This window comes from Bacillus massiliglaciei, from assembly GCF_900098925.1.
Classification (GTDB): Bacteria; Bacillota; Bacilli; order Bacillales; family DSM-1321; genus Peribacillus; species Peribacillus massiliglaciei.
The window spans coordinates 669,977-722,914 of record NZ_LT622358.1 but is presented as its reverse complement, the minus strand read 5'-3'; the positions used below and the strand labels follow the sequence as shown (position 1 = coordinate 722,914).

At 39.2% G+C, this 52,938-nt stretch carries 53 protein-coding genes and 1 riboswitch; of the genes, 16 read left to right on the top strand and 37 right to left on the bottom strand.

Going from position 1 to position 52,938, the window contains the following annotated elements; genetic code table 11:
* From BQ4305_RS11955 to BQ4305_RS11935, 5 genes are all read right to left on the bottom strand, one after another.
* Nucleotides 1–1,351, bottom strand: a 1,351-nt coding sequence (locus BQ4305_RS11955; protein WP_110928030.1) for an IS1182 family transposase, incomplete at its 3' end; no start/stop codon positions are given.
* Between the two features lie 186 nt (nucleotides 1,352–1,537).
* A complete protein-coding gene (locus BQ4305_RS11950; protein ID WP_110927991.1) occupies nucleotides 1,538–2,215 on the bottom strand; it encodes an ABC transporter permease in 678 nt (225 codons plus the stop codon).
* A gap of 14 nt (nucleotides 2,216–2,229) precedes the next feature.
* Complete coding sequence (locus BQ4305_RS11945) at nucleotides 2,230–3,144, bottom strand: osmoprotectant ABC transporter substrate-binding protein (RefSeq protein ID WP_110927990.1); 915 nt, start codon at nucleotides 3,142–3,144, stop codon at nucleotides 2,230–2,232.
* 13 nt (nucleotides 3,145–3,157) lie between these two features.
* Entirely contained in the window at nucleotides 3,158–3,811 is a 654-nt protein-coding gene (locus tag BQ4305_RS11940) for an ABC transporter permease (RefSeq protein WP_110927989.1), read from the bottom strand.
* Between the two features lie 2 nt (nucleotides 3,812–3,813).
* Nucleotides 3,814–4,974, bottom strand: coding sequence for a betaine/proline/choline family ABC transporter ATP-binding protein (locus BQ4305_RS11935; protein ID WP_110927988.1), 1,161 nt, complete (start codon nucleotides 4,972–4,974; stop codon nucleotides 3,814–3,816).
* Between the two features lie 627 nt (nucleotides 4,975–5,601).
* Here BQ4305_RS11935 and BQ4305_RS11930 point away from each other — a divergent pair.
* A complete protein-coding gene (locus BQ4305_RS11930; RefSeq protein ID WP_110927987.1) occupies nucleotides 5,602–6,129 on the top strand; it encodes a hypothetical protein in 528 nt (175 codons plus the stop codon).
* Nucleotides 6,130–6,290: 161 nt separating this feature from the next.
* On the opposite strand, the gene BQ4305_RS11925 is transcribed toward BQ4305_RS11930, so the two are convergent.
* The 3 genes from BQ4305_RS11925 to BQ4305_RS11915 form a co-directional block, all read right to left on the bottom strand.
* Nucleotides 6,291–6,617 (bottom strand): helix-turn-helix domain-containing protein, encoded by a 327-nt coding sequence (locus tag BQ4305_RS11925; protein WP_199880660.1) that lies wholly within the window; start codon nucleotides 6,615–6,617, stop codon nucleotides 6,291–6,293.
* Between the two features lie 70 nt (nucleotides 6,618–6,687).
* A complete protein-coding gene (locus tag BQ4305_RS11920) occupies nucleotides 6,688–7,155 on the bottom strand; it encodes a GNAT family N-acetyltransferase (protein ID WP_110927985.1) in 468 nt (155 codons plus the stop codon).
* Nucleotides 7,156–7,273: 118 nt separating this feature from the next.
* Complete coding sequence (locus BQ4305_RS11915) at nucleotides 7,274–7,834, bottom strand: histidine phosphatase family protein (RefSeq protein WP_110927984.1); 561 nt, start codon at nucleotides 7,832–7,834, stop codon at nucleotides 7,274–7,276.
* 198 nt (nucleotides 7,835–8,032) lie between these two features.
* Here BQ4305_RS11915 and BQ4305_RS11910 point away from each other — a divergent pair, with 198 nt between their 5' ends.
* The 4 genes from BQ4305_RS11910 (at nucleotide 8,033) to BQ4305_RS11895 (ending at nucleotide 13,250) form a co-directional block, all read left to right on the top strand.
* Nucleotides 8,033–9,583, top strand: coding sequence for a glycosyltransferase (locus tag BQ4305_RS11910; protein WP_110927983.1), 1,551 nt, complete (start codon nucleotides 8,033–8,035; stop codon nucleotides 9,581–9,583).
* Between the two features lie 183 nt (nucleotides 9,584–9,766).
* Complete coding sequence (locus BQ4305_RS11905) at nucleotides 9,767–11,224, top strand: glycosyltransferase family 4 protein (protein WP_110927982.1); 1,458 nt, start codon at nucleotides 9,767–9,769, stop codon at nucleotides 11,222–11,224.
* 85 nt (nucleotides 11,225–11,309) lie between these two features.
* A complete protein-coding gene (locus tag BQ4305_RS11900; RefSeq protein ID WP_110927981.1) occupies nucleotides 11,310–12,446 on the top strand; it encodes a glycosyltransferase family 2 protein in 1,137 nt (378 codons plus the stop codon).
* A 21-nt stretch (nucleotides 12,447–12,467) separates the two neighbouring features.
* Nucleotides 12,468–13,250, top strand: coding sequence for a glycosyltransferase family 2 protein (locus BQ4305_RS11895; RefSeq protein WP_110927980.1), 783 nt, complete (start codon nucleotides 12,468–12,470; stop codon nucleotides 13,248–13,250).
* Between the two features lie 65 nt (nucleotides 13,251–13,315).
* Here the strand turns inward: BQ4305_RS11895 and BQ4305_RS11890 are convergent, their stop codons facing one another.
* On the bottom strand, nucleotides 13,316–14,029 hold the full coding sequence (locus BQ4305_RS11890; protein WP_110927979.1) for a GT-D fold domain-containing glycosyltransferase: 714 nt from the start codon (nucleotides 14,027–14,029) through the stop codon (nucleotides 13,316–13,318).
* A 215-nt stretch (nucleotides 14,030–14,244) separates the two neighbouring features.
* Between BQ4305_RS11890 and BQ4305_RS11885 the strand changes: the two genes are divergently transcribed.
* The 5 genes from BQ4305_RS11885 to BQ4305_RS11865 are packed head-to-tail and all read left to right on the top strand — an operon-like array spanning nucleotide 14,245 to nucleotide 18,730.
* Nucleotides 14,245–14,928 carry a glycosyltransferase gene (locus BQ4305_RS11885; protein WP_110927978.1) on the top strand — a complete coding sequence of 228 codons (684 nt, stop codon included), beginning with the start codon at nucleotides 14,245–14,247 and terminating at the stop codon, nucleotides 14,926–14,928.
* A 13-nt stretch (nucleotides 14,929–14,941) separates the two neighbouring features.
* Entirely contained in the window at nucleotides 14,942–16,033 is a 1,092-nt protein-coding gene (gene wecB / locus BQ4305_RS11880; RefSeq protein WP_110927977.1) for a non-hydrolyzing UDP-N-acetylglucosamine 2-epimerase, read from the top strand.
* Nucleotides 16,026–17,015, top strand: coding sequence for a polysaccharide biosynthesis protein (locus tag BQ4305_RS11875; protein WP_110927976.1), 990 nt, complete (start codon nucleotides 16,026–16,028; stop codon nucleotides 17,013–17,015). Before wecB ends, BQ4305_RS11875 begins: the two co-directional genes overlap by 8 nt.
* The gene (locus BQ4305_RS11870) at nucleotides 17,012–17,872 is read left to right on the top strand and encodes a dTDP-4-dehydrorhamnose reductase family protein (protein ID WP_110927975.1); all 861 of its coding nucleotides are present in this window, start codon (nucleotides 17,012–17,014) and stop codon (nucleotides 17,870–17,872) included. Before BQ4305_RS11875 ends, BQ4305_RS11870 begins: the two co-directional genes overlap by 4 nt.
* Nucleotides 17,873–17,914: 42 nt before the next feature.
* Complete coding sequence (locus BQ4305_RS11865; RefSeq protein WP_110927974.1) at nucleotides 17,915–18,730, top strand: class I SAM-dependent methyltransferase; 816 nt, start codon at nucleotides 17,915–17,917, stop codon at nucleotides 18,728–18,730.
* A gap of 394 nt (nucleotides 18,731–19,124) precedes the next feature.
* Here BQ4305_RS11865 and BQ4305_RS11860 read toward each other — a convergent pair whose 3' ends face one another.
* The 3 genes from BQ4305_RS11860 to BQ4305_RS11850 all read right to left on the bottom strand — a co-directional run bounded on the left by BQ4305_RS11860 (nucleotide 19,125) and on the right by BQ4305_RS11850 (nucleotide 21,964).
* Complete coding sequence (locus BQ4305_RS11860) at nucleotides 19,125–19,535, bottom strand: PH domain-containing protein (RefSeq protein ID WP_110927973.1); 411 nt, start codon at nucleotides 19,533–19,535, stop codon at nucleotides 19,125–19,127.
* A 526-nt stretch (nucleotides 19,536–20,061) separates the two neighbouring features.
* Nucleotides 20,062–20,979, bottom strand: coding sequence for an NAD-dependent epimerase/dehydratase family protein (locus tag BQ4305_RS11855; protein ID WP_110927972.1), 918 nt, complete (start codon nucleotides 20,977–20,979; stop codon nucleotides 20,062–20,064).
* A 25-nt stretch (nucleotides 20,980–21,004) separates the two neighbouring features.
* Nucleotides 21,005–21,964, bottom strand: a complete 960-nt coding sequence (locus BQ4305_RS11850) for an NAD-dependent epimerase/dehydratase family protein (RefSeq protein ID WP_110927971.1) — start codon at nucleotides 21,962–21,964, stop codon at nucleotides 21,005–21,007.
* 244 nt (nucleotides 21,965–22,208) lie between these two features.
* On the opposite strand from BQ4305_RS11850, the gene istA reads away from it, so the two are divergent.
* Together istA and istB are read left to right on the top strand one after the other, a co-directional pair.
* Entirely contained in the window at nucleotides 22,209–23,753 is a 1,545-nt protein-coding gene (gene istA / locus BQ4305_RS11845; RefSeq protein WP_110928029.1) for an IS21 family transposase, read from the top strand.
* A complete protein-coding gene (gene istB, locus BQ4305_RS11840) occupies nucleotides 23,753–24,517 on the top strand; it encodes an IS21-like element helper ATPase IstB (RefSeq protein WP_076259518.1) in 765 nt (254 codons plus the stop codon). The genes istA and istB overlap by 1 nt, the downstream gene beginning before the upstream one ends.
* Here the strand turns inward: istB and BQ4305_RS11835 are convergent.
* Nucleotides 24,444–25,736, bottom strand: coding sequence for a nucleotide sugar dehydrogenase (locus tag BQ4305_RS11835; protein ID WP_110927970.1), 1,293 nt, complete (start codon nucleotides 25,734–25,736; stop codon nucleotides 24,444–24,446). The two genes, istB and BQ4305_RS11835, sit on opposite strands and share 74 nt — an antisense overlap.
* A gap of 207 nt (nucleotides 25,737–25,943) precedes the next feature.
* Here BQ4305_RS11835 and BQ4305_RS11830 point away from each other — a divergent pair, with 207 nt between their 5' ends.
* From BQ4305_RS11830 to BQ4305_RS11820, 3 genes are all read left to right on the top strand, one after another.
* Nucleotides 25,944–27,158 carry a glycosyltransferase family 4 protein gene (locus BQ4305_RS11830; RefSeq protein ID WP_110927969.1) on the top strand — a complete coding sequence of 405 codons (1,215 nt, stop codon included), beginning with the start codon at nucleotides 25,944–25,946 and terminating at the stop codon, nucleotides 27,156–27,158.
* The gene (locus BQ4305_RS11825; RefSeq protein ID WP_110927968.1) at nucleotides 27,155–27,901 is read left to right on the top strand and encodes a hypothetical protein; all 747 of its coding nucleotides are present in this window, start codon (nucleotides 27,155–27,157) and stop codon (nucleotides 27,899–27,901) included. Before BQ4305_RS11830 ends, BQ4305_RS11825 begins: the two co-directional genes overlap by 4 nt.
* Before the next feature lie 162 nt (nucleotides 27,902–28,063).
* Nucleotides 28,064–28,600: a DUF2179 domain-containing protein gene (locus BQ4305_RS11820; protein ID WP_110927967.1), complete on the top strand. Its 537-nt coding sequence runs from the start codon at nucleotides 28,064–28,066 to the stop codon at nucleotides 28,598–28,600.
* 97 nt (nucleotides 28,601–28,697) lie between these two features.
* On the opposite strand, the gene BQ4305_RS11815 is transcribed toward BQ4305_RS11820, so the two are convergent.
* From BQ4305_RS11815 to BQ4305_RS11735, 17 genes are all read right to left on the bottom strand, one after another.
* On the bottom strand, nucleotides 28,698–29,081 hold the full coding sequence (locus BQ4305_RS11815; protein WP_110928028.1) for a cytosolic protein: 384 nt from the start codon (nucleotides 29,079–29,081) through the stop codon (nucleotides 28,698–28,700).
* 64 nt (nucleotides 29,082–29,145) lie between these two features.
* Entirely contained in the window at nucleotides 29,146–29,901 is a 756-nt protein-coding gene (locus BQ4305_RS11810) for an exodeoxyribonuclease III (RefSeq protein ID WP_110927966.1), read from the bottom strand.
* 88 nt (nucleotides 29,902–29,989) lie between these two features.
* Nucleotides 29,990–31,495, bottom strand: coding sequence for a cardiolipin synthase (gene cls, locus BQ4305_RS11805; RefSeq protein WP_110927965.1), 1,506 nt, complete (start codon nucleotides 31,493–31,495; stop codon nucleotides 29,990–29,992).
* A gap of 189 nt (nucleotides 31,496–31,684) precedes the next feature.
* Complete coding sequence (gene glgA / locus BQ4305_RS11800) at nucleotides 31,685–33,109, bottom strand: glycogen synthase GlgA (RefSeq protein ID WP_110927964.1); 1,425 nt, start codon at nucleotides 33,107–33,109, stop codon at nucleotides 31,685–31,687.
* Between the two features lie 13 nt (nucleotides 33,110–33,122).
* Nucleotides 33,123–34,229 (bottom strand): glucose-1-phosphate adenylyltransferase subunit GlgD, encoded by a 1,107-nt coding sequence (gene glgD, locus BQ4305_RS11795; protein WP_110928027.1) that lies wholly within the window; start codon nucleotides 34,227–34,229, stop codon nucleotides 33,123–33,125.
* Nucleotides 34,230–34,248: 19 nt separating this feature from the next.
* Nucleotides 34,249–35,415, bottom strand: coding sequence for a glucose-1-phosphate adenylyltransferase (locus tag BQ4305_RS11790; protein ID WP_110927963.1), 1,167 nt, complete (start codon nucleotides 35,413–35,415; stop codon nucleotides 34,249–34,251).
* Nucleotides 35,415–37,355, bottom strand: coding sequence for a 1,4-alpha-glucan branching protein GlgB (gene glgB / locus BQ4305_RS11785; RefSeq protein WP_110927962.1), 1,941 nt, complete (start codon nucleotides 37,353–37,355; stop codon nucleotides 35,415–35,417). Before glgB ends, BQ4305_RS11790 begins: the two co-directional genes overlap by 1 nt.
* Before the next feature lie 222 nt (nucleotides 37,356–37,577).
* Nucleotides 37,578–38,591 carry a glycoside hydrolase family 15 protein gene (locus tag BQ4305_RS11780; protein ID WP_110927961.1) on the bottom strand — a complete coding sequence of 338 codons (1,014 nt, stop codon included), beginning with the start codon at nucleotides 38,589–38,591 and terminating at the stop codon, nucleotides 37,578–37,580.
* 328 nt (nucleotides 38,592–38,919) lie between these two features.
* Entirely contained in the window at nucleotides 38,920–39,246 is a 327-nt protein-coding gene (locus BQ4305_RS11770) for an AzlD domain-containing protein (protein ID WP_110927959.1), read from the bottom strand.
* Nucleotides 39,237–39,971 carry an AzlC family ABC transporter permease gene (locus BQ4305_RS11765; protein ID WP_110927958.1) on the bottom strand — a complete coding sequence of 245 codons (735 nt, stop codon included), beginning with the start codon at nucleotides 39,969–39,971 and terminating at the stop codon, nucleotides 39,237–39,239. The genes BQ4305_RS11770 and BQ4305_RS11765 overlap by 10 nt, the downstream gene beginning before the upstream one ends.
* Nucleotides 39,972–40,009: 38 nt before the next feature.
* A complete protein-coding gene (locus tag BQ4305_RS11760; protein ID WP_110927957.1) occupies nucleotides 40,010–40,516 on the bottom strand; it encodes a mismatch-specific DNA-glycosylase in 507 nt (168 codons plus the stop codon).
* Nucleotides 40,517–40,689: 173 nt separating this feature from the next.
* Complete coding sequence (locus BQ4305_RS21490; RefSeq protein WP_199880659.1) at nucleotides 40,690–40,833, bottom strand: hypothetical protein; 144 nt, start codon at nucleotides 40,831–40,833, stop codon at nucleotides 40,690–40,692.
* Between the two features lie 30 nt (nucleotides 40,834–40,863).
* On the bottom strand, nucleotides 40,864–41,064 hold the full coding sequence (locus tag BQ4305_RS11755; protein ID WP_110927956.1) for a heavy-metal-associated domain-containing protein: 201 nt from the start codon (nucleotides 41,062–41,064) through the stop codon (nucleotides 40,864–40,866).
* A gap of 1 nt (nucleotide 41,065) precedes the next feature.
* Complete coding sequence (locus BQ4305_RS11750) at nucleotides 41,066–41,590, bottom strand: helical membrane plugin domain-containing protein (protein ID WP_110927955.1); 525 nt, start codon at nucleotides 41,588–41,590, stop codon at nucleotides 41,066–41,068.
* Complete coding sequence (gene fdhF, locus BQ4305_RS11745; protein WP_110927954.1) at nucleotides 41,565–44,546, bottom strand: formate dehydrogenase subunit alpha; 2,982 nt, start codon at nucleotides 44,544–44,546, stop codon at nucleotides 41,565–41,567. The genes BQ4305_RS11750 and fdhF overlap by 26 nt, the downstream gene beginning before the upstream one ends.
* A gap of 241 nt (nucleotides 44,547–44,787) precedes the next feature.
* Nucleotides 44,788–45,132 (bottom strand): hypothetical protein, encoded by a 345-nt coding sequence (locus BQ4305_RS11740; RefSeq protein ID WP_110926290.1) that lies wholly within the window; start codon nucleotides 45,130–45,132, stop codon nucleotides 44,788–44,790.
* Nucleotides 45,133–45,218: 86 nt separating this feature from the next.
* Entirely contained in the window at nucleotides 45,219–46,262 is a 1,044-nt protein-coding gene (locus BQ4305_RS11735; protein ID WP_110926371.1) for an IS1595 family transposase, read from the bottom strand.
* A gap of 259 nt (nucleotides 46,263–46,521) precedes the next feature.
* On the opposite strand from BQ4305_RS11735, the gene BQ4305_RS11730 reads away from it, so the two are divergent.
* Nucleotides 46,522–46,740, top strand: coding sequence for a PCI domain-containing protein (locus BQ4305_RS11730; RefSeq protein ID WP_110927953.1), 219 nt, complete (start codon nucleotides 46,522–46,524; stop codon nucleotides 46,738–46,740).
* 314 nt (nucleotides 46,741–47,054) lie between these two features.
* Here BQ4305_RS11730 and BQ4305_RS11725 read toward each other — a convergent pair whose 3' ends face one another.
* The 7 genes from BQ4305_RS11725 to ssuE all read right to left on the bottom strand — a co-directional run bounded on the left by BQ4305_RS11725 (nucleotide 47,055) and on the right by ssuE (nucleotide 52,792).
* Nucleotides 47,055–47,663, bottom strand: a complete 609-nt coding sequence (locus tag BQ4305_RS11725) for an NAD(P)-binding protein (RefSeq protein WP_110927952.1) — start codon at nucleotides 47,661–47,663, stop codon at nucleotides 47,055–47,057.
* Complete coding sequence (locus BQ4305_RS11720) at nucleotides 47,644–48,405, bottom strand: sirohydrochlorin chelatase (RefSeq protein ID WP_110927951.1); 762 nt, start codon at nucleotides 48,403–48,405, stop codon at nucleotides 47,644–47,646. The genes BQ4305_RS11725 and BQ4305_RS11720 overlap by 20 nt, the downstream gene beginning before the upstream one ends.
* Nucleotide 48,406: 1 nt before the next feature.
* Nucleotides 48,407–49,183, bottom strand: coding sequence for a uroporphyrinogen-III C-methyltransferase (cobA, locus tag BQ4305_RS11715; RefSeq protein ID WP_110927950.1), 777 nt, complete (start codon nucleotides 49,181–49,183; stop codon nucleotides 48,407–48,409).
* Nucleotides 49,184–49,343: 160 nt separating this feature from the next.
* A complete protein-coding gene (gene cysC, locus BQ4305_RS11710; protein ID WP_110927949.1) occupies nucleotides 49,344–49,943 on the bottom strand; it encodes an adenylyl-sulfate kinase in 600 nt (199 codons plus the stop codon).
* A 41-nt stretch (nucleotides 49,944–49,984) separates the two neighbouring features.
* Nucleotides 49,985–51,133, bottom strand: coding sequence for a sulfate adenylyltransferase (gene sat / locus BQ4305_RS11705; protein WP_110927948.1), 1,149 nt, complete (start codon nucleotides 51,131–51,133; stop codon nucleotides 49,985–49,987).
* A gap of 29 nt (nucleotides 51,134–51,162) precedes the next feature.
* A complete protein-coding gene (locus tag BQ4305_RS11700) occupies nucleotides 51,163–51,879 on the bottom strand; it encodes a phosphoadenylyl-sulfate reductase (RefSeq protein ID WP_110927947.1) in 717 nt (238 codons plus the stop codon).
* Between the two features lie 183 nt (nucleotides 51,880–52,062).
* A riboswitch (SAM riboswitch) is annotated at nucleotides 52,063–52,170 on the bottom strand.
* A 91-nt stretch (nucleotides 52,171–52,261) separates the two neighbouring features.
* Nucleotides 52,262–52,792 (bottom strand): NADPH-dependent FMN reductase, encoded by a 531-nt coding sequence (ssuE, locus tag BQ4305_RS11695; protein WP_110927946.1) that lies wholly within the window; start codon nucleotides 52,790–52,792, stop codon nucleotides 52,262–52,264.
* Nucleotides 52,793–52,938 lie beyond the last annotated feature (146 nt).

Genomic DNA, 52,938 nt, shown 5'->3' with positions numbered 1-52,938 from the left:
TTTGAGGATTGACCCAAGTCCAATTTGCCATCTTCTTTAAATTCATGGCACCAAAAGTAAGCAACGCCTGCATGGACAATTTTTTTAGACCTCTTAACGTTGTCCAACGCATGCCATGCTTTTCTTTTGCATCCGCAAAGACTCGCTCAATGGTTTCTTTACGTTTGGCATAGATATCTTTTATGGTTTGATGGTGTCGGAGATGATCTGCTTCTTCTACGTACCCTTCCCATATGTGTCTCTGAATGAGCTTTTGGTGGTTCTTACTTTGGGTACAATTCATGATCACTGGACAATCTTTACATATTTTAGGATCAGACTTATACTGACGATACCCCTCCTTAGTAGTCGTTGAGTAGTTCAACACATTGCCCTGCGGGCATAAATAGCAATCATGGTACTCATCGTAAACATAGTCATGTTTCCGAAAATATCCCTCTTTTGTACGCGGACGTGTATAAGGTAAAACGGGCGTGATGTCATTTTCTATTAGATAATTTGTAATTACTGGTGTCTTATAGGCTGCATCAGCAGCAACAGCTTCAGGCTTCCCAACTTCTTCCATTACTTTCTCAACCAAAGGCTCAAGTATCTGACTATCATGCGTATTACCAGGAGTTACGATGGTCCCTAATACAAATCCATTCCTATCTGAAGCAGCGTGAAAAGAATAAGCAAACTGCTTCGTTCTTTCATCTTTTACATAATATCCACTCTCAGGATCCGTCGTACTTTCTTTGATTTCTTTCGTTTCATTTTTTTCGAATTTATCTGGAGGGAAGGGATTCTTATCATGGTCCTCTCGGTCCTGATTGATTTCTTTTTGAAGACGTTGTTCATATGCTTTTGTTTCTTTACGGACAACTTTCTTTTGAAACTTTCGTTTATTCGCACTAGCTTTAACGTGTGTAGAGTCAATAAAAATATGTTCGGCACTGATTAACTTCTTCTTAGCAGCTTCGCTTATAATATGATAGAAAATCTGTTCAAACAAATCCGTATCTTTGAATCTGCGTTCGTAGTTTTTACCGAAGGTAGAAAAATGGGGGATTTTATCATGAAATCCGAATCCTAAAAACCATCGATAAGCCATATTGGTCTGGATTTCTTCAATCGTTTTGCGCATGGAGCGGATACCAAATATGTACTGAATAAATGTCATTTTAATAAGAATTACCGGGTCAATACTTGGACGACCTACATCTGAATACATATCCTCTACTAACGAATAAATAAATGAAAAATCGATCGCTTTTTCTAGTTTGCGAACCAAATGGTTCGCAGGAACAAGTTCATCCAGCGCAATCATTTCAATTTGATTTCTTTGAGTAGAAGAATATTTGGAAAGCATATTGGTCACCTCAAGTAAATTTGTTACCTCCATTTTAAAATAAAAAAGGCTGTAGATAAACTCGATTTTCACGAGTTTGTCTACAGCCTGAAACAAATTTCCTCAAAAGGAAATTTGTTTTTTGCATATACTGCATGGATTTTTGTTTCAGAACGCTTTTTTGGAAGATTTTATCGGTATCTTAATTCACAGTTTTCCTCCGGCGATAACAAGCTTTTTCTTGTTTTTTACAGGGGACAATATACGCTCCATCCACCCTAACAGAAGATCAGCTATTACAGCCATCAGTGCGGTTGGAATCGCTCCTGCCAAAATAATAGCCGTACCATTCGTGGCATTCGTTCCGCGGACGATAATGTCCCCAAGTCCTCCGGCTCCGACGAATGTGCCGACTGCCGTAACACCGATCGACACTACGAGCGCGGTCCGAAGGCCAGCCATAATAACAGATAAGGAAAGAGGGAGCTCTACCATGCGAAGAAGCTGAAATTTAGTCATTCCCATGGCCTTTCCTGACTCCAGATAAGTCTGTTCAATACTGGTCAATCCTACGTATGTGTTTCTGAGGATCGGCAGCAAAGAATATAAAAATAAGGATACAATTACCGTCGTGCTTCCAAGTCCCATAACCAGCATTAATATAGCCAGCATCGCTAATGCGGGGGTCGTCTGAATAACATTGGCAATAGAGAAAACCCATTTGCTCATGTTTTTATACTTCGCAATTACAATGCCTGCCGGGATAGCAAATATGGCTGCAAACAGAACGCCATAAGCGGACATTAAAAAATGGCGATAAAATTCCGTTAGTACATAGAGCCAGTTTTGCGAATAATAAGTTGCCAGTTGCTGCAGTGTTTCCATATCTTCACCTGCTTTTATTCAAAATAGTTGTTTTCTTCAAGAAATTCTTTAGCTACTGTAGAAGGTTCTTTTAAATGACCGTCCACTTCATAATTCAATTCCTGCATCTTATCCGTTGTAATCGTACCGACTAATTTTTGAAGCTGATCATCAATTTCCGGGTACTTCTTCAAAAGGTCACCAACAGCTACCGGCGAACAATCGTATGGCGGGAAATACTTTTTATCGTCTTCCAAAAGAAATAAGTTATTGGCTTTAATCCTGCCGTCCGAAGAGTAAGCAAGCACAATGTCCATCTGGCCGTTCTTTACTGCATCATAAACAAGGCCGATTTGCATGGGATAGGTTTTCCCAAACTCCATATTATAGGTTTTGGTAAAACCTTGATAGCCGTCTCCTTTTCTTTTAAGCCATGCATTGTCCACTCCCAGACTTAATTCTTTAGAATCACTGGCTAAATCAGAAATCGTTTTATAACCTTTTTCTTCTGCTAATTCTTTTGTAATGGTAAAAGCATACGTATTATCAAAGCCATAAGAATCATAAAACTTATAGCCATACTGCTTTTTAAATTCTTTCTGGACAATTTCCATTGCCTTCTCAGGGTTTTTTTCAGTCTCCTGTTTCAGAACACTTGTTAAATCCGTACCTGTATACCTTGTTGCTGCAATGTCGACATCTCCATTTTCCATTGCTTTCTGCTGGACAAAGTTTGAACCCAGATTCTTAACGATCGCTGTGTCCAGATTTGTATTCCTCTCAATCAGCATAGAAATGACATTAGCCAAGATTTCCGATTCTGTCATGCTCTGTGCCCCTATTTTAATCGTTGAGTCAGATGTAGCGGCTAATCCAGGCAGCGAACATCCTCCCATTAACATCATGACAGCCAACATGGCCGCCACGACTGATGTTTTTATCTTTCTCATTCCATAATCCCCCTTACGCTGCTTCCTTCGTGTCTTTTAAACCTTTCGGGACTACTTTCCCTTCCAAAAGAGACAGTAAATAATCAATCAAAATGGCAAGAATGATGACGGGTATTGCTCCGGCAATGATATACTCCGGCTGATATAGATTGAGACCGATGAAAATATAATCGCCAAGCCCTCCCCCGCCAATGAAAGCAGCTAATGTTGCCCAGCCAATTAAATAGACGGAAGCAGTTCTGATACCAGCCATAATCACTGGGAGGGCGATGGGCAATTCAACAAGACGAATTCGTTCCCATGCGGTCATTCCTATTCCCTTTCCGGATTCCAGCAGGTTTTTATTGACTCCGTTGATCCCTGTATACGTATTCCTCAATATGGGGAGTACAGAATAAAAAAACAGGGCAATAATAGCAGGTGTCTTGCCGACGCCGAGAAAAGGAATAAAAAAGGCAAGCACAGCTAAACTGGGAAGTGTCTGCATGATATTAACAATGCCAACAATAACGCCTGCCCCTTTTTTCATTTTGGTTAATAAAATCCCTAACGGAACAGCTACCAGCGTCCCCAGAAGGACTGCGATTAAAGAAATATAGAGATGCTCCCACGTTTTATCAAGCATTTCCAGCCAATTTGAGCTTAGAAAATCAATGAAAGAATTCATATTTACGCCTCCCGTACGGCGTAGATGTTCGTTTCTTTCTCAGCTTCTTCTTCGCCCCAAATGCTGTCATAGACTATATCAACAAGATTAGTCCGTGTTACAATGCCGACCAAACGGGTTTCTTGGTCAACAACAGGCACATATTTATATCCTCTTTTCAGTATTTTCTGTACTGCATCTCTAATAAGGGTGTCCTGCCTTACATAATAAACATCCGTCTTAAGGGTTTCTCCAACCGTCACATTCTTTTTACGGTATTCGTTAATGATTTCTAAGTCTATGAAGCCCTGAAGCACATTATCTTTATCAACGACGAGAAGGCTGTCAACCCTTTTTTCACGCATTAGAGAAATCGCCGAGCTTAACGGTTTATCCGTTGTAATGGAAACCGGTGTCCGACTCATAACCTGTTCTACTAGCTCGACATTTGGTCTCGTTTGTAAACGGTCTTTACCGATAAATTCTTCCACAAACTCATTTGCAGGACTGCGAAGGATTTCATCGGGAGTCCCTACTTGAACGATTTCTCCAGCGCGCAAAATAACAATTCTGTCTGCAAGCTTAATCGCTTCATCCATATCATGTGTAACAAAAACAATCGTCTTATCAAGAGTACGCTGCAGATTTTTGAATTCTTCCTGTAAGGAATCACGGGTAATTGGATCCAGAGCTCCGAATGGTTCATCCATTAAAATGAGAGGCGGATTAGAAGCAAGAGCCCTGAGCACGCCTATTCTTTGCTGTTGACCTCCGCTTAGCTGATGAGGATAAAGGTCTAAATATTCTTCCCCCATATCCACTAATTTTAGGAGTTCTTTTGCCCGTGCCGTTTTTTCTGATTCCTTCCATTTCAAGAGCTTTGGTACGAGGGTAATATTTTCAAGGATGGTCATATGAGGAAACAGGCCGATTTGCTGGATTACATATCCAATATTTCTTCTTAATTCAACTGGATCCTTAGTCAGAATGTTTTCTCCATTTAGATAAATTGCACCTTCAGAAGGCTCAATTAACCGGTTAATCATTTTCATTGTCGTTGTTTTTCCGCATCCGCTTGGACCGATAAAACAGATAAATTCACCTTTTTTTATCTCTAATGAGATATTCTTGACTGCTTTCTTGCCTCCTTTATAGGTTTTTGCTACATTTTCAATCTTTAACATAGAAGCACCTCCATAATTAGCCCGATTCCTGTTCGTTTATTTCAAACAGAAAAAGTGCTGTTTAACTAATACCCTGCAGTTGGCACCGTTAAACATAAAATTTGTTTTTTTTCAAAATTACGACTAATTCCCCGGGTTGGATTCATTATATTAACTCATTCTCCTGTAAAGTGCGATTTGGTTTCTCCAGTTTTCTTGACTTTCAGCTCAATCGCTTCATGACGGGAAAAAGAGAGGAATTCTGCAAAAGAATTTTTTTATTAAATTCAGCTAGTAGCCCTACCTATTGATAAAAGACTGAATAAGATATTTTAGTGGACGGGTGTAAGCATTATTGAAAGGATAGTTATTAAGATATGTAACAAAATTGAAAATTGTTATCTTCTTTTTCTCTGTTTAGGCTATTTTATCGGAAATAAGGCAATCCGCACTGCCTCATTTATTTCATAGGAAGGCTCATGAACAATAACTATATGGGAAAGCAATTTTCAGCTACTGCTGCATCACTTCATATAGGACAACATATGAAGACATAAAAAGTTCTCGCTCCCCTTTCAATTTTGCCGGAAGATCATCAGCAAAGATAACCAGTAACTGGGTTTCTAAAACTTTCAAGGAGGAAAAAGCATGAGAAGAAGACGCAGTGCAAGAGGCACAAGAAATTCTTTAATGGAGCAAAAAAAGAAGGTACTGGAACAGCAAATTACACAGATTTTAGAAAATGAAAAACAGGCAATTCCAGCAGATCAGCAATTCTTGATTCCTACAAATTTCACCCCTGAGGACCAGCTGGAGTGGATTTTAAGGGCCAAGCAATCCGGAGTATTCAGCGGAGTATTTACTTCCTCTCCTTTGAATTTATCCTCTCTGCCGGAGACATTCGATTCCAGATATCAAAAAATGAGAGCTTTGATCAAATTGTTTTTAAGAAACGAATTTGAAAGATTGCCGGAGGATGTGCGTGAATTAATTCCGGAGGGTTTAACCACAGCTGAAAAATTCGAATGGCTTCAGAATTTAAGACAGGGTGGAATTGGCGATATGCCTTCCTATTCTTCTTACAGTTCAAACGGAGGCCCAGGCACTGGCCCGAATACAGGCCCGGGAACAGCACCAGGAACAGGCCCGGGAACTGCGCCTTGGCTTGAAAGCTAAAAGAAACTGTGAAGTTATTCTTCATTAAAATAAAGAAAAAAAGCATCAATTGATGAGATCAACCCTCTAGTTATTGCAAACGCAGACCAGTGCTCTTTTTCTTTGATGCTATAAATAAAGGACCCACCATGTGCTGAACCCTAAAAGTTAGACCAAAATATTTATGCAGCTCGTTGACTGGTATAAAGACGGTATTCCACCGGGCTTATACCAGTCAATTTTGCGTTTATCCGTTCAACTTCTTCAAGGGAATCTCCTGTTCTTACCTTATAGTTTAGGACATCTAATTTAAATTGAACAGGATAATTCGTAATTGCTTTTTTAGGAGCCAAACCTTGTTTGCTAAATTGTTGGAACACACTGACCCATTTTCTTATATTGGTTTTACTTCGAATTCCAAATCTGATAGCTAAGGAAGCATATCCACCTTCACCTGCTAAATAAGCGTCAACTACTTTTTGCTTAAATCCTTCATCATATTTGACCACAAAAAACACCCCAAGAGTTAGAATTGTTCGTCTAATTTTTTGGGGGCACATCACCAGAGGTCCTTTCCTTTTAAAGTACTGTTCCTTTCATTCTCATGACTTTTCCACCTTGTTCAAGCCCCATTTCATGCATTCCATTTTTACGGTAAAAAATTAATGCATTTGTATTGGAGGGTGAAACACGAAGCTGATATTCAGTTACTCCATTTTTGCGAAAAAACTGGAGAGCATATTGGTGAAGTTCCTTGCCCATCCCGATTCCGCGTTTTTCTGGAATTAAATAATATAGATTTACATAACCTACGCTTCTTCCATTATCCTTTTTTATTGTAAGTTCAAGCTGACCAATGGGTATTTCATTTTCCATTACTAAGACAAAACCATCTGGAAATCGATTGGATTTTATTTTTATCCAATCGAGATACTCCTCTTCATTCCCAAAGTCCTTGTCTGAACCGAAACTGATGATAAAGGAGTCTCTGCGAAACTGAATCATAAATTTTTGATGTTTCGCAATATTCATAGGTTCAAAATACAAGGTCTTCTCTCCCTTTCTAAATCGTTCTGATAGCCGGTGATTTTCAGCCGTAATGCTTAACTTTTATGGTGTAAGATTGACTAATCAGTTGAACCTAAGTATTTTTCCGGTCTGCATTCTATAGGTCTGCCAAAGTCCATTGTTTGTTTTCGTTACAAATCAGGACTGTGACGCTGCAATTCTCATATACCTGATCCGATAAGGAAGAATCTATTCTTGTCAGAACAGCATTTAGCCAGGCACCGTGAGTAACAACTGCAATAGTATTGCCTGTATACTCTTTTTCTGCCCATTGAAGTGCTTCCCATCCTCTTTGCCGAACGGCAGATCCCTTTTCTCCGCCGCATTTTTCAATTATCGTATTCGAAAAACCTCCATATTTAGATTCCGCTTCAGATCTTAGTATTCCTTCAAGTGATCCGAAAGAACGTTCAGTCAGGCCTTCATATATAACAGATTCTCTATTGAGCTTACGGCTGATGATTTTTGCTGTTTGTCTCGCTCGATATAAAGGACTTGTCAGTACAATTTCGATTTTTCTCGTTGCTAATAGATCTGCAGTTCTTTTCGCCTGCTGGATCCCTTTTGCATTTAAGGGAACTTCTGATCTGCCTTGAATCCGTTTTTCCTTATTCCAATCTGTTTCTCCATGTCTCACTAGATAAAAGGTTGTATTCATGTGTTATTTCCCTCTCTTTTTAGAAACCAAGTCATACATGATATGCAGAAAAAGCCAAAACTGAATTCTTTTCCATCTCTGCACGTGCCGGCAATGTTACGACAATTAAATGGAAACAATATGTAAGAATTCCATATAAGTAATATGGATAGGATTTTTTATTCACCTATCATCATTAATAAAGGAGGAATGGGATGAATGAAAATCCTGCTTGCAAAATATAAGTCCTATCCGCGAATCGGCGGAGTCGCTACATATGTGAGCCAGCTTTCAAAGAAACTTTCTGCGTTTGGACATGAAGTGGACATTTTAGCCCATAATCCTCAAATGACGGAGATTTATACAGAGAAGAACCGCGTCAAAAAAAAAGAAATCAAGAGCAGGCTGGAACATAAATATCAAAAGATCTATCAAGAGAAATACCCGTACTTTACTCAATGGATGATTTGGAGAGAACTTGAGACCTATACATACCAGGAAGCGGCACGATCATTCAGCCTGGAGGAATATGATATTATCCATACACAGGATATGATTTCGACCAGAGCTTTTCAAAATATCAAGCCGGCCGGGATCCCCTTGATTTCCAGCTTTCATAATTGTAAAACTCGTGAGTGGTATACAAGCAGGCAAAATGAGTTGAAAACTGAGACAGAAATGCAGTATATCGCTTTAGAAGAATTATTTAGTGTACAGTCTGCAGACCGCCTTATTTTTCCTTGTAACTGGCTTTATCAAGAAATGAATCAACTTGGAGAAATTCATTCCAAGACATCCATCATCCCATATGGAATCGATCTATCCGAATTCGACAGATACTCCAAAAAAACCGTTCCAATTCCTGAAACAAATGAAAAACTTGTCATTTGTTATCCGGCACGTCTTGTTCCCATTAAAGGACATACTTACTTATTGAAAGCACTGCGTTCATTAAAAGAAATGGGGCATCATTTTATTTGCTGGATCATAGGAGATGGTATTTTAAAGAACCAGCTGATGAAGGAGGCAGATGAACTGGATTTAAGCAACGATATTGCTTTTTTAGGAGGAAGAAAAGATATTCCGTCATTGCTGGCTGCTTCTGATATTGTGGTGCATCCTTCGATTCATGATACTTTGCCTTTCTCCATTATCGAAGCCCAGCTTGCGGGCAAACCTGTCATTGCAACGGATGTTGGCGGCTGTCCGGATATGATTAAGCACGGGGTTACCGGTTATTTAGTAAAATCAAAAGAGAGTGAAGGGCTCATTAAATACCTGGATATCCTTTTATCTTCACCAGTCCGCAGAACAGAAATAGGCAGAGCAGCCCGTATCTTTGCGAAGAACGCTTGGTCTTTGGATTTAATGGTAAAAAAAACATTAGAAGTATATGAACAGTCCCTCTGCCATCGGCCTTCTTCTTCTCCCCTAACGAGCGGCACTGTCCTTGATCTGTCCTTCCTTGCCAGGCTTGAGGACGCGATTGAAACAACAGACAGAGGAAATGCGGGTTTTACAGATATTGAAGGAAAAATTACGAATCCTTTTGGAAAAGGAATTAAACTGGCTGCTGTTCATCTAATTGACCACTCCAATATTCTCCTTTTAAGTACAGAAACGGATGAATGCGGCAACTTTTTATTCAGCAATATTCCGCCAGGGAAATATTCTTTGCTTGCCTCCCGAAATAATCATTCTCCAGTCCATTCACAAAGTGTAATAGCGAGGGAGCATGCAAGTCAGCATATATTAATCGAATTTATGTAAATCTTACGCATTAAAAACTGCTGATCGCAATAATTCAGCAGTCTTTTTTATTGCTGACAGCTGACGCTATTAATATACCTAATTTGGATGCTTATCCAAGCAATTCGCAATCTTGTTCATAGGATAAGAGTAAATGGGTCGCTAACGCAACTTAATACGCATCTTGAAAGGATAGATGAATAAATGAAAATATTGTTTGCCTGCTATTTTCCTCTGCCCCATGTCGGAGGGCTGAACCATTATGTTGAGACACTCAAACATGAATTAGAAAAACGAGGACACACTGTCGATATTTTGGCCCATCGTCAAGGTATGGAGACCATTTATAAGAACAGCAATGAACTTCATCTGTTTGGCAGAACATTTGCAGGCAGTGAAATCGATAAATCAGTAAATAATGAAAAGGAAAACTCTACTATAAAAGATGAAATCGACTACCAAATCGGACACTATATATCAAGTAATTATTCGCATATTGAACCGGAAATTGGATGGAGAGAAATTGAACGTTATACATTTGAGCTGGCTGCCTCCTTACTCGACCTAGAAGGATATGATCTCATTCACACGCATGACATCTTATCGACACGGGCCCTTTCAAGAGTAAAGCCAAAACATACTCCATTGATTGCTACCATTCACGGGATCCTTGCTACGGAATATATAAATTCTGGAGAAATCACGAGCAAGGAATCCTACAGATGGATATATGCTGTGAGAGAAGAATATTACGGCCATATGTCAGCTGACGCAACAATCGTGCCGACCTTCTGGCAGCTTGAACAGCTGAGTACAATTTATGGTGTCTCCAAAGAAAAATTACATGTTATTCCATATGCCATTGAAGTTGCTCCTTTTCTGAAAAAGTACAGCTATGAACCCTATCCTCCTTTGAAGCAGGAAGAGATGGGAATCAACAGACAGATCATTATCTGTCCCGCACGGCTTGTCCCTGAAAAGAACCATAAAACGTTAATAGAAGCGTTAGCATTGGTTAAACAGCAAAGAGATGATTTTATATGCTGGATGGTCGGTGAAGGAAATTTAAAGAGCCAATTAGAAATACAGGCGGAGCGGGCCGGCATGCAGGAGCAAATATTATTTTTCGGCACCCGCTGGGATGTTCCCGCCCTTTTGCGCAAATCAGATATCGTTGTGCTATCCTCCATTCAGGACATGCATCCATTTACATTAATGGAAGCACAGATTGCAGGAAAACCTTGTATAGCCTCTAATGTGGGCGGAATTCCGGAGATGGTAAAGGATGAATACACCGGCTTAATTTTTGAATCCGAAAATAGTGCCGATCTTGCACAGAAACTCATCCGTCTCCTCGATGACGCCGTCCTTCGACAAACCTTAGGAACCAATGCAGAAGCCTATGCACGGCAAAAATACTCCTCGGATACGCTTTATACAAAAACAATGGAGATTTATGATAAAACAATGGATACAAAACAGAAGGAATTAAACGTTTCTAATTCAGCTGACTCAGAAACCAATGCTGAGATTTTTTCCTTCGATATTTATGATACAAAATTAAAACCTGAACAATGGATTGAGATTCTGGACAAATTGCCAGAGGGGTATTCGATGCCTGATATACTTTTAGATGGATTCGAACCCGATACTGAAAAATGATGCTATCCCGCCTTCATATGACAGGCAGCAGCACTCTTAAATAGACTATTCACTTCCTATATTTATTGACTGAAAGGAGAAAGAAATGAGTGACGTAACAGTCTTGATCCCTTTTTATAACTCCCGGTCCTTTTTACACAAAGCAGTTCAAAGTGTTTTTGATCAATCATATGCCAATTGGAAAATGATTTTAATAGATGATGCCTCTACAGATGGAACCCTCGAAACCATCCAGCCTTTCTTAATCGACGATCGTGTGACTTTAATTAAAAATGGGGAAAATCTAGGACAGTCCAAAAGCTTGAATAAAGGATTAGAAATCGTTGATACACCTTTTGTTGTACAGTTGGATAGTGATGACTGGTTTTTCCCGGACACATTGGAGGTATTAACAGGCGAAGCGTTAAAAATGCCAGATCAAGTCGCTTTAATCGGAGGAAACAGCCATATTGTCTATGAGGATTCGAATGGAAAACCAGCATGTACCATCTTTCAGAAAGGACGTTCCTATTCGGACAAGTATGACTTTCTTTTTGCTAATCAATCCATGCTCCCAAGATTTTATAGAACAGCTGCTTTAAAAGAAGTGGGCGGCTGGCAGACAGATGACCCTTTTGAAGGGCGAGTTTTAGAAGACAGAGCCATGCAGCTTAAGCTTATTGAAAAGTACGATTTCCATTCCGTTAATCATCTCGCATACAACTACCGCCGGCATACCGGCAATCAAACCAACCAAATTTCCAATTATGTGAAAGCAGTAGACTGGTTTGTGCGGGACGCTTTAATAAGATGGGGAGATGAATATGAACCGATCTTTATGACTTTTGCACAAGGCTGGATAAAGGTCGTTCTTCTTAACCCTAAAAAACCGGGTTTGGAGCCATTGCGCGCAAAAGATATTATTGATCAGCATCAGATGAAAGCCGAACCAAAAACATTGTTTTCCCTCATTGAAGAAAAAAGAAAATTAAACAAAGCTGATTTGCAGACCCCTTTAATGCCTTCTCCTAAAAAACTCGTTTCACTAATTGAAGAAAAACAGCTGCTTCAATATACAGAAAAAAAGAATGTAACAGCAAGCTCTCAATCTATTCAAACACCAGGTAATCAGGAAAGCAGACAAAACGAAAAAGCCAAGAAAAATACTGATTTGCTGAAAAGACTTAATTTAAAAGCCAAAGGCATCAAAGAAGCGAATTTTGGAACTGACCTAAACAAATAACGAAAGCAGGTGATTTTTCATATGGAATATACCATCGTTATTCCTGTTTATAATAAAGAAGAATATGTATACAGGGCTGTTCAAAGCGCTTTGAACCAGACCCTCCCCCCTGCTTCCATCCTGATTATTGATGATTGTTCTACTGACAGCTCAATGATGCAGCTTGAGCCTTTTTTGGGCGATCCGCGCCTAAAGATTATTCAATTTAAAAAAAATGCAGGCATCTCTAAAGTGCTAAATAAAGCCTTAGATACTATTACGACGCCTTATTTTATCCAATTGGACGGCGATGACTGGTTAGAGCCTCAAGCAGGAGAAAAGCTGATTACCGCACTTCATCATAATCCTTCTGCTGCTTTCGCTTTCGGAAATCATACATTATGGACATACAATGACCAATATGAGCTTGTGCTTATGAGAAATATGATTCAGCCGCATTTTACAAACAAATATGATTTTTTACTAAAGCTTGGCTTTATGGTAAATCCGCGCTGCTACAGAGCAGAAAGCATTAAGGAAATCGGCGGATGGATAACGGATGATCCATGGGAAGGACGGTACTTGGAGGATGCGAGAATGATTATCCGCTTAGCCGGTAAGTTTTCTTGGATCCATATACCTGAGCTGCTTCATAATGTTTATTATGACCCTATAAAAGGCAAGAAGAAATTCCCGATTTATAATGAAGTCAGAAAGAGCTTTTATGAAGACATCCTGATAAGCTGGGGAGATCTTTATACACCTATATGGAATGTGAACTCAGCACAAGTGGTTTATTTAGAAAAATTAGTTCCCAAAAAATGAAAAAGATATAAATGGCTGTTCGCTTTGCCTGACAGCCATTTATACCTTTCCTAAAATAAGAAGGTTCAGTTTGCCCTTCCCTTTATCAAAATATTTGATGCCTTGCCAAAATCCACCGCTACCTTTCCCGATAATTCAGTCGTTTTTTGCGCAAGAACAACAGCATTCACTCCGCAGCATATTAACGCAATATCAAACTTATCCTTATTATCTATAATTTTTCGGAAAGTCTCGGTCATCTGGCCATAGTATGAAAAAGGAATTGTAAGCGTTACATCCAAATTATAGGGTTCTTTGATCAAAATATTTTTTAATTGCTCAGCAAACTGATAAATAATCAGTACTCTTTTTCCCTTTAAACCATCCCAAAATTCCGGATTTTTTGCCAGTTCTCTATTAAGGCAGGCGTGGCAGGTATATTTGGGCCGGATATTATGATAGTTGAATATTTGGTCCGTAAGCGGCCGCTTCAAGTATGAAGGTGCCATAATTGTCGTGTCATTAGGCGGCAGAACTCCTACCACACTTGCGTTTTGAACGGCTTCAATCATTAATTTTTTTAATGAAGCATTGGGAAGCCTGACCCCTTTTTGTCCATTGTTTGCTTTTATAGCCCAAGGCTCTTTCAGAATATCCGGTATGCTCATGATACTTTCTTGAGCTAAGACTAAATTTTCTCCATCTCCTATTCTCACTAAAGAAAAGGGTTTTTGTTCCTGAAGGGCCGTTTGAATCAGGTCAATTACCTCATTCATCTCCAGGTACACGCTATTAGACATCCATCCCCACTCCCCGAGCATTAGTTAATAAGACTTTTATACAATATGATGACACCTTTCAAAACTCTTGTATTTTTAACCATTTTATTTTTAATAAATGCCATGCTTTCACTTTATACAATTTTTTTCTTTTAAAGAGAGGTAATTGTCCACTCCCTTTCTATCAATACACATACGATGAAAAGAAAGTGAACGTTTGGAAAGGAAGATTCTGAATGAGCAAAAGAAGAATTGTTGTAGAAATTAACTTTAATAATTACGGATTGGATCCGCAGAGACTGACAAAGGAATGGATTGAAAGGCGTCTTGCCCTCTTTCATAACTTCACTCTAAAAAGCCTGAAAAAACAAACAAACCAGGAGTTTTTAACAGTAGTGAAGCTGGCAGGCGGATGCAGTGATATTGTAGATCAGGCCTTAAAAAAATATGAACCGCTTCCAGAAAATATTAAATTTGGGACAAGTATTGAATCTCAAAGAAGGATTGAAGCTTATATTGAAGGTTATGACGAATTATATGTAGCGCGGCAAGACTCAGATGACTTATATCATAAATCCTTTGTCCAGCAGCTGCATGATTACAAGCATCAATTGACCACTCAGGTTCTCATTAACCAAGATGGATATATGTGGGATACCGAAGAGAACAGAATGGTGCCCATTCACTTCACTTCTCCGCAGTATTATACATTTATCTACAGTGTTGAAGATTATTTGGAAGGAAAAAGATATGTGCTTCCCGGCGGGCATGGGTATGCGATAAAACTTCCGCATGAAATTCTAAAGCCCCGCAATTATGTGAACATTGTCCATCCTTCTATTACCTCTAAGAAAAAAGTGCCAAGAGGAACAGGCTTTACACCTGAGGTTCAGAAAAAGATATTAGATTCATTTATGTAAAGGAGATGAATAAATGAAAGTCATGACAATAATTGGTACAAGGCCGGAGATTATCCGATTATCGTTAATCATCCGAAAACTGGATCTGCTCGCAGATCAGCATATTCTTGTGCATACCGGTCAAAATTACGATAAAAATTTAAATGATATTTTTTTTGAAGAGATGGAGATCAGGCAGCCGGACTATTCGATCCCATCAAGCTTTCATTCCTTAGGCAGCCAGCTTGGGAATATGTTTACGCAGGCTGAGAAGATTATCGAAACAGAAAAACCTGACCGCATTCTTGTTCTCGGTGATACAAACAGTGCCCTTTGTGCCATCTTGGCGGAAAGGATGGGAATCCCTGTATTTCATATGGAAGCGGGGAATCGGTGTTTTGATAACACGGTGCCGGAAGAAATCAATCGGAAAATCATTGATTCAATCGCTTCCTATAACCTCCCTTACACCGAAATCAGCCGAGACAATTTAATTCGAGAAGCCTATCCATCTCATCGGATTTGGGTTTCAGGAAATCCGATTTATGAAGTGATCCAATATTATAAAGAAAAAATTGATCAAAGCAATGTTCTGACCAACTTAAGCCTGCAGCCTGGCCATTACGTTTTAGTTACGGCCCATCGAGCGGAAAACGTCGATAATGAACAACGCTTGAGAAACATTGTAGAAGCACTAAAGGTGGCTGTTGAAAAGTATGCCATTCCGGTTGTTTTCAGCGTTCACCCACGGACAAAAGCCCGCCTTGAAAAATTTGGCCTTAACTCCAAAAACGAGCTGCTTAAGTTTTGTGAGCCATTTGGGTTTATGGATTTTATTCATTTACAGAAAAATGCCCGATGCGTCATTACGGACAGCGGGACCGTTCAGGAAGAAAGCTGTATATTGGGCATTCCATCGATCACGATCCGCAGAAGTACGGAAAGGCCGGAAACGGTCATGTGCGGAAGCAACGTTATCTCAGGCTTGGAAGCAAAACAGATTGCTGCCGGTATTGACTTAATGATGCAGGCCAACAATGACTGGGAAATCCCTAAAGGCTATAACGATGAAAATGTATCAAATAAAGTGATTAACTTTATTTTAGGAGGAGTATCAAATGTTTAAAGATAAAACCATTCTTATCACCGGGGGTACTGGATCATGGGGGCATGAGCTGACAAGAAAATTGCTGGTGTTTCAGCCAAAAGAAATTCGGATTTTTTCTCGTAATGAATATGCTCAAGTACGTATGAAAAGAACGTTTAATAACCACCCCTCTTTAAAATTCGTCATTGGGGATGTCAGAGATTTCGAAGCGATAAATGAAGCTTGTAAACAGGTTGATTATGTATTCCATCTTGCTGCACTGAAGCATGTTCCCATATGTGAAGAGTATCCGCAGGAAGCCTTGAAGACGAATGTAACCGGCACGGAAAATATTATTAAAGCAAGTATCATGCAAAAAGTTAAAAAAGTGATTGATGTTTCCAGTGATAAAGCTGTCGATCCAGTGAATCTATACGGCATGTCGAAAGCTGTAGGAGAAAAATTAATGATTCGGGCCAATCAGCTCAGTGAAGATACACGTTTTGTCTGTATCAGAGGCGGTAACGTACTGGGAACAAACGGCAGTGTAGTTCCACTATTCAAAAAACAAATTTTAGACAGCGGAAGTGTTTCAATCACAGACAGCAGCATGACTCGTTTCTTTCTGACTGTTTCTGAAGCAATCGATCTATTACTGCAGGCATCTGCTGCTGCCGTCGGAGGAGAAACATTTGTTATGAAGATGAAAGCATGCCGGATAACAGATCTTGCTGATGCACTTGGAGACTATTTATTAAAAAAACCGATTAAGCATAAAGAAATCGGAATACGGCCGGGTGAAAAATTACACGAAGTACTCGTTTCACATGCAGAATCTCCTTATACCCACCAATTCAACGACCAATACTATGTAATTCTCCCGTCTCATGCCCCTTCTCACCTATACAGCCATTATACAAGCATGCCAAAGGTATCCTTCAATAAGTACGAATCAGATGGCGATCTTATGAGTCATGAAGATATTATTGATCTTTTGAAAAAAGGCGGAATGTTGGATTGAAAGTTCTCATCATTGGCGGTAATGGCATGGCCGGCCATATGATTAAAGACTATCTCTCGCTTATACCTTCTATTGACATTTATTATACAGTACGTGGGAAAACACAAGAAAAAAATGGTTTTACACTGGATATCTTAAACCCTCATCACTTTGAGTCCTTAGTACAGCTGCTCAAGCCTGATGCCGTAATAAATGCGGCCGGACTTCTAAACACTAACGCTGAAAAAAAGCTGCAGGAAGCCATTTATGTGAACAGCCTTTTCCCTCATCTTTTAACTACGCTCGGGAAGAAATATCATTTCCGTACCATTCATATTAGTACGGATTGTGTTTTCTCTGGCAAGAAAGGCGATTATTTAGAATCAGATGAGAGAGACGGGACAACCGTTTATGCTAAAACAAAAAGCCTTGGAGAAATCGTTGATCAGGATAATGTAACCATTCGCACTTCAATCATCGGACCAGAAACAAAAAAAGAAGGAATCGGCTTACTTCATTGGTTTCTTAACCAAAAAGGGACAATAAAAGGTTACCGTCATGTATATTGGAATGGTGTCACCACTCTTGAATTAGCGAAAGCTGTTGTATGGATTCTGGAAAACGATATTCGGGGGCTCGTTCATCTCACCGGAAATAAAAAGATATCTAAATATCAGCTGCTTTGCCTGCTGAAAAGTCAATTTGATCGAGATTCTGTCATAATTGAACCAGATGACGTTTATCAATCTGATAAAAGCTTGATGAATACCCGCAGGGACTTCGCTTATCAAACACCCGAATACTCAAAAATGATACAAGAATTAAAAGAATGGATGGATCAAGGTAGCAGCACTCAATATTCATATTCACAATTGTAATCCTTGTCTGCCGAAAGCCTTATAAGAGCAGGAGGAAAAAGCTTGCCAAATGATGACCAAATAAATTTACGTTATTATGGGCTGATTAACACAGAAAAAACCCAGAAAATCGCACAATTCCGTATCCATTGGATGTGCAAAATGACTGAAGGCAAAACGGTTTTGGATGTTGGATGCAGTCAAGGAATTACCTCCATTTTACTTGGAAGAGAAGGATTCCAAGTAACAGGAATTGATATTGAACAAGTCAAAATCAATTATGCGAACAAGGAATTAAAGAAGGAATCAAAAATTGTCCAGGATAATGTAAAATTCCTATTATCGGATGTTACCGTTTCAAATAAGAAACTCGGTAAATTTGACACGGTGATTTTAGGTGAAGTTCTCGAGCATTTTTCTCAGCCGCACAAATTATTAAAAGCCGTATTTCATCTGCTAAACTACAAAGGACGGATCATTATCACTGTTCCATTTGGACTTCATCCCTTCCACGATCACAAGCAAACTTTCTATCTGTTAAATTTAATGAAATTACTTGAATGCTACTTTGATGGAATAACGTTAGAAATACACAATAAATATATCCATTATGTAGGAAGAAAAAAGAAAAAGATCGTTGCACAAAAAAATGTTTATTTCTCCCCCGATCTCATCGAAAAATGGATGCAGCTGGAAGAACAGCATTTTCTGCAGTTTGAGAAAGAAAATGAGAAGTTATTAAAAGACAGAAAGAACAGACTTGAAATAAAAGAAAATCAAATTAATGATTATAAGCAGCGACTTGAGAAAACGAGTAAACAGCTGGATTCCCTCTATACTCTTTTAAATGACAAAAATAAAAATGAACCAAAAAAATAGAGCGGGCCGAGACAACTAAAAAATATCAAATTCCCCTGTGGAATTTGATATTTTTTTGCTTAGACTGCCTCTTTTAAAAGGTACGGATTGAGTCTGCATTCTCTCCCTTATACTGTTCTTCCAAGCGTCAACACGAAACAGTTTAGGTACGCCAAAAACAGTGGATAATCAAGGAATCTAGAACTTTCAACTCGTGTCACTTTCCTAAGGCGTAAAAACTTGGAGGGATCGCTTTCAAGTGTTTCTGCAGTCTATCCTGACAAATGGCCATCACTGGTTATCTTAGCTGACCATAGCAAAAATTAGTATTTGAAAATCGAGTTGTGTTAAAATTGGAAAAGAACATAAAAAAAGACCTGCAATAAGAGGTCGGTGTATTTCACATTTAATTGCTTTAATGATCAAGTTGAATGTGAGGATTCTTTCTTTGTAACTCATTTATAAATGCTTGTATATCATCAGGGGAAATCTGAATGGTTTTATATTTTCCATAATGGATCTCAATTCGATGAACGGAAAGTGAGGGAGCCGCAAAAGGATTAACTGTATTCCGAATGAATGTAATTTCTTGTATATCAATAGCGCTTTTTATAGGTCCGTATAATATTTTCAGGGTATCATTTTCGATTTTATATCGAGTAATGAACCATATTGACCCCAATAAATAAATCATAATAATCGTTATAATGATTCCTAGTATATCGATTTGAACAAAAGCGGATTGATAAAAAAACCAAATGAATGCAGTGATCAAGCTCCAGATTACAAACCCCATCCATCTATCTTTTCTTGACGTAAATACCATGGTTTCACCTCCATAATTTACATACGAATGATCTCTTGACTTGGTTTCAAAGAACTTTTGATATATGTAATAGGTTCCACTGCAATTAGCTGCTGACTGAAGTACGAGTTTGTCTCATAGGACGCTCGCAGAATAGAATAAGACCCGTACACACTCCTGCTTTTTCAAACATGATTGCTCCTCACTATTGTATATACTTCAGTCCAGCTGATTGATATAAAAGTGCATAATTCACTATACAGTCCAAATAATTATAGCCTTCTCCCATTTCTTTTTTCAGCTTTCAAAAAAACACGAAATGATGCTTACATTTCCATGTTGTTTATGCTAAAATGACAGTGTTTTTGGACATACGAACTCCTCCGTATGCTGTTTATTTTGGTTGGCGAACCTAAAATATTCCAGCATCCGGAGGAGTTTTTTATTATAATGCAATTAGGTGTAAGGGACTCTAGTAAAGGATTTCGTTGTACCAAAACATAGCTGAAATGCAGGAAATCATTTCCGTTAACTGATACGATCAGCCTTATGATTTCTTCATAACAAATTGATAGGTTGCAGACAATCCTTCCTCTACTGTATACTCGGGCGCCCAGTTCAATACCTTTCCAGCTTTTTCATTATCCAGACAGCTATGCATTATGTCACCCGGACGCGCTTGGCCATAAAAAATGTCTAATTCCTTTCCATGCAAGTCTTCTAGAATATCTGCCAATTTGTTTACTGAAATGGAATGACCTGTACTTATATTTATTGTTTCATTATTAGCTAACTGCATAGCAGAGATATTTGCACTGACTATATCTTTCACGTAGATAAAGTCTCGCGTCTGCAGCCCGTTTCCATGAATCAGTAATGGAAGGTCTTTTTTCATCCGATCTAAAAAGATGGCGATTACCCCTCCTTCTCCTTTTGCGGTTTGCTTTGGTCCATATACATTAGCATAACGAAGCACTGTATAGGAAAGTCCATAAAGTGAACTGAAAATACGAAGATAATGCTCTGGAGTATACTTAGAAAGGCCGTAATAAGAAACCGGTATGTTTATGTCATGCTCCATAAGCTTCGGGGTATCTAAATCTCCATATACGGCGCTGGTAGACGAATAAATAATTTTTTTCACACCAGATTCCCGGCAGGCTCTCAGTACATTTACCGTCCCGACTATATTGACCATTGCATCATATACGGGATCAGCGATTGAACGCTGAACATCAACCTGTGCTGAAAGATGAAAAACAATATCCGGCTTTTCTTTGAGAAAAACGTTGATCAATTCTGCATCCCGGACATCCATATTATGAAAGACAGCATCTGGATGAATATTTTCCTTTTTCCCTGTTGATAAATTATCAATGATATGAACTTTTATTCCTTGTGAAAGGAGTTCCTCTACTAAATGGGATCCTATAAATCCTGCCCCTCCTGTGACAAAAGCCTTCATACAATCAGACTCCATTTCTGTTTCATTAGATTTGCCGATACCATTCAATTGTTTCCAGCAGCCCATTCTCCAAACTTGTGGTCGGATGGTATCCAAGTATGCTTTTTGACCGTGTTAAATCCGGTTTTCTTGCTTTCATATCTTCATAGCCCGGTCCGTATGCTTCACTGTATGGAACTTTTATGATAGGAGAAGAAGATTTAGAAAGTCGTTTAATCATGGCTGCAAGTTCTTCTATGGTGATGGAATACTCCGTCCCAATATTAAATATCAGACCGTTCACATTGGAATCCAACGCTTTTACCGTACCGGATACAGCATCCCGGACAAAGGTGAAGCATCTTGTCTGGCTTCCGTCCCCATAAACTTGGATGGGATCTCCATTTAAAGCCGCTTTTATAAAACGTGAGACAACTCCTCCATATTCTGAGGAGGTTTGTCTTGGTCCATAGGTATTGAAATACCTCACAATTGTGACGGGAAGTCCCTTCTCTGCGTATGCAAGACAGAGATGCTCATCTAAGGCTTTCGCTGTCGCGTAGCACCACCTATTAGTGGATGTGGCTCCTAGTACCCTGTCATCATCCTCTTTAAAAGGAAGATTGGGGTTTTTTCCGTATACTTCAGATGTGGAAGCGAAAATCACTTTAACCCCTTTAGGATAGGCTGCCTCCAGAATATTTCGTGTTCCGTCAATATTGCTCTCTATAACCTTCAACGGATTATCCACCGTATTTTTGACACCAAGCACGGCCGCCATATGGTATATAGCATCACAGTCCTTCATTGCTTGATCAACGATTTCCCTGTCGTTCACAGAACCGGATAAAAGAGTGAAATCCGGATTCTTCTTCAGCTGGTTAAGAAATCCATGCTTTCCGGTTGAAAAATCATCGAGAACAATGACTTGATGTCCTTTTTGCAATAAAGACTCTGCCAGATGTGAACCGATAAAGCCTGCACCGCCTGTTACTAGAACTTTCATGTTGTTCCCCCTAAATACGTACAATATTATTAAATCCCTTCAAGCCTTTCATCGCATTTCTTGTATCAATGACCAGAGAAGACTCTTTGGCGATATATTCATATGGCAGATTTGTAAACGCTAGAATAAAGTTGACAGTTTTCGCTTGATTAGATTTTACACTTTTGCTCTATCACCCTAAAACTTTAGTAAAATAGTTTGTGATGTTATTTTACTGGAGGTTAGGATTTTGGAGGAGAAATTAGTGTTGTATGTAAAGATTCAGGAATTACACAAACGGAAATTTAAAGTAGCACAAATAGCCAAGGAGCTTAAGATTTCAAGGCCAACTGTCTATAAATATTTAGATATGACATTGGAGGAAGCAAAAGCTTACACTGAACGCCCACATGGGAGGCAAAAGAAATTAGATAGCCATAAAGACTGGATACTTGCTTGGTTAGAAGAATACCCGCACCTGAGCGGTGCACAAATTCATGATTGGCTCCTTGAAAGATACCCCGATCTGATAGTCGGGGGAAGTACGGTGAGATCTTATGTAAAAGAAGTCAGGGAAATTTATCAGATTGAGAAGAAAGTAATTGTTCGTCAATACGAAGCTGTTCCCGAACAACCGATGGGCAAACAACTTCAGGTAGATTGGGGTGAAACAAAGCAGAAGACTACTGACAACAAAGAGATTAAGCTGTACTTCATTGCGTTTGTCATGGCTCATTCAAGGTACAAATACATGGAGTGGCAGACACGTCCTTTCACTACTAGAGACGCAATCCGGTGTCATGAAAATGCTTTTCAATTTTATGGAGGACGCACCGAAGAAATCGTATATGATCAGGATCATCTAATCACAGTCAGCGAGAATGCAGGCCAGCTGCTTTTAACAGCTGAGTTTCAAAGTTATGTGAATGAACGTAAGTTTAAAATTCACCTATGCAGAAGAGCTGACCCGGAATCTAAGGGCATGATTGAAAATGTGGTGAAGTACATAAAAGGTAATTTCGCAGACAGTCGAGTGTTTAGCGACATAGGGGATTGGAATCATCGGGCATTACAATGGCTCCAGCGAACTGGGAACCATCAGGTTCATCAAACAACGAAAAAAAGACCAGCAGAAGTGTTTCTCCTCGAAAAGCAACACTTACAGCCAGTCTCTTCATTACTTTCATATGAAAGTACCAATAATCAAAGTATAACAAGAAGTGTAAGTAAGGACAACACAATCCGTTATAAGTCAAACCGTTATTCCGTTCCACTTGGGACTTATCAAACAAATTCTGAAAATCTTGTTTTGATTGAAGTTAAAGGTAGAGAACAACAGACGCTCGTGATTCGAAAACAAGCAGAAGGTGAAATCATCGCCGAGCATGACATCAGTGTAGAGAAAGGAAAGCTAATTCAAAATCGCAATCATACACGTGATCGATCAAAAGGAATTGAAGAGTTTAAACAACTTTTGATTTCCTCTTTTGAAGATCAGAAACAGGCAGCTGCATATTTTGATAAGATCAGTAAAGAATACCCAAGATATCGACGGGATCAGTTCGCAATCATTCAGCAGGTGGTTCAAAAATATCCAGCGTTTATTGACTCGGTTATGACCAAGTGTATGACAGAAAAATTGGTTAGTGCCAACGATTTTCGTGACATTGCACATCACCTGTATACATCAAATCAACAGCCAGTACAGGAGATAGAATCCCTTTCTGCCAAGCCAGCAAAACATTCTAGTATCAAGGCTTCTACTCGATCCCTAAATACGTATACTAGCATTTTAGGGGGGCGAGCATAATGCATAAAACAGTGAATGAACTGCAGGATCAATTTCGTCAGTTACGATTAGCAGAAACCGCGGAGGAGCTACCACAGCTTCTTCGCGAAGCCGAAAAAGCTTCATGGACATACTTGGAGTTTTTGGAGTCTATTACGCGGTATGAATTAGCAAAACGTGAAGCGAAAAGTCTAGAAAAAAGAATGAAATGGGCACGTTTCCCTTTCGTGAAGTCATTAGATGAATTTGAACTAAAAGACCAAAACGTTCTGACTGCCCGTCAGTTAACCCAACTTAGAGAGTTAAGTTGGCTAGAGCAGCAGTACAACTTAATACTATTAGGCCCACCCGGTATTGGTAAAACGTATATCGCAGTTGGATTGGGGCTCGAAGCCGTTCACAGAGGATTCCATGTTTACTTCGTCACGATGGGTGAACTTATTCAACTCTTAAAAACGGAAGAATATCTGAACAAATCAAAGGTACAACTTAAACGGATCAGAAGTTCTGACCTAGTAATTATCGATGATTTGATGTATATGGCGATGGATCAGAGAGAGGCGAACCTATTCTTCCATTTAATTAACCATTTATACGAACGAAGTTCGATTATTCTGACCTCAAATAAAAGTCCGGATGAATGGGGCAATTTAATTGGGGATCAAGGCATTATGACGGCAATTTTGGATAGATTACTTCATCGTGTGGAAGTCATTCACGGTAGAGAAGATGAGGAAAGTCATCGTATGAGAAATCGGAAAAGCATATTTTCAGCCGAAGTGTAAAAAGGAAATGAGCAAAAAGTGTAAAATTCGACTTGACGTCTACAAGATTTGTATGATCTGTGAGCAAAAGGACGCAATCATATTCTTTTAAATTGATTTTCATGAGGTCCACACTGCTCAGACTGTCCTTTCCAAGCATAATGGTACTGATAAATGGATCATGAAAGTCGAGTGAAGTGCCAGCCTTTTGAAGTTCTTGCATCACCATGATAGCTGTCGACTCCCTGAGATCATTTACATCTTTTTTGTATGTCGCGCCAATGGCCAGGACATTCATTTCATTAAGAGGTTTTTGAAGATTTTTTTGAAGTTTATGAAGTATAAAGGCTGGCATTTGATGATTGATTTTATGGGCATGGCTGATGAATTCTAAATCAATCCCATATTTACCGGCTTTCCATAAAAGGTATAAAGGATCAACTGGAATACAATGTCCGCCAATTCCAGGCCCAGGGTAGTAAGAAGTGAAGCCATAAGGCTTGGTAGCTGCTGCATCAATAACTTCCCAGAGATCAATATCCATTTCATCACATAGCATCAAAAGTTCATTCATGATGGAAATATTGATAAAACGCTGGTAGTTTTCTAAAATCTTTGTAAGTTCTGCAACTTTCGGAGAAGAAACAACTACTACTCTGTCGAAAATAGATTCATATATGCTTTTCGCCATTTTCGTACAGCTTTCTGTGACTCCCCCCACTACTTTAGGAATCGTTCTGATAGCAAGCTCATCTCCTGGGTTGATTCTTTCCGGCGAATAAGCGGTGAAAATATCCTGACCAACCGCAAATCCTGCATCTTCAATCATCGGCACTATTTCTTCTTCAGTCGTTCCTGGATAAGTGGAGCTTTCCAGAACGATAAGCTGGCCTTTTTGCAAGAAAGGCAAACAATATTTAATGGCCGACTTTACATACTTTAAGTCTGGATCAGCATTCTCATCAAGCGGTGTAGGAACACATATGATTACTGCATCTGCTTCACTGACTCGGTCAAATGAATTGCCCGGATGAAAATTTCCTTTCTCGAACATCTTTTTTATGTCTTCTTCTGAGAAATCGGATAAGTAGCTTTTGCCGTTTAAGAGGCTTTGTACTTTGGTGCTGTCTAAATCTATTCCGTATACTGTGTGGCCTTTTTCCAAAAACATGTTGGATAGAGGAAGACCGACATACCCTAATCCGATCACGGCTATTTTATAAAAGGCATTCTCGTCCACAACTGTTCCTCCTTGTACAAATATATAAGCATGCTATGTCCCTGAGTGGTATTTGCCCCCGTATAAACGCCTTGTAGTAAGGAAAAAGGCATTTATCCCTGCCCCTCACTCTTCTTATGCCTTACGGAAACCGTGATAAATGACCCTCAACAAACACCGGCCAGGGACATAGGATATATGGACTTTTGATAAGAGAGGAAGAATTGAATGAGAATACTCTTGGCAACTTATTGGTATCTTCCGCATGTGGGAGGAGTGTCACTCCATGTATTCAGCCTGAAGAAAGAGCTGGAACGGCTCGGACATGAAGTGGACATTCTTGCCCACCACCCGGATATGAAGAAATATTACATGCCAAATAACGGACGTTTTCTAGATAAATCAAAGGTAAAAGACCCTATATATGAAAAGGTGCTCGCCTATTATAATAAGAATCTTTCACAAGTTGATCCGTGGATTTATTGGAGAGATATTGAAAGGTACAGTTTTGAGGCAGCCGCTTCTGTGTTTGGACTGGCAAAATATGATTTGATCCATACTCATGACATTATATCCACAAGAGCCCTCTGGCGTGTTAAACCCAAGGAAACACCTTTAATTGCCACCATCCATGGCTGTCTGGCTACAGAATTAATTGTTGCAGGAGATATTAAAGAGAAAGAAGGACTTAAATGGGATTATGTATCAGCAGAGGAATATTACGGAGCAACCTCGAGTGACGCTACTATCTTGCCAAGTCATTGGCTTAAAAACCTATTGACGAATGAATTTAAGATTCCCTCCAATCATCTGACCGTAATTCCTTATGGTTTAGACATAGAGAGCTTCAGACAAAAGATAGACAAATACCCTAATTTAGAACGCCCTGCGGGAAAAAAGGTGATCATATGTCCCGCCCGTCTTGTTCCTGTTAAAGGCCATAAATATTTGATTGATGCCTTGGCTAAGCTGAAACAAGAACGAAGCGACTGGCATTGCTGGATCATTGGCGATGGGCCGCTGCGCCAGACATTGGAACAGCAGGTGAGTCAAGCGAATCTCTCGAGTGATATAACGTTTTTAGGAAACCGTGAAGATGTTCCGACTCTTTTAAATCAATCTGATATATTTGTTTTGCCGAGCCTCCAAGATAATCTGCCGTTTTCCATCATGGAAGCACAGCTCTCTTCTAAACCGATAATTTCTACGAATGCAGGAGGCATTCCTGAAATGGTGGATCACGGGAAGAATGGTTTAATAGTTCCAGCGGGGGAAAGTCAGCCTCTTTATCAGAGCCTTAAATTAATGCTTGAAAATGAAGGCCTTAGGAACCAATTGAAAAAAAACAGCATCCGGTTGGCCGCAGAGAAATGGTCTTTACAAAAAATGATGGGCAGTTTACTCGATATCTATAAAAAGGCCGTCAGGAGGAATTATCATTGAACAGAAAGCAACGGGAATTGAATAAACAGCTGAATCGTTTACTCGGGTCCAATAAATTGAATCCCGCAAAAAAACTTAATAAGCCGGTTTCTAATGCTGGCAGAACGATGAAATCAACATTTGATTATTTAATCAGTGACAATAAGACTTCTAGAAGATCCTCACAGCCAAAACAAAAAGATACCTTGGAAAATGCCATTGCTTTTCTCAAAAGTCAGAATACACCTGCCAAAGAATCTAACCATGACGAAATTCAGAGAGGAAAGTCCAGAAAAAAAGGGAGCGTAAAGAGCGACGAAGAAACGGAAAAATTGAAAGTCTTAATTGAACAGCTGAATATGGAGAATCAGAAATTAAAGATGAAGCAGGAAACACTAGAAAAAGAATACAGCAAGCTAAAATCCGATATATCTGAATCCGAAGATGAAGAAATTCTTCCGGATGGTACAGTTCCGTTAAACTCCGAGTGGAATTCATTGAGCCTAGGCAAAAATATGTATGATTCAATGTTTTCCTTTCAGGTAGATACACCCCAGGTATGGTATGACCCTTTGATCTGGAATATTTTTTATGCTTCTGTGCCTGCCGGGTACTCTATTCCGGATATGAAATTCATAACTGTCCTCAGTACAGGTATTGCCCGCCAGCTGCTTCGTCCAACCTTTACGTATGATCAATCTCAGCAATTTGAATCCTTCCTGAAAAACACCTTAAATAATGATTCTTTTTCTAACCATGATTAACCCTTCGTAAAGCCAGTCAGTTCTGGCTTTATTTTTTTGCATTCCAAAAGTATCAGAGGTTACACTATGAAAAACATAGATATCCATAAAATTATCTATTGAAGTTCTGTTTCCACTGGATTATATTATGGAGGTAGCTTCTAGAAATAGCGGGGTGCTGACTTGAAAGAAATACTGCTCATCTTATTATTACAGCTTGTATATGTACCAATTTATACGCTGCGAACGATTTTTTTAGTTAAAAATATCACCGTTCTTGCTTCCATTCTCGGTATCGTTGAAATGTTAATTTATGTATTCGGTCTCTCATTGGTATTTGGGGGCGACCAAAGCTTAGCAGCCATGATAGTCTATGCTGTAGGCTTCGGAATTGGTATTATCTTCGGAACTAAAATAGAACAGAAATTAGCCATTGGTTATATTAACGTCACTGTCAATACTCAGACAAAAAACAATGAACTTGTGGATACATTAAGGAATAATGGTTTTGGCGTAACCCTTTATGTCGGTGAAGGAAGAGACAGCAACCGCTATCGAATCGAAATTCTGACAAAAAGAAACAGAGAACAAGAGTTAATTGCTACCGTTGAAAAATTTGAACCAAAAGCCTTTATTATTTCTTATGAACCTCGCTTCTTCAAAGGCGGATTTTTACTGGATCGCCTAAAAAATAAACCAAAACATAAACATAAGGCCTGAATAGAAAGAGGCTGAGACAAAAAAACAACTTTCTCACAGAAAGTTGTTTTTTTATGATTGTTTCCGTTCCAGGCATACTTGCCGTCAACAATAGCCTTTATGTTGTTTCTGTTCCGCCTTCTTCCAAAATATGATGCAGCAGATGCGCCAAATGATGGATTGGCCCGTATTCTTCTGAATCTTCCTCCTCGTTAATTCCCTGCAGATAGAGGGCCATGAATTCATAAAAGTCATCTTTGGCAAAAGAATAGTAACCGCTTGGGTCTTCGTTGGTTTCCTCATATTGCACAACCATATAAGAAAGATCACCATCCTCATCCTCTGCATCCAAGAAAGCAAAATAGCCAATATTAGTATCTAAGTCAAACAATTGGCGGATGCCTCCAGAAACAGCCTTTTCAAATTCTGTATAATCCAGCTTCTGTACCTGCATACTGTCTACATGGTCTTCTTGATGAAAACTGACAATAAAAGATTTCATATTGCTGTCTCCTCCTTCTTCATACATGTCATTATGCCCTCTTAAACCGGCTCTAAACTTTTTATTAAAGGGATACTTCTAAAAAAACTGGACAATGGTCGCTCCCTAATCTATTGCAATGAATATCTGCATTTTCAATCTGTTCTGCAAGCCTTGAAGATACAATAAAATAGTCAATTCTCCAGCCAATATTCCTCTCTCTTACCTTGCTCATATAAGACCACCAAGAATACATGCCTTCTCTGTCAGGATACAGGTAGCGAAAGGAATCAATGAAACCAGAATCAAGCAAGCTGGTCATTTTCCCTCTCTCTTCCTGAGTAAACCCTGAATTGCCATGATTCGTTTTAGCATTTTTTAAATCAATCTCCTGATGGGCCACATTTAAATCTCCGCAATAGATCACTGGTTTTTTCTGATCCAGCTGTATTAAGTGAAGCCGGATTTCGTCTTCCCACTTCAGCCGATATTCTAATCTTGATAAATCTCTTTTTGCATTTGGCGTATAGACATTTACTAGATAGAATTCCTCAAATTCTAATGTAATGATCCGTCCTTCATATTCATCTTCTTGTTCTCCGACTCCATACTTCACAGACAACGGTTTCCTTTTTGTAAAAACGGCTGTCCCGGAGTATCCTTTTTTTTCAGCATAGTTCCAATATTGATGATAACCGTCTAACTCAAGAGCGATTTGCCCTTCTTGTAATTTCGTTTCCTGAAGGCAAAAAATATCGGCATTCACTTCTTGAAAATAATCGATAAATCCCTTCTTTACACACGCTCTTAATCCATTTACATTCCAAGAAACTAATTTCATAATAACTCCTTCTCTTTCACATCATATGATAACATTCACCATACAACTATAATATAAAACTAGATAGATTCCTATTAGAATGCCGTATTTATAAAACACCGGAAAAAAGCCGTGCAAGGGATTCTTTTATACGCACCGGAAAAGCCCTCTTTTGGTAGCTTTCCCATATCACTTTTTCACTTACCTTCATATCTTCTCTATAATGCCGGACTAAATCAGAAATAGACTTGCAGCCCATCATGAACACATTTACTTCAAAATTTAGATGAAAACTGCGTAAATCCATATTTGCTGTACCAAGTGAAGCCGTATCTTCATCTATAATAATGACTTTCTGATGAAGAAATCCTTTTTTATAAGAGTAGATTTGTACGCCTGCCCTGAGCAGCTCAGTAAAATAAGACTTACTGGCATAATGAGTAAAAAAACCGTCATTTACTTCTGGAAGCATGATTTTAACGTCGAGTCCTTTCAAAGCCGCATGCTTTAATGCTGATTTTATCGGTTCATTGGGGACAAAATAAGGAGTCGCAATCCATATCGACTTTGAAGCACAGGAAATAAGCTCATAATAAAAATCACTCATGATTCCCTGCTGTGTATCTGGCCCGCTTGCCACTATCTGAACAGCTCCATCCCTCTCATTGTCATACTTTCTTTTCCTTGGGCGGTGATCAAGCATATTTTCCCCGCTGACATATTCCCAATCTAATAGAAAAACGGTATGCAATAAATAAACCCCTTCCCCTTCTAATCGCATATGGGTGTCGCGCCAAAAACCAATCGATTTATTTTTCCCCAAGTATTCGTCGCCGACATTTAATCCACCGACATATCCTACTTCCCCATCAATAATAATAATTTTCCGATGGTTCCGGAAATTGAATTTCTGGTTAAAAAACCCAAATTTCAAAGGGGAGAATGGATGGACTTTTACTCCTGCTTTCCGCATTCTATTTATATCTGACCGGCTAAATCCAAAACTTCCCGCTGCATCATATATAAAAAGGACTTCAACTCCTTCTGAAGCCTTTTCAATCAATATATCAATGATTGTTCTTCCAATCCTGTCATTTCGAAATATATAGAATTCAATATGGATAAATTTCTTTGCCTGCTTCAAATGGCTAATAATATCAGTAAATGTTTCACTTCCATTTTTGAGTATTTTCGTTTTAGTTGATGTACTGATTGTTGGCAAAGCAGCATTATCAGCAAATTTGGCAAAACTCTTTTGATGATCATTCAGACAAGTTAATTCTGGTTCAGTTGCTTCATTGACAAGGTCCATCCAGATCTTTCTGTCTTTTTTTCTTTTGGACATAAATAGATGTCCTTTTAAGTAGAGCTGCCCTGAATAAAGATAGAACACATACCCGATAACCGGAAGAAAAAGAAGAACATAAATCCAGATTAAGGTATTATCTGAAGAACGATTTTCAAGGATTAAAGAAAAAATTGTAACCAACATAATTAAAGAATAAAGCCCAATAAAAAACCACTTCGTCCGCAGACTATAATCCGTAAAAAATACACCGTAAACTGAAACCAAAACAATAAACAAAAAAAAGATATCTAAGTGCCGTTTCTTCATAATATAATCTCCAACCTATTTTTTCTGTATATAAAACTATATACCCAAAAGGAACACAGCAGAAAACGTGCGTGCGTCTTTGATGACTCTATGTTGGGAGAATAGTTAGTTGGTTCTTCTATTAAGACAGCTGAAATATGAAAAAGGACTGCAGGAGGATTAACCTGCAGTCCGGACGTTTCCACGAATTCATTTCAAGCTTTCATATAACTCAATATACTTTTGTGAAGAGGCGGCCCAACTATAGTCCTCGGCCATCGCATGGCTGACAAGCTCTTTCCATTTCATAGGCTGGAAACGGTATAATGCTACAGCCTGTTCAATAATATACAGCATTTCATGCGCGTTGTAATTGGCAAAACTAAACCCATTTCCTTCTCCAGTAAATTGATTATATGGGATAACTGTATCTCTTAATCCGCCTGTTTCTCTTACTATCGGCAGGGTTCCATACCTCATCGCAATCAATTGTCCGATTCCGCAAGGTTCAAACTGGGATGGCATTAGAAAAAGGTCTGAACCAGCATAAATCTTCCTGGCAAGTCCTTCATCAAAGAAAATATTGACTGATACTTGTTCAGGGTATTGCTGTGCTAATTCTCTTAATGCCTGTTCAAATCTCTCATCTCCTGTACCCAGAAGAACAAATTGAACTTTTTGGCTCATGATTTCATGAAAAACACGAAGAACCAAATCCATCCCCTTTTGGTCGACAAGCCGGGTCACCATTGAAATGACTGGTATTTCATCATTTACCGGCAGGTTTAAAGACTCTTGCAGCTTTCGCTTATTTACCATTTTCCCTTCATAATCTTCATACGTTTCAAAGAGATGCGAATCAATCGAAGGGTTATACTCATCATAATCTACTCCATTGACAATTCCGGAAAATTCGTGGCTTCTTTTCTTTAAGAAACCATCCAAATTTTCCCCGTAATAGGGTGTCTGTATTTCTTCTGCATACGATGGACTGACGGTTGTCAGTTTATCTGAGAACGCTAAACCTGCCTTCATATAGCTCACACTTCCATAAAACTCTAAACCATCCATATGGAAGTAAAGGTCACTAAGATCAAGCAGTTCAGACAGCACATTTTTCGAGAACACACCTTGATATTTTAAATTATGAATGGTGAAAACCGTTTTAATATCTTTATAAAATGGATGGCTGCGATAATGGCTTTTCAATAGGACACTGACAGGACCAGTCTGCCAATCATGACAATGGATAATATCTGGTTTGTCTTTCAGAATCGGCAGTGCTTCTAATACACCTCTTGAGAAGAAAGCAAACCTTTCGCCATCATCATAAAATCCATAACTGCCATGCCTTTTAAAATAATATTCATTGTCCAAAAAGTAATAAGTGATCCCATCAGCAACCAGCTTTTCAATACCGCAAAATTGTCTGCGCCAGCCAACGGGCACTTCAATACTAGTTATGTACTCCATTTCCTCTTTATAGCGAAACGGAAGGTCACCGAATTTCGGCAGAATGACACTTATGTTAATTCCTTGTTTCTGAAGGGCTTTGGGCAGGGCGCCTATCACGTCCCCCAGCCCTCCTGTCTTAATGAATGGTGCACACTCTGATGCAGCAAATAACACGTTCATGAAAGGCGCCTCCTCAAACGACTTCTGTCTTTTTTATGACTAATGGGTTCTTGCTTCCTCTTACAATGGATTCTTTGGATATTTTGGCTTCTTTATCTGTTATGACATTTTCTACGATACAGCCCTCTTCTACTTCGCCTCTTTGCATAATAATACTGTTTCGGACGACTGCACCTTTTTTTACTTTTACGCCGCGGAACAGGATGCTGTTCTCCACTGTTCCCTCGATATCGCATCCATTAGCTATCAATGAATTTGTTACATTTGAACACTGCGCATATTTTGTAGGCGGCTCGTGTTTAACCTTAGTAAATACCCTCCAGCTGTCGTTGAAAAAGGCTTCTAGGATGTCTGCATTTAAGAATTGCATGTTGCTGGCATGGAAGGTCTCAATGGAATGGATAAACGGCATGCTGCCAGTAAAAGAGTATCCCTTTACATTCAAACGATGCAGATTGGCTTTTAAAGCATCCTTCAAAAATTCGTATTCGCCGTTTTCCACACACTTTTTGATCAGACTGATCAGCAGCTCTTTACTTATAATAAATGTTTCTAAGCATACATGGTCGCCATTTCTCGGTATATTAAAGAAACTGACATCCGTAATATTATGATCTTCATCTACTTGCAGTTTATGATAATAAGGCTTTTCAACTTCCCCGCCCTCAAAATCCTTGTACACTACTGTAATATCAGCATGGTTTTTTTGGTGAAAATCAATAATTTCATTAAAGTCCATCTTGCAAACATGGTGGCCTGGCGCAATAATGACCATTTCTCCATCAGCTCTTTCGAAGAAATTTAGGTGGTCATAAAATTGTTTCATATCACCGGTTACTGTCTCATCAGGATGGATTGGCGGCAGGATATACAGACCGCCTTTCCGGCGATCCAGGTTCCATTCCTTTCCTGATCCTAAGTGATCCATAACAGATAGAAATTTTTCTTTTGGGAAAACCGCTACCTTATCTACATTCGCATTAATGAAATTCGACATCGTGAAATCTACTAATCTATATCTTCCGCCAAATGGGACAGAAGCTAGATTTCGATGTGCCGTTAATTCTTTTAGATACTGCGCTTCATTGATTAAATTGATAACGCCAATTACATTTTCCATGACATTCATCCCTTCTACCTTAATTGAAAGTAATCTTTTTCTTACTGTCGGGTGATACTAAAGTATTTTCACCAATCAGGGTAATTTCACTCTGCGGGTTGGAAGATCCGACTGCCGCTCCATCTTCAATGACACAATCACTCGCTATGATGGCTCTTTCAATATGAACATTATCGCCAATTTTGACATTAGGCATGATGACCGAATCTTTAATCGTTGAATTTTTGCCTACTTTCACATTGTAAGACAGGACAGAGCAGTCAACTTTTCCATAAATCATGCAGCCTTCATTCAAAAGAGATTGCTTTACATCTGCCTCCGGAGCGATGAAATGAGGCGGATGGTTTGCATTACGGGCATAAATTTTCCAAGACGGATCATCCAATTTAAAAGCGGGTTCATCTTTTAATAAATCCATATGAGCTTCCCAAAGGCTTTCGACCGTTCCTACATCTTTCCAATAATCTTCAAAACGGTAAGCAAAAATCTTTTTTCGGTCTTCCAGCATCATTGGAATAATATTTTTCCCAAAATCATTTTCTGATTGGCTGTCTTTCTCATCCTGGATGAGATAGTTCTTTAATGTTTTCCAATTAAATAGATAAACGCCCATGGATGCTAAATTACTTTTAGGGAATTCCGGTTTCTCTTCAAATTCCGTAATCCGTCCCTCTTCATTTGTATTCATTAATCCAAATCGGCTGGCTTCATGCCAAGGCACCTGGATAACAGCAATTGTGGCCTGTGCTCCTTTTCGAACATGGTAATCCAGCATTTTCGAATAATCCATTTTGTAGATATGGTCACCTGATAATACAACCACATATTCTGGGTCATACCTATCAATATATTGAATATTTTGATAAACAGCATTAGCTGTCCCCTTATACCATTCTCCTCCGTCTTTTCCTTTATAAGGCGGAAGTACTGAAACACCGCCGCTGTCTGAGTCCAAATCCCATACCTTTCCGTTCCCGACATAATCATTTAGGAGATGGGGCTGATATTGAGTTAACACTCCTACAGTATCTATTCCGGAATGGGTGCAGTTACTTAAAGGAAAATCGATAATCCGGTATTTTCCGCCAAAAGGCACTGCAGGTTTTGCAAGTGCGCTTGTAAGTTCTCCCAGCCTTGAACCTTGACCGCCAGCTAATAACATTGCTATCCATTTTTTTGATGCCATTATTTAAGCACTCTCCCTTTTCTATTTTTAGTTTGTTTTTGAAAAATACTGATGCCTAATGGAGGTACGGTTATTTCCATACTGTAACGCTGATTATGAAAGGGCTTTTTTAATACCGGAACCGGCTCTTTGTTACATTTTCCGGATCCTCCAAATTCCTTATCATCGCTGTTGAAAATTTCTATATATTTTCCAAGTGACGGAACGCCTATTTTGTGGTTCTCAAATGAACGGCTGGAAAAATTACATACAATAATGCAATAATCTCCTTTTCTCTTTCCCTTTCTCATGAAAACAAGCAAGCTTTGATCCTTGTTATTGGGATCAATCCATTCGAATCCTTCCGGAGAATGATCCAGTCTCCACAGACAAGAAGTTTCTTTGTATAATTTCTGAAGACTTTTGAAATAGCCTGCCAGCTGCCTGTGCGATTCATATTCAAGAAGAAGCCAGTCAAGCTGTTCTTCGTCCTTCCATTCAATGAATTGTCCAAATTCACTGCCCATAAATAATAGTTTCTTCCCTGGGTGGGTCATAAAATACCCATAAAGGAGCCGAAGATTTGCGAATTTCTGCCAATAATCACCTGGCATTTTATTCAACAGAGAACGTTTCCCGTGAACGACCTCATCATGGGAGAAAGGAAGAATAAAATTCTCTGAAAAAGCATAAAAGAAAGAAAAAGTCAGGAGATTATGGTGCTTCGGTCTTTCCCATACTTCCAATTTCATATAACGCAGGATATCGTTCGTCCAGCCCATGTTCCATTTATAATTAAAGCCAAGGCCTCCCTTATCAGTCGGAGCAGTTATAAGCGGCATCTCAGTTGCTTCTTCTGCCATCATTAATGCCTTGGGATATTTGTGAAATACCGCTTCATTTAATTGTTTTAAGAAACGAATGGCATCAAGATTTTCTTCTCCGCCATATTCATTTTTTAAAGGAACTGGCAATGGATTATCGTGGTTCAGGTAAACCATGGAGGAAACCGCATCCACCCTCATTCCGTCTATATGGTAAACATCCATCCAAAACATCACGTTGGATACCAGGAAACTAACGACTTCCGGTTTAGCATAATCAAAATTGAAAGTGCCCCAAACTGGCCGCTCCGCCTTAACTGGATCAACCGGTTCATATAACGGAGTTCCATCAAATTTCGCTAAGCCATGTGCGTCCTTGCAAAAATGTGCCGGAACCCAATCCAGTATGACTCCTATCCCCTTTTGGTGAAAAAGATCAACGAGGTACATAAAATCTTCTGGGGTCCCATACTTGCTTGATACCGAATAATATCCTGTGATTTGATAGCCCCAGGATTTATCAAATGGATGTTCCATTACCGGCATGATTTCCACGTGTGTAAATCCTTGATCTGCTACATAATCGCTTAGTTCATCTGCCAATTCCCTGTAAGTGAAAAAATCTCCATTATCCTTTTGTCTCCATGTTCCTAAATGAACTTCATAGATCGACATCGGTTTATGATATATATCCATTTTATTTCTCGCTGCCATCCACTTTTTATCTTTCCATTCATAGCCTTCCAATCGTTTTACAACAGAAGCAGTGTTTGGCCTTATTTCTGAATAAAAAGCATATGGATCTGCTTTGAGAATTTTTTCTTTTCCGGGTGTATGTATTTCGTACTTATATAACTGTCCTTCTTCAAGGCCTTTTATAAACAACACCCAGATGCCTGAATTCTCAATCTGATCCATTGAATGCTCTTTCCCGTCCCAATGATTGAAATCGCCGACAACAGATACACTTCTGGCATTGGGTGCCCAAACAACAAATCTAACTCCTTCCTCACCATTGTATGTTAGAAAATGTGACCCAAATAGCTTATACCCTTCCTGGAGAGTGCCTTCATGGAATAAATACCTTTCAAAATCACTGGGGTAATAATCCTTCTTACTCTCTATAATCTTATTCAACAAAATCCCCCCATTACCTCAGCCAAGTTATTTAGAAAGTATCAGTCCTTCCCGGATATTTATTATATTCTTCCAGAACCTGCAATACTCCTGCATTTCTTAATTGTATTTCTAAAAATAAAATACCCGAATTCGTATTTTTCGAAACCAGTAAAAACCGTTACAAACAAAAAAACTCCCGACATGATTCGGAAGTTTTGTCGAAATTTGTGTCGGGAAATCTCACGTGACTAGTTCTTTTTTCTCTTGAACTATCCTGCTCAGGTATAAATAGGCTAATGATACGGACCAGGCAAGCGGGGTATTGCCATTTGGCGTTTCTTTTCCGCCTATATACAGTTCAGGTATTTCCCAATTATTCGGCAAAATTTTCAAGGTTTTGGCTTCATACTCTAATGCTTTATCCACCATCGCCACTTCTAAAAAACATAAACCTAACCATGGGAATCCAAAGCACCATTCAGCTTCACTGCCTTCGTTATAATACAGATCCCCCTTATAGCGGATTACTCCATGTTTCCGTTCCAGTTTCCCTGTTACATTCTCGAGAATTTTCAAGGCTGTTTTTTTGTCTGCAATGCGAAATGGGTATATCAGCGATAATAGAGAAAGGTCAGTCTCTTTTGTTTCACTTTCCCGAGGTAGTAAAAAATGCAGTGTTTCTTCCCCTTTTCTTATTAGCTCTTCTGGTACATGAACTAACATTTTCACTGCATTCAGACCTGCTACACAGGCGCCTATACTTGAGGCGTGTATTTCCATATTTTCTTCCCACATTCCATTATCTGGCGCTTCCCAATAATGTAGGCATTGCAGATAGTTGACGAGCTTCTGAATAATGCCGAGATCTTGTGCATCTCTTATCATTTTCTTCCCAACTTTGCAGCCTTCTCCTATTCCCCACAAAAAGGCGCCAACAGCATCATTTTGGGCATGGCCCCATTCAGTATGGATTTCTTCTAAATCACGGGAATATCTGGAATGAATATATTCGAAAAGATAGGTTGGTTTTCTCACCGTATGAATATCCAGCTTCCATTCATAACGGCGAAACATATCTAATAGTGCATGATACGCCCGCTCATAACGATCTGAACAATCCGTCAGAAAGGGCAGAACTGTATAAACAACATCTCTAATCCATACATAATTGTAATCGTTCGATAAACTTGCTGTGTATGCCCCATTAGGCAGGCGCATACTGTCAAGAACACGAATGGCATGTTTAAACTCCATTCGATTACACCTCCGTAACTGTTCGCCAGATAGTCTAATGTCGGCCAAAAGTAATTTAAAGCGCTTTCATATAGCTTTGTGTTTTAAGGAATCCTATATTGCATAATATGTGATAAATACAGAATTGATAATGAATCTGCTAAACTCAGGTAAATTATTTCGCAGGATTCCGTCGAAATATGCCTATAACTATTTATCATTCTGGACTCTTTTTACGGAGTATTTAAGCAAGAGAAGAGATAAGAAAGGGAATGGCAGGACAAAAGGAAGGAATAAACCTGAAGCTGAATCCTTCCCTTTTCAACTTATCATGGAGCATAATCTCTTTTTATATAAAAAACCTTAAGAGAAATAATGAACCGACGCCTGCCAGAACAGTGCCCAACAAGCTTCTTGTATATAAAGCAACTAATAAAGCCGGAACTGCGGCCAGCAGCTCTAAAGAATGAGTGCTCACATTTATTTTAGAATCCTCTATCACAAGTTCTTGAGCAAGCAAAGCAGCCAGAACAGCTACAGGGACGTGCTTCAGCCAATTGATTCCCCATTCTGGAATTTGCAGCTGACTTAAAAGCACCAGAGGCAGCACTCTTGGTATCACGGTAACAATAGCAGTCCCGGCAATGACTGACAATACATATAAACTTACTTCCATTTTTCCAGCACCATCCCTAACGTTGAAGCTGCAAGTGTTGCTAAAATAACCCCTGCTTCTCCAGAAAACATCATACTTGAGAGAATAACGGTCAATACAGCACAAACAGCCACCAATATATTAATAAAGTATTCTTTTCCGCTCATGATTTGCAAAATAAGCAGACCGATAAACATGGCCGGCAAAGCAAAGTCGAGTCCGTACTTTTCGGGTTCTGGAATCCAATTTCCAAAAAAGCCACCAGCCAATGTAGCCAGAAACCAATTTAGATAAGCGGTAACATTCAAACCCAGCATCCACTTGAAATTTAGGTATTTCCTTTGTCTTGCATGGTGAATGCTGACACCAAAGGTTTCATCTGTCAGCAATGCACCAGTTAAAAGATTTTTCCTGAACGACTGTCCTTTGAAATAAGGAGAAATGGCCGCACTTAACAGGAAATGTCTGCTGTTGACAAAAAATATAGTAAAAATAATAGCTGAGACCGGATGACTCGCTGCAATCATCCCTGCTGCAATGAATTGTCCAGAACCGGCATAAAGCAATAGCGACATTAAAGCGATTTCGAGCATTGTTAATCCTGACGTTTTTTCTACCACCCCTGCTGCAAACCCTATGCTTAAATAGCCCAACAGGGTAGGAACACAATCTTTGGCACCTGACCAAAACGTATCTTTCTCATCTGTATAAGGCTGATTTCCAGAAAGCTCTCTGCTTTGTTCCATTATAGGCCCGCCTCCCCGCATGATGTCTCAGTCATGCTTTAATCTGTAATCCGCTGTTTTAACTGTTTATAGATGTCAATGATCTCTTCTAATTTCATCCGAACCAGCCCGCTAGAAGAGGGAGCGACAAAATCAGCCGTTCCCGGAACAATTTCTTCTGATTGAATTCCCCATTCAGTCTTCCTTTTCTTACTGTATTGCTGGTACACCCCTTTACCGACAAAACAAACAATCTTTGGTTTATATTTTTCAATTTTAGCTTTTAAGATTTCCCTGCCTTCTTGATATTCTTCCAGTGTAATGTCCTCAGCTCCTTTTGTCGGCCTTTCCACGATATTGGTAAACCCATAACCTAAATCAAGAAGCGAAAAATCTTCAGAAGCTTCATACTTTCTCGGCGTTAAACCTGACTCATATAAAATTTTCCAAAATCGATTATTTGGATTGGCATAATGATGACCGGTCTCTCCCGAACGAATACTCGGATTAAATCCAACAAAAAGTATATCAAGATTATATGTGATATGATCTGGAATTCCTTTCATATTGCACCTCTTTTGCTTTCTCATTGTTTACACATACACTTATTTTATAAAGAAATGAACGACTTTTCCAGATATCTCTCCATAATAAGGTTTTTATTCATTTTTCATGATTTTCCCTCATGAAAACAGGCCATCCAATAAATTGGAGGCCTGTAATTACTCTTTTTTTTGTTTTATAATTGGTCTTCAATAAACATTTCAAACTTGCGGTCATTTCTGCAATTCTCACATAGATGCAGCATACGCGTCTGTACAGCTTCTGTTTTTCCGTTATTTTCGGTTTCTTCTTCCATTCCGCACAATTCACAGATTTTCATTCTATTTCCTCCCTTAAACTTAATTGCCTCTTATTGTGAATCAGGACTGTATCCTGTCTCTTTTAATGCCTGCAGAAAATCTTCAAATGATGCAGCATTTTCATTAAAACTGACACTGGCTTCCTGCTTATGCACACTGACGTCTACTTGCCGTACTCCCCAAACTGACTGAAGGGTTTGATGAACTTTTTCTGCATCTTGTCCATTGGTCATATTCGCGATCTTAATCACTCTATTTTCCAGTTGGATTCCCCTCCTTATGATGATCGTTTTCTTTACTCTCCATGAAAACTTCTCCCATTCCTTCTAAAAAGTGAGTCATCACTGCAAGAGACTGTCTGACCTCTGGAGAGCGCATACTGCTTCCCAGTTTCCATAAGCTTGTTTTTTCATTTTCCTTTATGCCTGATGAAGCCTTTTCAAGCCCGCGGCCTACCCCGGCCATTACAGCTGCAAGTTGATCAGGCGGAATGGAACCAACGAATTTAAACGCATTCATACCATTTTTAATGGTATTATGCATGGCAGGCTGATTGAGCTGTTCGATAGCAATAGATCCGATATCGAGACGGTTTGCCAAAAAACCATTGATTGCTTTCCATACCCCGACATCTTGCAATTGGTTTACAATTTCAATCAGTGTTGTAATTGCATCCCTGTTATCGGCTAAAGTGCTCAGCATCTCATGTATCGTTTTCTCTTTCAGCTCTTCCTCTGTAGGAAATATACGATTAATTTGCTTGATTGCTTTCGCCAAATTCTTCACCTCCTAATTGAAATAAATCCTGAATGGAGATAAAGTCATCCCGCTGCCATTTTTCTTCGACTCTGACACTGATCTGCGGCATCCGATTTCCAAATCGATGGTTTACTTTTGGCAGCGGCGATTCTCCTTTGTCCTCAAGCACTTCCATTTTAACTTCCATTTCTTTATAGCTTGGTGTATGAGTAATCTTGTCATGATAGCTGCTGGTCAGGCGATTAACCATTTCATGGTCTTCACGCGAGTTCATTGTCAAATACAGTTCATTGCCGATGACTCGGTCTGTCACAACCGCTCTTACTTTAACTTGTCCATAAGGAGATGTTAACCGAACTAACGCCCCGTCTTCTATTCCCCTTTCTTCAGCAACCTCAGGCGATACTTCGAGCCAAGGATGCGGAACTTTATGAGAAATCCCTTTCGAACGATAGGTCAAGTTTCCTTCATGAAAATGCTCAAGCAATCGGCCGTTATTTAAATGAAGATCAAATTCTTCTCCCGCATGAACTGGTTCAGTCCAATCAACCGGTGACAGTCTCGCTTTTCCATCAGGAAAACCAAACTTCTCTTTATATAGAAGCGGTGTATCAACACCGTCTTTGGAAACTGGCCATACCTGACTGTTGAATCCTTCCAGTCTGTCATAGCTTACTCCTGCAAAAATCGGAGTTAATCTTGCTACCTCTTCCATAATTTCTCCTGGATGTTTATAATCCCAATCAGCTCCAAGCCGGTTTGCGATCTCTTGGAAAATCATCCAATCGGGCTTGCTTTCTCCTACAGGCTCAAAAACTTGGTATATGCGCTGAATTCTCCGCTCTGTATTTGTAAATGTCCCATCCTTTTCTAGGCTTGGCGCAGCTGGCAAAATAACGTCTGCAAATTGGGCCGTTTTGCTGAAAAATACATCCTGAACAACAAAGAAATCCAGTTTTTCCAATTGATTGTCAACGAAATTAATGTTTGAGTCAACAATCGCCATATCTTCACCAAATAAATAGAGGGCTTTTAATTGGCCATTCTTAATCCCTTCCACCATTTGATGGTTATCATATCCTGGTTCTGCTGGCAGTGTTACTCCCCAATCCTTTTCATATCGAGCTCTTGCTTCATCATCCTGTATAGGCTGATACCCAGGAAGCCATGCCGGCATTGTTCCAAAATCACAGGCTCCTTGTACATTGTTATGGCCCCTAAGCGGATAAGCCCCCGTGCCGGTACGTCCATAATTCCCTGTAATCAAAAGCAAATTGGAAATTGCCGCACTCGTATCGGTTGCTCCGCTGTGCTGAGTAATTCCCATGGCCCAAAGAGCACATACAGAATTTGCTTCATGAATCATTGTCGCTAATTGAATAAGCTCTTCTTTAGACATGCCAGTAGCCTTTTCAGCATAATCGAGCGTAAATTTATCAAGGGACTTTTTATATTCCTCCATCCCTGACACACGGGACATCAAAAATTCTTTGTCCTCCCAGCCCTGGTCCAAAATATACTTTGTAACAGCAGACAGCCAGATGATATCTGTGCTTGGTTTTGGCCGAATAAACAAATCAGCGCGTTCAGCCAGTTCATTTTCCCTTAAATCAACGACAATCAGTTTCTGCCCATGAAGTTTATGCGCCCGCTTTACTCTTGTTGCAAGTACGGGATGGGATTCTGCCGGGTTTGCACCAATGGTGATAACCAGTTCTGCCGCTTCAATATCTTTAATCGTTCCAGAATCTCCTCCGATGCCGACCGTTCTCTGCAGACCTGCTGTAGCCGGAGATTGACAGTAACGGGAACAGTTATCGACATTATTGGTTCCCATGACAGCACGGGCTAATTTTTGGAAAAGATAGTTTTCCTCGTTTGTACATTTGGAGGAAGCAATATAGCCAATGGAATCAGGACCATGGGTATCTTTTATTTCTGTAAGCTTTGAAGCAATTAATTCTAATGCTTCTTCCCATGTAGCTTCTTCAAACTCTTCACCTTTACGAATGAGCGGTTTTGTAAGCCGTTCTTCACTGTTAACGAAATCCCAGCCCCACTTACCTTTGACACAAGTGGAAATACCGTTAACAGGAGAATGTTCCTGAGGTTCAATTTTTAAAATATGACGATCTTTCGTCCAAACCTCAAAGCTGCATCCTACCCCGCAGTATGTACAGACTGTTTTTGTCCGTTTTATGCGCGCTTTCCTCATCGCAGCTTCCACTTCTGAGATGACAAAAATCTCTTTATATCCCGGTTCTATTTCCTTCGTCAAATCAATCATTGGTTCCAACAGTTTAGGAGGAATGGAAGTTATATATCCAGCTTCTCCTAACATAGATTTTTCCATTAATGCATTACATGGACAGACGGTTACACAATGTCCGCATGATACACAGGATGATTGGTCAATTGGAACATCATTATCCCAAATGACACGCGGCACTTCACGGCTCCAGTCAATGGACAGCGTCTCGTTTACTTGAAGATCCTGACAGGCTTCCACACATCTGCCACACAAAATGCATTGATCCGGCTCATACCGATAAAACGGATGAGTTTGATCCTGCGGATAAGGCTTAGCTTCAAAAGCATAGGCCTGATGCTCTATTTCCAGATACTCTGCCGTGTTATGAACCACGCAGTTCCCGTTATTGTTATCACACACGGTGCAGTATAGTTCATGATTCTTTAAAATCCTTGACATAGCTTCATATTGGGCATCTTTAACCGGTTTGGAAAGGGTATCTACTTTCATTCCGGGTTCTGCCTTTGTTGCACATGCACGGACCATCTGGCCATTTGCATTTACAAAACAGGTATCACACGTTTGGATTGTTCCAAGATTCGGATGATAACAAACACTTGGTATATACGAATCATTCGATTGAGCTATTTCCAAGATTGTCTGTCCTGGAACTGCCGTAAATTCATGGCCGTTAATTTCTACAGTAAACGCAGTCTCTTTCATTTATGTTGCCTCCCTCGTTCCAGTAATTAATTCAGTTGGTATGATCATAGGCAGTAATAGGATAACCAATAGGGTGTACTCACAAACAAACTTCTATTCAGCTTTTAATGAAAGGCTCTGTTAAAGGTTATTGTTGTTTATATGAAAAAGTCAGAACCTCCGCACATTGGAAGGTCTGATTTTAATAATGTCTTCTTCAACGAAAGACCATAGTTAGTACAACAGATAACATAAAATATTTTTACCTCATAATTATGACTATTAGAAATAAAATAAGCAAAGGTATAGAAACACTTCTTACTTTGTTTTTCTTCCATATATTCATCGCTATGATAATCCCCGCAATAATCATTAAGGGAATTCCCAGTAACCTCAGCACGTTTAAAGTCAATAAATTTCCTAAAGAAGCAAGAAAATAACCTGTTGCCAAGAAACCAAAAGTGAAAATAAAACGTGCAGAACTAAAATCTTTTTTCACATCATTTTTATCCTCTTTACTCATTTTCAGATAGGCTATAAGCATCATAATTGTAGGTGTTCCCCACATAATTAGGAAAGTTACGAGTGAGTCAATGTTTATGTTCAAATAATCCCTCCCTCAAAAAAATTTAATGAGAAATTCAATCATTTTATTCAACTATTCTGCGTCGTTAGTTGAATAAGTATCAGTATTTATACGGCGAATTTAGTTAATCTGAGTGTATCATATGTTTCCATATTTTGTATCAAATTCCCTCTAATAATCAAGTCTTTCATCGTGACTTCATTTCTTTGATGTTGAATGGTTTCTAATACTTGGAACCAAGCGAGGTAATTGTTTAAATATTTTGTGGCAACTCCGTTAAAACGTTGCATCCACCCTTTAAGTCTTCGGTGGTAATTATTAACGTTCTGAATGTGATAAAGTCCCTTTGTACGAACTTTACCATCGGACTTGAATTGATATATATCCATACCCTTTTCATCGGCATATGTTTTGAATGCACGCCAAGAATCTGTGCATAATATGTTTCTATTAGAAAGTTTATGCCCAATAGCTTTGTCTAATTGGTTTTTCGTTATTCTACCCATTCCTAAAATCTCTGAAAAAGTGGTCTTATCTCTGTCCCTCGCAACCAATACACATACTTGTTCTTTACTTATTCCTCGCTTCTTTGCAGAGCCTCCACGCTTACGAGGTTTCCGACCTTTAATTTTTCTTTGTCCTTTTTCAGAATACAGGAAATAGGTCTCGTCCATTTCAACGATACCTTCGAATTTTGATATTTCAATTTGTTTTAATGAGGACAATAGTTTGTGTCTCCAATAAAATAGTGTGACGTGAGTTATGTTCCCAATTAAATCAGCAGACTTACGAAGAGAGTAACCTTCTATCATACATTCAACAAATTTAATCCACTGGTTAAGGTGACGAGTTCGATAAAGCACTGTATTTGTGAGGTCGGTAAATGTTTTTTTACAAGCCTTACAGCGATAGCGTTGCTTTTTAACTTCTTCACCATCAACGATTGTTGTGTAGTTACCGAAACGTACAATATGTTCCGATTCACAGTCTGGACATTGATAACCATTCTTATTTTTACGTTCAGATATTTCGTGAAGAACGGTTCCAGTCGAACTTGATGCAGTCAGTGCATCGATTAAATATTCACGTAATCGATGTTTCTCTGCTGGATTTAGTTTTTGAATAGCTTTAAGAATTTCAGTCGCTCTCACAATCATCACCAACTCTAATATAGTTAACTTAATTTTAGAACATTTGTTCCTATAAATCAATTTTCAACAACTAACTTTAACAGAGCCTAATGAAAAGATATAGCTTAAACGATTTAACTTAATGACTCCGGCATATGAATTAGTCATTGCTTTCGAAAAAATTTGTGAGGTTTGCTCAGGATGCATAGTTTTATCGAGTTTTGGATACCCTTTTAACGAATCAGATAATAAAAAAATGGGATAGAAGGAGGAACAGGAAATGGAGAAGGAAACATTTTATCAAAGAGTTCGGCAAATGATTATTTCTTCGACAAAAAAACCAAAATATACTTCAATTTCCCCAGTGAAGACTGCCGATCTTTTAGGCATGGATAAGGAAGTAGCTGAACGTTTTTTAGAGGACTTCGTAAAAGAAGGCCGGCTTCAGAAAAAGACTTTACCTGAACCGCCTCACAATATAATCTATCTATTGCCTTAACTGCTTCTCTTCAGCACTTATTTTGAAGGCAAAGGTGAATAATATAATATAGTAAACTGTAATTTTGGAGTTTTCGAATGGCTTGAGGACTTTCATACCCTATTAGCTATTCAGAAAATTAAAGTTTTATGTACTGATGGGATTAAAAGACTCTTGAGGGAACAGCTGAGGCGGGGCGAGAGACTGCTGCTTCACTTACTTCTCGGAAAAAGAGCCCTTAAAGTGACATACAGCCTAATCACAAAACATCCAATTTCTCTGTGAGAAATTGGATGTTTTGTACAGTATCTTTTTATAACAATTGACTAGTTTCGTTACTTTCTTTTTATAAGCCTGGCTAAAAAACGGCTGCGCTCTTTCAAGGAATCTTTATACTTGGGCAAAAGCGATTCTTGGAAAAGCAGTCTTTTTTCCTGTTTTCCTATTTCTATTTTCTTTATAAGCATTCTGGACTCCATTAAAAATTCCAAATACTCTTCATAGGAATCATCAAATTGTTCGCTCAGCTCATTACGGATTTTTTTTGCAAGCAAAGGGCTTGCTCCTTGCGTGGAAACACTGATCGATAACTTCCCGCGTTTTAGAGTCGCAGGAATATGAAAATTAGAAAGCTCCTGATCACTGACACTATTCACAAGCCGATGCTCATGCAGGCTGTCAAAGATTCGCCGATTAATCTCAGGCTGATCGGTTGCTGCTATAACAAGAAAAGCATTGTCATAATCAAGGTCTTCCACTTCCCTTTCGACCAACTGTACGCTGCCGGTCTGATTCAGATCTTTCAGTTCTGGACAGATTAAAGGACTAATCACAGTGACATTAGCCCCCGCTTCAACCAATGGCTTCGTTTTATAAAAAGCGATTTTACCGCCGCCAACAACGATGCATTCCCGATTTTCTATCTTAAGCGTTATTGGATACACGCTCACTCACCCCGTTCAATTCAGAGAGACGATCGTGAAGAACTGATTCAATTTTAGGATGATAACCTAAATAGGAACAAAGAATAAACTGTTTTTCACTCGATTTTGAAAACTGATCAATCGTCTTTTGCATTGATTTCATCAAGATGCCTGTAAAAAGTAAATAGGGAAGAACAAAAATCTTTTCTTCCTTTTCCGACTGTGACTGCTGTAACGCAGCTTCAAAGGAAGGCTCTGCAGCCGTAAGATAGCAGTCTTGCACTTTGATTCCTTGAAGACGGTCTTCCAACAAATCTCCGATTTCACGCAGATCCCTTTTCACATCAGGATCACTGCTTCCTCTGCCAACAAGCAGAATCTTACTGTCGTCTGATATTTTTTCTTTACTCTCCTGAATCTTCTCTGTCAGAATATCCACCATAAAAGGATGAACTCCGATCGGCCTTCCATAGCAAAGCTCAATATTAGGGTGCTTTTGATGAATACGGGTCAGTTCTTCAGGAATGTCATGTTTCGCATGAGCAGCTGTCAGTAAAAGAATCGGAAGCGCAAAAATTCTTGTCGCTCCCTGCTCGATGCAGGATTGGAATGCTTCTTCTATTGTAGGCTGGGACAATTCCAGAAAACATGTTTCCTGAATGGCGGCTTCTTCCCTTTGTTTGCATCTGTTTATGAATTCCTCTGCCTGCTTTACGGCTTCAGGAACGCGGCTTCCATGGCAAATATATAAAATAGCATCCATTTTAAAGGCTCTCCTGTGCCAATAGCTGTTCAGCATATAAAGGCTCAAACCAGCTGAGATCTTCTCTTAAACTGACCACATCGCCAATCAGAATCATTGAGGGATTTTTTATTCCTTCTTTTTCAGCCGTTTCAACTAAACCGCCAAGCGTGCTGACGACAGTCCTTTGATCATTCAAAGTGCCCCAGTGAATAAGAGCGGCTGGTGTTTCTGGATTTTTCCCGTATTTTAAAAGCTCCTGACGAATATAAGGCAGATTTTTGACCCCCATATATATGGCAAGAGTATCAATTCCCTTTGCCAGTGCTTCCCACTTAATCGTATCTTCTTTTCCATGTTTATTATGGCCGGTCACGATAGCAAAAGAAGAACTGTATTCTCTATGGGTAACCGGAATTCCTGCATAGGCCGGTGCTGCGATACCGGCAGTAATTCCCGGCACCACTTCAAACGGAACCTGATTGGCTGCAAGGATCTGCGCTTCTTCTCCGCCGCGCCCAAAAACGAACGGGTCTCCTCCTTTTAAACGAGTGACCGTATACCCTTTTTTTGCATATTTGACAAGCAAACGATTGATTGTCTCTTGCTGAAGAAGATGAAAATCAGGCAATTTCCCACAGTTAATTAATTCCACACCCGCTTTTGCATAATTAAGCAATTCTTTATTAACAAGTCGGTCATATAAAATGACATCTGCTTCCTGAATGCACTTCATTCCCTTTACCGTAATTAAATCTGGATCCCCGGGTCCGGCTCCAACGATATATACTTTTGCCATCTGCAACCGCCTTTCCCTTGTAGAGCTATTTCATTTAAACGCTGACACCTCTTTCTATGTACCGCCGATACATGAAAGATTCTAAAATGACAGAATACTTTCTTCTATTAAATACTGTGATTGCAGCCGCGTCAAGCTGTGATTGGTCTAACACCAGTATTTAAATAATATTTTGTGATTTTAAATAGTCAATAATTTGTTTGACACATTCCTCGACATTAAATTTATCACTTTCTATGACTAACTCAGGAGCATTCGGTTCTTCATAAGGAGAAGAAATACCAGTAAAATCTTTAATAATTCCTTCTCTGGCCTTTTTATACAGCCCTTTAGGGTCTCTTTTTTCACATTGATCAAGAGAGCACTTTACATAGACTTCAATGAATTCTCCTTCTTCTAATAACCCTCGGACAATCTCTCTGTCCTGTCTGAAGGGAGAAATGAAAGCTGTCAAAACGATTTGGCCGCTGTCAACAAACAGCTTGGATACTTCCCCGATCCGTCTGATATTCTCAGTTCGGTCTTCTTCTGAGAAACCCAGGTCTTTATTTAGACCATGGCGAATGTTATCGCCATCTAAAACAAAATTGCGAATATTTTGATCGAACAATTCTTTAGCAGCTGCATTTGCAATAGTAGATTTCCCAGAACCTGAAAGACCCGTAAACCAGATGACCGCGCTTTTATGACCATTTTGGCGCTGTCTTTCTTCTTTTGTTAATGAGGCATCATGCCAGACAATATTCGTACTTTTCTCCATTCCAGTTCCCTCCAGCCTATTCCATAAAGATATTTTTGATCTTAATTATGAACGTGAGTTTCTTTCATACCTTCAATCAGTACTTCAACGACTTCTTTTCGGCTGAATGTAGCAGGAGGAACTTCCCCGTTACGAAGCATTTCCCTTACCTTTGTACCAGAAAGAATCACGTGATCTTCTTTACCGTGCGGGCATGTTTTCGTTGAAGCCATATTGCCGCATTTTTCACAATAAAAGCTATGTTCAAAAAATAACAAAGTTATGCCTAATTCGTCGGCAGTAAATTGATCGAAAATTCTTTGGGCATCATATGTGCCATAATAGTTGCCAACTCCAGCATGATCCCGGCCGACAATAAAGTGGGTACAGCCATAATTCTTTCTGACCATTGCATGGAAAATAGCTTCACGCGGCCCTGCATAGCGCATAGCTGCAGGGAAAACAGCCAAAAATACCCGGTCTTGAGGATAATAGTTTTTCAAAAGAACTTTATAACTCTTCATGCGGACATCTGCAGAAATATCATCTGACTTAGTTGCCCCGACAAGAGGGTTTAAAAATAATCCATCCACAATTTCCAGTGCACTTTTTTGAATATACTCATGGGCTCGGTGAACAGGATTTCTTGTTTGGAAGCCGACAACCTTCTTCCAGCCCTTTTCTTCAAATGATATACGCGTTTCGGAAGGATCTAAATAATACTCAGCAAATTGATCGCGGGAAATACGTTTAGTTAAAGTGATTTTTCCGCCAACATAGATATCTCCGCGCTCCATCATTTTTTTAACGCCCGGATGCTCTGTATCATCTGTCCGATAGACCAGCTTTGCTTCTTCCTTTTTGTCTGGACGGAAGATATCAGAAATTTCGATTGTGCCATATGTCACTCCGCTAAAGTTTAGCTTTACCTGATCTCCCTTTTGAAGTTCATTGGCTTTTTCTTCATTTACTGGAAGTGTGATTGGTATACTCCACACATGCCCGTCTTTCAGTCTGATATTCTGAACAACTGAACGATAATCTTCTTCTGTTAAGAACCCTTCAATCGGACTGTAAGCACCTGTTCCGATTAATTCAAGGTCACTCAGTGAGATTTCATCCAATTCAATGGATTTATTAATACTTTGAATTTCTAATTCCGGATTATATCTGTTAACCAATTTTCCACCGTGGGGTATACTTAATGACATTTACATTTCCTCCTCATATGACAAGTAAATTAAGATAAGTGCAGTCCGCATTCTGTCTTCTGCGCACCTTTCCATCTGCCTGAACGAAGATCATCCGGGTTAATGGCCTGAGCTGTACATGGCCGGCACCCAATGCTTGGATAGCCGTTGTCATGCAGCACATTGTAATCCAGCTGTTGCTTATGTGCATATCTCCACACATCTTTCCATGTCCAATGGATCAATGGGCAGATTTTGATAGATTTGAATTTTGCATCTAAATTGATGTAATTTGTTAATGCTCTTGTTTCAGATTGTTCTCTTCGCAAACCGGATAGCCAGGCAGTCGCTCCGGACAGAGACTCATTTAACGGAGTAACCTTTCTGATTGAGCAGCAAAGATTGGGATCCTTAGCCCATAATTCCTCACCATGCACTGCAGCCTGCTCTTCTAATGACATGTCAGGTTTTTTCATTTCAATATTCAGGCCTGGATATCTCTGTTTAATTTTCTCAATGAGCTGGTAGGTTTCTTCAAAATGAAGACCCGTATCCAGAAATACGATTTTTGCATGCGGATTTACTTTTGCCAATAAATCCGTCAGAACAATCCCTTCTATTCCGAAGCTGCATGCATAGACAAGTTCATCTTGATAGTGCGCGTTTGCCCATTCAAGAACTTCTAATGCCCCTTTTGTTTCACTCTCTTCCGGAAAAGCAGGCAGCTTGCTTTTCTCAAAATTCTCAAAAGTAATTAAGTCAGTCATCTAAATCCCCCTCTTATGACTAAGCCTTATGATGGCTTCTAACTTAGGATCTTTCCGCTTCTATGAATTTTCAGTGAACTCTTTTTAGAAGCATACTAAGCAGGAGCTGTTTTTGTTACAGATATGTTGATGTAAAAATAAAAATCTTTCCAATTTGGAAAGATTTTTAGAGGTATCAGTTCTACCTTATCTTCCAAAATGAAGTACATTTTGTTGGACGTAGCACCTTGCATAAAATGGCAGGTTGCCGGACATCGTGGGGCCAATTCCCTCAGTCACTCTTGATAAGTTCAATTATTTAAAATGTTATCATAAATCCCGACAATGTCAATATGTTTTATAAGCATTGGCGGTTATTAAAGTGAGATTATATCTATGAGGATTACTTTATTTCTGCTGATTCAGTCAATTCATTAATCTGACCTTGTATTCTTTCTATTAATGCCTGGTCTGTAACAGGATTCTCCGGAAGCTCTCTGTTAATTTCCTGGTCAACAAAATATAATCCCTGCAGCGGCTGTCCTTTTAAAATAGCAATCAAAGGTTTAAAAGAATAATCAATAGCTAATAAGTGTCGGTGCGTACCGCCGACCATAACAGGGAGAACTGTCTTGTTTTTCAGTGCGCCTTCAGGCAGCAAATCCATAAGAGCCTTTAAAACGCCTGTATAGGAAGCTTTGTATACAGGTGATCCAATTATGACACCATCCGATTCTGCAAAGTCTTTAGCTAAACGAATGACATGCTCACTGTCCCACTTTGCTCCAAAAAGATCCTCTGAAGAAAAATCATTCACCGAATAAAAAATAACAGAATGTCCGTCATTTTTTAAAAGGGACGAAAAATGTTTTAATAAAAGATCGATTCTTGATTGCTTGGAAGGACTTCCGGATAAAATAACAAACTGGCTCATTTCTTTACACTCCTTGTATTCAAACTAGAATAAACCGCCTGGAACAATAGAATTTAGTATTAGGAAGAACACGGCAGCGATAAACTTGGGAATTCACGGTAACTCTATAAAAATAAAGTATTAACTGATTGTTTGATATCTTAACA

Coding starts and splice junctions, on each gene's coding strand:
- glgA (WP_110927964.1), bottom strand. CDS start 33,109: ATGAACGTGTTATTTGCTGCATCAGAGTGTGCACCATTCATTAAGACA.
- BQ4305_RS11905 (WP_110927982.1), top strand. CDS start 9,767: ATGAAAATATTGTTTGCCTGCTATTTTCCTCTGCCCCATGTCGGAGGG.
- cobA (WP_110927950.1), bottom strand. CDS start 49,183: ATGGCAAAAGTATATATCGTTGGAGCCGGACCCGGGGATCCAGATTTA.
- BQ4305_RS11720 (WP_110927951.1), bottom strand. CDS start 48,405: ATGGATGCTATTTTATATATTTGCCATGGAAGCCGCGTTCCTGAAGCC.
- BQ4305_RS11900 (WP_110927981.1), top strand. CDS start 11,310: ATGAGTGACGTAACAGTCTTGATCCCTTTTTATAACTCCCGGTCCTTT.
- cls (WP_110927965.1), bottom strand. CDS start 31,495: ATGAAGAAACGGCACTTAGATATCTTTTTTTTGTTTATTGTTTTGGTT.
- BQ4305_RS11945 (WP_110927990.1), bottom strand. CDS start 3,144: ATGAGAAAGATAAAAACATCAGTCGTGGCGGCCATGTTGGCTGTCATG.
- BQ4305_RS11855 (WP_110927972.1), bottom strand. CDS start 20,979: ATGAAGGCTTTTGTCACAGGAGGGGCAGGATTTATAGGATCCCATTTA.
- cysC (WP_110927949.1), bottom strand. CDS start 49,943: ATGGAGAAAAGTACGAATATTGTCTGGCATGATGCCTCATTAACAAAA.
- sat (WP_110927948.1), bottom strand. CDS start 51,133: ATGTCATTAAGTATACCCCACGGTGGAAAATTGGTTAACAGATATAAT.
- BQ4305_RS11765 (WP_110927958.1), bottom strand. CDS start 39,971: ATGGAACAAAGCAGAGAGCTTTCTGGAAATCAGCCTTATACAGATGAG.
- BQ4305_RS11890 (WP_110927979.1), bottom strand. CDS start 14,029: ATGTCTAATAGCGTGTACCTGGAGATGAATGAGGTAATTGACCTGATT.
- BQ4305_RS11850 (WP_110927971.1), bottom strand. CDS start 21,964: ATGAAAGTTCTAGTAACAGGCGGTGCAGGCTTTATCGGTTCACATCTG.
- ssuE (WP_110927946.1), bottom strand. CDS start 52,792: ATGAGCCAGTTTGTTATTTTATCCGGAAGTCCTTCCAAGCAATCAAGA.
- istB (WP_076259518.1), top strand. CDS start 23,753: ATGCATAAAACAGTGAATGAACTGCAGGATCAATTTCGTCAGTTACGA.
- glgD (WP_110928027.1), bottom strand. CDS start 34,229: ATGGAAAATGTAATTGGCGTTATCAATTTAATCAATGAAGCGCAGTAT.
- BQ4305_RS11950 (WP_110927991.1), bottom strand. CDS start 2,215: ATGGAAACACTGCAGCAACTGGCAACTTATTATTCGCAAAACTGGCTC.
- BQ4305_RS11770 (WP_110927959.1), bottom strand. CDS start 39,246: ATGGAAGTAAGTTTATATGTATTGTCAGTCATTGCCGGGACTGCTATT.
- BQ4305_RS11810 (WP_110927966.1), bottom strand. CDS start 29,901: ATGAAATTAGTTTCTTGGAATGTAAATGGATTAAGAGCGTGTGTAAAG.
- BQ4305_RS11830 (WP_110927969.1), top strand. CDS start 25,944: ATGAGAATACTCTTGGCAACTTATTGGTATCTTCCGCATGTGGGAGGA.
- BQ4305_RS11875 (WP_110927976.1), top strand. CDS start 16,026: ATGTTTAAAGATAAAACCATTCTTATCACCGGGGGTACTGGATCATGG.
- BQ4305_RS11760 (WP_110927957.1), bottom strand. CDS start 40,516: ATGAAAGGAATTCCAGATCATATCACATATAATCTTGATATACTTTTT.
- BQ4305_RS11930 (WP_110927987.1), top strand. CDS start 5,602: ATGAGAAGAAGACGCAGTGCAAGAGGCACAAGAAATTCTTTAATGGAG.
- BQ4305_RS11700 (WP_110927947.1), bottom strand. CDS start 51,879: ATGACTGACTTAATTACTTTTGAGAATTTTGAGAAAAGCAAGCTGCCT.
- wecB (WP_110927977.1), top strand. CDS start 14,942: ATGAAAGTCATGACAATAATTGGTACAAGGCCGGAGATTATCCGATTA.
- BQ4305_RS11895 (WP_110927980.1), top strand. CDS start 12,468: ATGGAATATACCATCGTTATTCCTGTTTATAATAAAGAAGAATATGTA.
- BQ4305_RS11790 (WP_110927963.1), bottom strand. CDS start 35,415: ATGGCATCAAAAAAATGGATAGCAATGTTATTAGCTGGCGGTCAAGGT.
- BQ4305_RS11915 (WP_110927984.1), bottom strand. CDS start 7,834: ATGAATACAACCTTTTATCTAGTGAGACATGGAGAAACAGATTGGAAT.
- fdhF (WP_110927954.1), bottom strand. CDS start 44,546: ATGAAAGAGACTGCGTTTACTGTAGAAATTAACGGCCATGAATTTACG.
- BQ4305_RS11935 (WP_110927988.1), bottom strand. CDS start 4,974: ATGTTAAAGATTGAAAATGTAGCAAAAACCTATAAAGGAGGCAAGAAA.
- BQ4305_RS11860 (WP_110927973.1), bottom strand. CDS start 19,535: ATGGTATTTACGTCAAGAAAAGATAGATGGATGGGGTTTGTAATCTGG.
- BQ4305_RS11780 (WP_110927961.1), bottom strand. CDS start 38,591: ATGGAGTTTAAACATGCCATTCGTGTTCTTGACAGTATGCGCCTGCCT.
- BQ4305_RS21490 (WP_199880659.1), bottom strand. CDS start 40,833: ATGAAAATCTGTGAATTGTGCGGAATGGAAGAAGAAACCGAAAATAAC.
- BQ4305_RS11910 (WP_110927983.1), top strand. CDS start 8,033: ATGAAAATCCTGCTTGCAAAATATAAGTCCTATCCGCGAATCGGCGGA.
- BQ4305_RS11730 (WP_110927953.1), top strand. CDS start 46,522: ATGGAGAAGGAAACATTTTATCAAAGAGTTCGGCAAATGATTATTTCT.
- BQ4305_RS11885 (WP_110927978.1), top strand. CDS start 14,245: ATGAGCAAAAGAAGAATTGTTGTAGAAATTAACTTTAATAATTACGGA.
- BQ4305_RS11815 (WP_110928028.1), bottom strand. CDS start 29,081: ATGAAATCTTTTATTGTCAGTTTTCATCAAGAAGACCATGTAGACAGT.
- BQ4305_RS11940 (WP_110927989.1), bottom strand. CDS start 3,811: ATGAATTCTTTCATTGATTTTCTAAGCTCAAATTGGCTGGAAATGCTT.